The sequence below is a fragment of the Streptomyces bullii genome (genome assembly GCF_042657145.1).
GTDB lineage: Bacteria > Actinomycetota > Actinomycetes > Streptomycetales > Streptomycetaceae > Streptomyces > Streptomyces bullii.
On sequence record NZ_JBHSNY010000002.1, the window covers coordinates 623,616 to 678,885 of the forward strand.

Here is a 55,270-nt window from a genome sequence, read left to right on the forward strand (position 1 = left end):
CGGACATGGCCGTCAACATCACACGAGGACGCCGTCTGCTCCCGGACCGAAGGACTCGCCCTGGCCGCCAAGAACCTGCACAGCGCCGCGGCAGGTCTGTGATCCGGGGCGTGTGCGGCCCCGCTCAGGTTCGATCCCGGCCTCAGCCGACGCCGCGCTGCCGCAGCACCGATCCCGACCGGCCCTTCACCACCTCCAGTTGGGCGTGGATCCGCCTCCGCAGATCGGCGACATGGCTGACGATGCCGACGCTGCGGTCGCGTTCGCGCAGGGAGTCGAGGACGTCGAGGACCTCGTCGAGGGTCTGGTCGTCGAGGCTGCCGAAGCCCTCGTCGATGAAGAGCGTGTCCAGCCGGACCCCGCCCGCCTCGTCGGTGACCACGTCCGCGAGGCCGAGGGCGAGGGCGAGCGAGGCGAAGAAGGTCTCGCCGCCCGACAGGGTCGCCGTGTCGCGTTCCCGGCCGGTCCAGGCGTCGACGACGTGCAGCCCCAGGCCGCTGCGGCCGCGCCCCGTGCGGTCGTCGGAGTGGACGAGGGTGTAGCGGCCGGACGACATGCGCTGCAGCCGTACGGTCGCGGCCGCGGCCACCTGTTCCAGGCGGGCCGCCAGCACGTACGCCTCCAGGCGCATCCGGCGTTCGTTGTCCGCCGAGGTGCCCGCGGCGAGGCCGGCCATACGGGCCACGCGGTCGTACTCCTCGCGCAGCGGCCCGAGGCGTCGTACCGCGGCGGCGGCCCGTGCGGAGAGCCGGTCCAGTTCGGCGCAGCGACGGGCGGCGGCGTCGCGCGCGGAGGCCGCCTCCCTCACCCGCCGCTCGGCCGCGGCGGCGGCCTGTTCCGCCGCCGTGAGGTCGGCGGGCGGCTGCTGTGCGGCGGCCGCGGTGTCGGCCTCGGCGAGGACGGCGCGGACGGCGGCCTCCTCGTTCTGCCACGCGTCCAGCCGCCGTTGCAGGTCGCGGTGGGCGGCGTCGTCGAGGAGGGCGGCGGCAGCGGCCTGGGGGGTGTCGAAGCCGGCTCGGAACGCGGCGTCGGCGAGCCGGGCGTCGGCGTCCTTCAGCCGCTGGGCGGTGTCCTCGGCGACGCGGGCGGCGTCGGCGGCGTCGGTGAGCAGCGACGCCCGCCGCTCCAGCTGAGCGGCGCGCGCGGCGACGCTGTCGGCCTCTCCCCGGGCCCGGGCCAGCGTCTCCTCCAAGGCGGTCCGTTCCTCGTCGAGGGCTTCCCGACGGGAGGTGCGGGAGGCCGCCCGTACCGCGGCCTGCTCACGGGCGGCCGTGCGCCGCTCGCGCTCCTGCTCGGCCTGGCGCAGTTCCTCGCCGGCGACATGCAGGTCGGAGGCGGCACCGCGCGCTTCCGTGTACAGAAGCTCCAACTCCTCCAGATCGGAGGCCAGTTGAGAGGTGGGCGCGTCGCCCGCCTCCGCCTCGGCGGCGGCCAGGGCCCGCTGGACGGCGCCGAACCGCTGCTCGGCCTCGGTGTGCCGTTCCTCCGCCTCCTGGTAGGCGGCCAGTGCCCGTTCCTCCGCCTCGCGGTCGACGTGCCCGGCGTCCTTCCGGGCGGGCGCGGGGTGGTCGGTGGCGCCGCACACGGCGCACGGTTCGCCGTCCCGGAGGCCGGCGGCCAGTTCGGCGGCGATGCCGTTCAGTCGCCGTTCCTTCACCTCGAGCCAGTGCGCCTTGGCCTCGAGGACCCGCTCGTGCATGAGGCGGGCCTGTTCTCCCGCCTGCTCGGTGTCGCCTGCCAGCTGGTCGCGCAGCCGCGCGGCTTTCAGCCGCCGCTGCGCGGGCTCGCGCCGGACGGCGAGCTGCTCGGCCCGGGCGGCGGCCTCCCGCGCGGACTCGATGCGGGCCTGGAGCCCGGCGCGGGTCTCCTCCCAGCCGCTGAGCCAGTTCTCCGCCTCGGCCAGGACCTCCTCGTCGGCGCGCTGCTGCCGGTCCAGGTCGGCGCGCTCGGCGACGAGTTCGGCGAGCCGCCGCTCGGCGCGGCGGGCCGACTGCAGTCCGCCTAGTTCCTCGGCGGCCCGGCGGGCCGCGGTGGCGAGCCCGGCCGCGCCCGCGTCCGCGAAGGCCTTCGGCAGCTCGGCACGCGCGCGTGCCTCCTCGCCGGCCGCCCTGCGGTGCTCGGCCTCGGCGGCCTCCCGCAGTTCCAGGGCGGGCGCCACCGCCTCGGCCTTCCGGGCCCGCTCCATGCGCGCCTGCGCCTCGCGGTAGGCCTCGGCGCGCGATTCCAGTACCCTGGCCCGCTCCCGCGCATCGGCGAACCGCCGCTGCAGACGGTCCCGTTCGCGTACGTCGTCCAGGGCGCGGTCGGCTGCGGCCCGGGCGGACTCGGCGGCGGCGAGCCGGCAGTGCGCGATGGTGAGCTGTTCGCGGGCGGTGCTGCGGGCGACGGCGGCGGCTCCCAGTACGGTGTCGGCCACGCCCGGCTCGCCCGGCGTCAGCTTTGGCAGGTCCATGGCGTCGCCCGCGGCCTGCTGCATGCGGTGCGCGTCGGCGAGCAGGGCGGCGTCGCCGTCCCGCACCTGGGCCTCGGTGCCGCGCCGGCGCTCGGCGAGGCGCTTCTCGACCTCGGCGAAGCGGCGGGTGTCGAACAGCCGGCCCAGCAGCCGGCCGCGTGCTTCGGCGTCGGCGCGCAGGAACCGGGCGAAGTCGCCCTGGGGCAGCAGCACGACCTGGCAGAACTGCTCCCGGCTCATGCCGAGCAGCTGCGTGATCTCCTCGCCGATCTCCTGGTGCGAGCGGCTGAGGTCCTTCCAGGTACCGGCCGTGGCGTCGTACTCGCGCAGCCAGGTCTGGGCCTTGTCGACGGTCATGCCCTTGCCGCGCAGCTTCGGGCGCTCCCACGGCGGCTGCCGGGTGATCTCCAGACGGCGCCCGGCGAGGGTGAGGTCGAGGGTGACCTGCGTGCGCGTGCCGGGCGCGGCGTGGTCGCTGCGCAGGACCACGCCCTGCCGGGCGCCGGGCACCGATCCGTACAGCGCGTAGCACACCGCGTCCAGCACGGACGTCTTGCCCGCGCCGGTGGGGCCGTGCAGCAGGAAGAGCCCGGCCGCCGAGAGGGCGTCGAAGTCGACGGTCTGGGACCCCCCGAAGGGCCCGAACGCCGTGATGTCCAGCCGGTGCAGCCTCACCCGGTCACCCCCCTGTCCTGGGTGCGCGGCGTCACCGCGCCACCTCCCGCACGGCCTCGTCCGCGCGGACGGCGTCGAACGCGTCGCGCAGCACGGCCTGTTCGTCGGCGTCGGGTCCGGCGCCGCGCACGTGGGCGACGAAGTCCTCGGCGATCTGCTGGTCGCTGCGGCCGGCGAGGCGCCGGGCGTACGACACCCCGGGTTCGTCCGGGGCCCGCTCGGGCTCGAAGACGAGGCTGAGGGTGTGCGGGAAGCGCTCGGTGAGCCGGGCCATCGGGTCGGCGGGACGGACCGGGTCGGTGAGGGTCGCCTCGACCCACGCCTCCTCGTGCCGCGCCAGTTCCGGATCGGCGAGCAGTTCCTCCAGCGGCCCCCGGATCCGGGCCAGGGCGCGCGGCACCGGGCAGTCGACGCGCTCGGCGGTGATGGCCCCGTCGGGGCCGAGGTCGACCAGCCACATGCTCTTGCGGTGCGCGGCCTCCGAGAAGGAGTACGGCAGCGGGGAGCCGGAGTAGCGGACGCGCTCGGTGATGGTCTGGCAGCCGTGCAGATGCCCCAGCGCCACGTAGTCGACGCCGTCGAACACCGCGGCGGGCACGGCGGCCACGCCGCCGACGGTGATGTCCCGCTCGCTGTCGCTGGGTTGGCCCCCGGTGACGAAGGCGTGCGCGAGGACGACGGAACGCGTCCCGCGCGCGCGTGTGGCGAGGTCGGCGCGGACGCGGTCCATGGCGGCGGCGAGTACGGCCTCGTGGCCCGCCTTCGCCACGCCGAACTCGTCCTTGACGAGGGCGGGTTCGAGATAGGGCAGTCCGTAGAACGCCACGGCGCCGTGGGCGTCGGACAGCACCACCGGTGTGCCGCACGCCGACGGCTCGGTACGCAGATGGATGCCCGCGCGCCGGATGAGGCCGGCGCCGACGCCGAGGCGGCGGGCCGAGTCGTGGTTCCCGGAGATCATCACCGTCGGCACTCCGAGTCCGGCGAGGCGGTGCAGGGCGTCGTCGAACAGCTCGACCGCGGCGAGCGGCGGCACCGCCCGGTCGTACACGTCGCCCGACACGACCACCGCGTCCACGCCGCGCTCGCGCACGGTCGTGACGAGGTGGCCGATGAACTCGGCCTGGGCATCGAGCATGCCGACCCGGTGGAAGGGCCGGCCCAGATGCCAGTCGGACGTGTGCAGGAGTCTCATGATCCCCGAGACTAACGGCAGGGTCTGACAGCACGGGCGGTTACTCCCGTATCGCCCTGTCATGACCCAGGGGGCACCTGGCCGTTATGCCCGCTTCAGCCCTGTTCTCTCTGGATCGTCAGGCGTCGCCGTAGGCCTCTCCGCCCAGTTCGAACCGTGCCGTCCCGGCGGTGACGTCGGCCAGCCAGGCCCGGAAGGCGTCCACGTCGGCGTCCGGCAGCCCGATCTCCATCGTGACGGCCTCGCCGTAGCGCACGTCACGGACCTCCCGGCCGGTGGCGCGCAGGTCGTTCTGCACCTTCCCGGCGCGCTGGTGGTCGACGGTGACCATGGCCAGCCTGAAGCGCCGTCGGGTGAGGGTGCCCAGAGCGTCCAGCGCCTCGCCGACCGCTCCGCCGTACGCCCGGATCAGTCCGCCCGCACCGAGTTTGACCCCGCCGTAGTAGCGGGTGACGACCGCGACGACGTACCGCATGTCGCGGCGCAGCAGCATCTGGAGCATGGGGACGCCGGCGGTGCCGCCCGGCTCGCCGTCGTCGCTGGCCTTCTGCACGGAGGCGTCGGCGCCGATGACGTACGCCCAGCAGTTGTGGGTGGCGTCGGCGTGCTCCTTGCGCACGGCGGCGATGAAGTCCTGGGCCTCCTGCTCCGTGGCCGCCGGGGCGAGCGCGCACAGGAAGCGGGAGCGGTTGACCTCGGTCTCGTGCACACCCGCGCGGGCGACCGTGCGGTACTCGTCCTGCATCCCGCCAGCCTAATCCGTGGTTGACGGCTCCCGAGGGAGCGGGCTCGGGCCGTTCGCGTACGGGACTGTGATGCCTCTGGCCAGCCGGGTCTGCGGAGATCTCCGCATCCTCTGGATGCGGTGGGAACGCAGAAGCCGACGTGGACCACGTCACGGCATAGCGACGTGAGGTGGCGGTGCGTACCCTGCGGTGCCCGTCCGGCTACCGCTTCTCGCCCCGCGGCACGGTCACCGACGTCAGGAGCGCCGTGCCCGGGGCGAGGTCCCGCCAGCCGGCGCCGCGCCAGGACAGCACGGCGATCGCCGAGGTCGGGAACTTCGCCCGGACCCGTTCCAGCGTGTCGTCGAGGCCGTCGGCGGACAGGTCCAGCACCAGGTCCTCCAGGCCCGGGTTGTGCCCGACGAGCAGGAGGGTGTCGACCTCGGAGGGCACCTCCTGCACGACGGCCAGCAGCTCGTCGGCGTCGGCGGCGTACAGCCGCGGGTCGAGGCGCACCTGCGGAGGGGTGCCCCACTGGGCGGCGACGAGCTCCCAGGTCCGGCGGGCGCGCACGGCGGTGGAGCACAGCGCGAGGTCCGGCAGGCAGTCGGCCTCGGCGAGCGCCCGGCCGGCGGCCGGGGCGTCCCGCAGCCCGCGCGGGGCGAGGGGACGCTCGTGGTCGCTCACGCCCTCGGGCCGGGCGGACTTGGCGTGCCGCAGGACGACCAGGCGGCGCAGCGGGCCCGCGCCCGCACGCTCGATCACGCCGGGGTTCCCAGGTCGCGGGTGAGGTCGAGGCCCAGCAGCCGGTCCGCGTAGGCGTACGTCTCGAAGCGGGCGCCGTCCGGCAGGTCCGGCTCGTTCTCCACCCGGCGCAGGACGCGGAGCACTCCGGGGACGTCCAGGTCGTCCTCCCAGGCGGCACGGAGCTGCCCGCGCACCTCGTCGGGGATCGGCCGGGAGGGCCGGTGCGCCCAGGCGGCCACCGCGCGGCGCCAGTGCGCGAGTGCCGCGCCGGCGTCGGCGAGGACGGCGGCGTCGAGCCGTGCGGGGGTGTCCCGGCGCCGGGAGAGCAGGGCCAGGCGCAGGGCGATGGGGTCGGTGCCCTCCGGTGCCGCCGGTGCCGCCGGGTCGACGTGCGCCACCGCGATCCGCACCCCGTCGGGTTCCACACCGCCCTCGCCCACCACATGGATGACCTGGGCTTCGCCGAGTCCGGCGCTGACGTCCCGGCTGCCCTCGAAGGGCCGGATGCCGAGGGCGGCGGCGCTCGCCCGCAGCTCCGCCTCCTCGCGTCCGCCGGTCAGCAGGGCCCACACGGGCGTGCCACCGAGTTCCAGGGCACGGACCAGCAGGTCGGCGACGAGCAGCACGCGAAGGTTCGTGGTGTCGAAGGCCGGCGCGTGCACCTCGACGCGGGTCAGGCCCCGGCGGGCCGGGGCGGCGTCGACGAGTGCGCCGGTTCGGGCGTCGGTGATGCGCAGCACGAGGCGAGCGTAGGCGGACGAGGGGGCCGTTGCAGGCATGTCGGGGGTTCGCGCACCGGATTTCCCGACCGCGTCCATGGACGACCGGCTCCGGCAGGCGGTCGCCCGCCGTCCGGGAATCACCGCGCGCGGTGCGTCGTTGTGCGGACGACAGCTGTTTCCCCCCTCCGAGGAGGCCGCCGGTGCACGGCGACGAGGCAACGGTCCGCAGGATCCTCACCGAGCTCGGCGACACCTGGGCCGTGGTCGGCCTGTCATCGAACCAGCGGCGCGCGGCGTACGGCGTCGCCGACGTGCTGCAGCGCTACGGCAAGCGCATCGTGCCCGTACATCCCAAGGCGGAGACGGTGCACGGCGAGCGGGGGTACGCGACCCTCGCGGACATCCCCTTCGACGTGGACGTCGTCGACGTGTTCGTGAACAGCGACCTGGCCGGGGCGGTCGCGGACGAGGCGGTCGCGAAGGGCGCCAGGGCCGTGTGGTTCCAGCTCGGCGTCATCGACGAGGCCGCCTACGGACGCGCACGCGCCGCGGGCCTGGAGATGGTGATGGACCGCTGCCCCGCGATCGAGATACCGCGACTGCGGTAAGCCGCAGGGTTTTCACCGCGCCCAGAATTCCTGAAACACCGTCCAGGAAATACCCGCAGGCGAGTCAAGAATGCTCCTGCGCTCTTCGGCGGTACGACGCACCATTCCTAATCTGAGGCCTCTTGTAGGTGCCGCGTGGGTGCACGCACCCGTGCCGTTGTGAGAGGCCCCTTGAATTATGGTGAGCGTCGGCCAAGCGATCCCGGAGACACAAGGGGACCCCGGCGGCCTGCGGCGGGACGTCGGGCTGATCGGGCTGATGTGGGCGTCGGTCGGTTCCATCATCGGTTCCGGCTGGCTGTACGGCGCCAAGAACGCCGTGGTGATGGCAGGACCGGCGGCGATCATCTCGTGGGTGATCGGCGCCGTGGCGATCGTGCTGCTCGCGCTGGTCCATGCCGAACTCGGCGGCATGTTCCCGGTGGCGGGCGGCACGGCACGCTATCCGCACTACGCGTTCGGCGGGCTGGCCGGTATGTCCTTCGGCTGGTTCGCGTGGCTGCAGGCGGCGACCGTGGCGCCGATCGAGGTCGAGGCCATGATCGGCTACCTCGGCCACTGGGACTTCGCGAAGGGCCTGGAGCACCAGCCCTCCGGCACGCTGACGACCAGCGGGTTCCTCCTGGCGGTCGTGTTGATGGCCGTCTTCGTGGCGGTCAACTTCCTCGGCGTGCGGGTCCTCGCCCACACCAACAGCGCCGCCACCTGGTGGAAGGTCGCCGTCCCCCTGGCCACGATCTTCATCGTCGCGGCCCTCCACTTCCACCCGGGCAACCTGACGTCGGAAGGGTTCGCCCCGGACGGGGCCAAGGGGGTGCTCAGCGCGATCAGCACCAGCGGCATCATCTTCGCCCTGCTGGGCTTCGAGCAGGCGATCCAACTGGCGGGCGAGAGCCGGGACCCCGAGCGGGACCTGCCGCGCGCGACGATCGGCTCGGTCGCGGTCGGCGCCGTCATCTACGTCCTGCTCCAGGTCGTGTACATCGCCGCGCTGCCGCACAGCACCTTCGCGCACGGCTGGGCCAGGCTGAACTATCCGGGGGTCGACGGCCCTTGGGCGGGGCTGACCACGCTGGTGGGCCTCGGCTGGCTGAGCGTCGTGCTGTACCTGGACGCCGTGGTCTCCCCCGGCGGCACCGGCCTGATCTACACCACGGCCACCTCACGCATCTCCTTCGGCCTGTCGAAGAACGGCTACGCGCCGAAGGTGTTCGAGAAGACCGACCGGCGGGGCGTGCCGTGGTTCGGCCTGATCCTGTCCTTCGTGACCGGCGTGGTCTGCTTCCTGCCCTTCCCGAGCTGGCAGAAGCTGGTCAGCTTCATCACCTCGGCGAGCGTCCTGATGTACGCGGGCGCGCCGCTGGCGTACGGCGTCTTCGCCGACCGGCTGCCGCACCACCCGCGCCCGTACCGCCTGCCCGCCGGCCAGGTGATCGCCCCGCTGTCCTTCGTGGTGGCCAACCTCATCATCTACTGGGCGGGGTGGGACACCCTGTGGCGGCTGGGTGTGTCGATCGTGCTCGGCTATCTGCTGCTCGGCGGATACGCCTGGTACGCCACGCGCAAGGGCCTGCCCGACGCGCCCCGGCTGGACTTCAGGGCCGCGCAGTGGCTGCCGTTCTATCTGGTCGGCCTGGGCCTGATCTCCTGGCAGGGCGGCTTCGGCGGCCGGGGCACCATCGGCCTGTGGTGGGACATGCTGGTCGTCACGGCCTTCTCCCTCACCGTCTACTACTGGGCGCGGGCCACCGCCTCGCGTCCCGAGGAGATCGAGCGGAGCATCGAGGAGGTCGCGGTCACCGAGGCGCCGGCGCACTGACCTGGTCCGGCGCGCACTGGCCCGGTCCAGCACTCCGGCCCCCGCCCCGCGCGCACCGCCCGCCCCGCGCGGGACGTGTGCCGTCGGCCACGGATCGGACTTGGTGGCCGACGGGACGCGGTCATAATGCTCGCGTGACCCCTGCCTCGGTAGACCCCAACTCCCCTTCTCCGCAACGCGTAGCGGTCGTCGTCGTGGGCGCGGGACCGGCCGGCCTGACCGTCGGCAACATCCTGCGGACCGCCGGCCTCGACTGTGTGGTCCTGGAGACCGAGACCCGTGAGTTCATCGAGCAGCGGCCCCGGGCCGGGGTCATCGAGGAGTGGTGCGTCCGGGGCCTGGAGAAGCGAGGCCTGGCGGACACGCTGCTGCAACGGGCGCAGCGGCACACCGAGTGCGAGTTCCGTTTCGACGGGCACCGCCACCGCCTGCGGTACGTGGACCTGACGGGGCAGCACCACTACGTGTATCCGCAGCCGTTGCTGGTGACCGACCTGGTGCGGGAGTACGCGGACGTACGGGGCGGGGACATTCGCTTCTCGGTGCGGGACGTCCGCCTGCACGATCTGGACACCGACCGGCCGTCGGTGTCGTACCTCTGCCCGGACACAGGGGAACGGCAGGTGCTGCTCTGCGACTTCGTGGCGGGTTGCGACGGGGCGCGCGGCGTCACCCGCGCCGCCGTGCCGCCGGAACGCGTCCGCGTCGCCCGCCACGACTACGGCATCGGATGGCTGGCGCTGCTCGCCGAGGCGCCGCCGTCCTCGGACTGCGTGGTGTTCGGCATCCATCCGCGCGGGTTCGCCGGGCACATGGCCCGCAGCCCCGAGGTGACCCGCTACTACCTGGAGGTCCCGCCCGGAGACGACCCGGACGACTGGCCGCACGAACGCGTCTGGGCCGAGCTTCAGCAGCGCCTGGCGACGGACGCACCGCCGCTCACGGAAGGGAGGCTGATCGAGAAGCGCGTGCTGGACATGCACAACTACGTGGTCGAGCCCATGGTGTTCGGCCGCCTCTTCCTCGCCGGCGACGCGGCCCACCTCACCGCGCCGATAGCGGCCAAGGGCATGAACCTCGCCCTGCACGACGCCTTTGTCCTGGGCGACGGTCTCGTCGCGTACCTGACGCAGGGCGACGGCACCGGACTGACCACCTACTCGGAGGCCTGCCTGACTCGCGTGTGGGATTACCAGGAGTTCTCCCTGTGGCTCTCCGAGATCTACCACGGCACGTCGTCCGGCGACCCCTACCGAGCGGCGACCACGCTCGCCCGTCTCCGCCGTGTCTTCACGTCCCCGACCGCGGCTGTCGCGTTCGCGGAGCAGTTCCTGGGCCCGCGCGCCGGCTGATTCGGGCCGAGGACGGCACCGACGCGCCTGTCACGGGTGCACGGGCCGGTCGGTGATCCGGTGGTCCGCCACGCTGAGCGCCTCGTCCACCAGGCGGCGCAGGTGGCCGTCGCGCAGTGCGTAGATCACCCGGCGGCCGTCCTTGCGCGTGGTCACCAGACCCGCGAGACGCAGCCGCGCCAGGTGCTGGCTGACGGCCGGCCGGGCCGCCCCGCACGCCTGCGTGAGCGTGGTGACGTCGGCCTCGCCGCGGGTCAGGGCATGCAGCAGGGCGAGACGGGTGCGGTCGCCGAGCAGGGCGAGCAGTTCGGCGGCGAGCGCGAACTGCTCCTCGCCGGGGGTGCGCGAGTGCGCATGGTATGCAGGTGACAGGTGCATGCGTGCGTTCATGCGCACATAATGGCTCCGTGGGCACCACGGCGTCCACCTCCGCGCAGCGGACCGCGCACCGGAAGGGGAACCACGTGAGCGACCGGCACGACGACGAGCACGGGCACGACAGCGGGCACGGGCACGCCCCTCGGCACGGCCATGGGCCCGGACACCCCGAGACACACGGACACGGACACACCGACGGACACCGACACGCACACGCACACCGCCGTGGTCACGGCCACCCCCCTCGTCACGCCCCCGACGCCGCCGAAGCCTCCCGTCGGCACCGCCCGGCCCGCCGCCTGCGCCACCTCCTCACCCCCCATTCCCACGAGACCGCCGACAAGCTGGACTCCGCCCTGGAGTCCTCGGCCCGCGGGATGCGGGCGCTGTGGGTCTCCCTGGCCGTGCTCGGTGTGACGGCGCTGGCGCAGGCGGGCGTGGTGGTCGCCTCCGGCTCGGTGGCGCTGCTAGGGGACACGGTGCACAACGCAGCCGACGCGCTGACCGCCGTACCGCTCGGGATCGCCTTCGTGCTGGGCCGGCGCGCGGCCACGCGCCGCTTCACCTACGGCTACGGGCGCGCCGAGGACCTGGCGGGTCTGGTGATCGTGCTGACGATCGCCGCGTCGGCGGCCTTCGCCGGCTGGACGGCGATCGGCCGGCTCCTCGACCCGCGCCCCGTCGAGCACGTGCCGGCGGTCGCCGTCGCCGCGCTCGTCGGCTTCGCGGGCAACGAGTGGGTGGCCCGCTACCGGATCCGCGTCGGCCGCGCGATCGGCTCGGCCGCGCTGGTCGCCGACGGGCTGCACGCGCGCACGGACGGTTTCACGTCGCTGGCGGTGCTGCTGGGTGCCGGCGGTGCTGCGCTGGGCTGGCACCTGGCCGACCCGATCGTGGGGTTGGCGATCACGGCCGCGATCGCGCTGGTGCTGCGGGACGCGGCACGCGAGGTGTTCCGCCGGGTGATGGACGCCGTGGACCCGGCCCTGGTGGACCGCGCCGAGCGGGCGCTGGGGGAGGTGGCGGGTGTGCGCGAGGTGGGCGAGCTGCGGCTGCGCTGGATCGGCCACCGGCTGCGTGCCGAGGTGGCGGTCGTCGTGGACGGCGAGGCGACGGTACGGCAGGCCCACCGCATCGCCGTCGAGGCGGAACACGCCCTGCTGCACGCCGTACCGCGCCTGTCCGCCGCCCTGGTGCACGCCGATCCGGAACCGGCGCCGGGCGAGGCGGACCCGCACCTGGTGCTGGCCCACCACGCGACGGCCTGACGGCGCGGGCCGCGTGGCCGGGCGGGCCGGTCAGGCGACTCCGAGGCCCTCCAGCACCACGGCGCCGGGCAGCTCGGCGAACGCCTTGCCCGGCACCAGCAGCTTTCCGCGCCGCCGGCCGCTGCCCACCAGGACGTACGGGAGGTCGACGACGGCCGCGTCCACCAGCACCGACCAGCCCTCGGGCAGGCCGATCGGCGTGATGCCGCCGTACTCCATGCCGGTCTCCCCCGTCGCTGTGTCCATCGGCGCGAAGGATGCCTTGCGGGCGCCGAGTTGGCGGCGGACGACGCCGTTGACGTCGACCCGGGTGGTGGAGAGCACCACGCACGCGGCGAGTGTGGTCCCCCCGCCCCGCTTGCCCGCGACCACCACGCAGTTCGCGGACCGCTCCAGCAGGTCCTGCCCGTAGTGCTCCACGAAGACGGAGGTGTCGGCCCAGCGCGGATCGGTGTCGACGTAGAGGATCTGACCGGCGGGCACGCTGCCGCTCCAGTCGCGTACGGCGTCGGCGACCGGGCCGATCAGTTCGCCGAGGCAGTCGGGGGTGGGCGTGGCGTGGTCGAAGTCTCCGATGGGTGCGCGCATATGAGCACGCTAGCAACCCGGGACGGCCGGGCTCAGCGCACGGGCGGCACCGAAACGGCCATGACCATGTCCATCGGTACGTCGCCGGTGTTGCCGTAGGTGTGCGGGGCGTTGGCCTCGAAGGAGGCGCTGGCGCCCGCCGGGACGCGGTACTCGACGCCCTCCACGGTGAGGGTCAGCTCACCCGCGGTGACGTGCAGCAGCTCGACCGTGCCGGTGGGGTGCGGGTCAGAGGTGCTGTACTCGCCCGGCATCAGCCGCCACTGCCACATCTCCAGCGGGCCCGGCGCCTCGGTGCCGGCGAGGAGGAGGTTGTAGCCGCCGGCCTCGCTGTGCCACAGCCGTACGGCCTGGTCGGCGGGGACGACACGGACCTTCGGGCCCTGCTCGTAGTCGAGGAGCGTGGTGATGCTGACGCCCAGGGCGTCACCGATCTTGACGACGGTGCCGAGGCTGGGGTTGGTGCGCGACTGCTCGATCTGGATGAGCATGCCGCGGCTGACACCGGCGCGGGCGGCGAGCACGTCGAGGGTGAAGCCGCGCACCGCGCGCCAGTGCTTGACGTTGCGCGCCAGGGACTGGGTCAGCAGGTCGAGGTCCGACACATTCCGTCCAATATTCTGTATGACGTAGTTCAGTGAAGTGCACTATGATGTGGTGCACTTGATCGTTCACTGAACTGTACTGCGAGGACGACTCCATGACCGCACTCTTCGCCCTGGCCACCAGCTTGCTGTGGGGACTGGCCGACTTCGGCGGAGGGCTGCTGACCCGGCGCACTCCCGCGCTCACGGTGGTCGTCGTCTCGCAGTCGCTCGCCGTGGTGGTGCTCGGCGCGATCGTGGTCGCGACCGGCGGCTGGAGCGAGGCGGGCCCGCATCTGTGGTTCGCGGTGGGTGCCGGGCTGGTGGGTCCGGTAGCGATGCTCGCCTTCTACAAGGCCCTCGCGCTGGGGCCGATGGGCGTGGTCTCGCCGCTCGGTTCGCTCGGCGTGGCCGTACCGGTCGCGGTGGGCCTCGTGCTGGGCGAGCGACCCGGGGTGCTGCAGGTCGTCGGCATCCTGGTCGCCGTCGCCGGGGTCTGCCTCGCGGGCGGGCCGCAGTTCCGGGGCGCCCCGGTCCAGCGTCAGGCCATCGTCCTGACCCTTCTGGCGGCCTTCGGCTTCGGCGCGGTGATGGCCCTGATCGCCGAGGCGTCGACCACCCTCACCGGACTCTTCCTCGCGCTGTTCGTGCAGCGGGTCACGAACGTCGTCGCGGGCGGCCTGGCCCTGTCGGTCTCCGTACGACGCGGCTCCCCGGCCCTGCCCTCGGACGGCTTCCCGTGGCGGTCGCTGCCGGCGCTGGCCTTCGTCGGCCTCGCGGACGTGGCCGCCAACGGTACGTATGTGATCGCGGCCCAGCAGGGGCCGGTGACCGTGGCCGCGGTGCTCGCCTCGCTGTACCCGGTGGTGACGGCCCTGGCCGCGCGGGGTTTCCTCAGCGAACGGCTGCGGGCGGTCCAGGCCGCGGGCGCGGGACTGGCCCTGGTGGGGACGGTACTGCTGGCGACGGGCTGAGCCCGGGCATCGGGGCCGGTCCCGAACACCAACCCTGAGCCCGGGCGCGAGCATCGGGGCCGAGCCCGAACCCTGAGCCCGGGCGTCAAGGCCGACCCAGGCGTCAGCGCTGGACCCGGCGTCAGCGCTGAGCCCGGGCCGTCAGGACTCCGGGCCCAGCCCCGCGAGCCGGTCGGCAGGCCGGCCACCGGTCGACTCGTCCTCCCGCTCGGCGAGCCGGGCCGCCGCCGCCTCGTCCAGCTCCGACAGGGCGCGCAGCTGCTCGGGAGTGACGCCCTCGGGGATCGGCACGGGCGCCGGGGTGCGCAGCGGCGGCTGCCAGCCGTCGGCTGGCGTCCAGCGCCGTACGACCCGCGCGGGCGCACCGGCCACCACGGCGTGGTCGGGCACGGTCCCCCGCACCACCGCACCGGCGGCCACGACGACGTTCCGCCCGATCCGCGCGCCGGGCAGGATCACCGCCCCCGTGCCGATCCAGCACCCGGGGCCGATCTCCACCGGTTCCATGCGCGGCCACTGCTTGCCGATGGGTTCGTGCGGGTCGTCGTACGAGTGGTTGGTGGAGGTGACGTAGACGTACGGGCCGAAGTAGCAGTCGCTGCCGATGGTGACCGTCGTGTCGGCGATGACGTGGCTGCCGCGACCGAGGACGACTCCGTCGCCGATGCGCAGGATCGGCTCCGGGCCGAGGTCGAGGTCGGGCATCAGCCCCGCGGTGAGGGTGACCTGTTCGCCGACGATGCAGTGGGCGCCGAGGTGGATCCACGGTTCGCCGAAGACCGTGCCGAGCGGGAAGGCGAGTCTGGTACCTGTTCCCATGGCCCCGAACCGGAAGCGGCCGGGGTGTTCGGCGGTGACGGAGCCCGTGCGCTGCACCCAGGCCCAGCCCGCGTGGACGGCGCGCTGCACGAGGCGGCGCCGCCAGGATGAGAACGTGTTCTTGCGCTTCGGCACCCGCTCACCGTACTCAGCGCACGCCGCGGCCATGAGGAGGGAGGGCTGTGATCTTCACCCCACCGGGTGGCGTACGGTGCGGTTGTTCACGACGTTGGGAGGCGGACATGGCACAGCGGGCGTTGATCGCGGGGATCGGCGGCAGGGAGCCGAAGGTTGATTCCGGGGCGTTCGTGGCGCCGACGGCCACGGTGATCGGGGACGTGACGGTCGGTGCGGCAGCGAGCGTCTGGTACGGGGCGGTGCTGCGCGGTGATGCCGAGCGGATCTCCGTGGGCGCGAGCAGCAACGTGCAGGACAACTGCACGCTCCATGCGGATCCGGGATTTCCGGTGACCGTCGGGGAGCGCGTCTCCATCGGGCACAACGCGGTCGTGCACGGCGCGACCGTGGAGGACGACTGCCTGATCGGCATGGGGGCGACGGTGCTGAACGGCGCCGTGATCGGCGCGGGCTCCCTAGTGGCCGCTCAGGCGCTGGTGCCGCAGGGCATGCGGGTCCCTCCGGGGTCGTTGGTGGCGGGCGTGCCGGCGAAGGTGAGGCGCGAGCTCACCGAGGAGGAGCGGCAGGGGATCACCCTCAACGGGACCATGTACGCGGAGTTGGCCGGGGCGCATCGCGAGGTGCACGGGTAGGCCGTGGGGGGCCGTGGGGCCGGGTGCGGGCCGTGGGGGCCGGTCGCGCGGTGCCCCGCCCCCCTCAACGGGGCGTTCTCTACTCCCCGGCGGGAACGGGTTCCGGCTGCTGGTGCGCGCTCTGCGCCTTCTTCGCCTTGCGCTTGAGGACCAGCATCGAGGTGAGGCCGACGAGCACCGCCGCCACCAGGCCCAGCCACGAGAACCGCTTCAGCCAGGACTCCGCGACGATGCCGACGTAGTAGATGACCGCCGTGGTGCCGCCCGCCCACAGGATGCCGCCGAAGACGTTGGCGATCAGGAACTTCCAGTACGGCATGCGCAGCACGCCCGCGAGCGGGCCCGCGAAGATGCGGAGCAGGGCGACGAAGCGGCCGAAGAAGACGGCCCACATGCCCCACTTCTCGAACGAGCGCTCGGCGGTGGCGATGTGCCCCTCGCTGAAGTGCTTGGGGAACTTCCCGCCGAGCCAGGCGAGCAGCGGGCGTCCGCCCTTGCGGCCGATGGCGTAGCCGATGGAGTCGCCGATGATCGCGCCGGCGGTGGCGCAGGCCCCGAGGACGACGGGGTTGATGTCGCCGTGCTGGGAGGCGAGCAGCGCGGAGGAGACCAGAATGATCTCGCCAGGCAGCGGGATGCCCAGGCTCTCCAGGCCGATGACCACTCCCACCAGCGCGTAGACGGCGACCGCGGGTACGGTCTCGAGCCACTCCTGGACGTGCACCGCCGCATCCTCCCGATGTGTTGTCCTGCGTTCCCGTGCGCGCCCGGACACAGGCGTACGAACGGGAAGCCTACCGGGTCACAAGACGCCTCCCGCGGCTCACGCGTTCCAGTTCCACTCCGCCACCTCGGGCAGGTCGGTGCCGTGCTCGCGGATCCAGGCGTGGTGGCGGGTGCGCGTCGGCCATCCGCTGGACGGCGCCGTCGTGGACCGGGTCGAGGAACTTGGTGGAGTGCCAGGAGGCGGCCAGCGGACCGGTCTTCGCCTCGCCGTCGCCGATCACGCACGCGACCAGCAGCTCGGGGTGGTCTAAGGCGGCGCCGTAGGCGTGGGCGAGGGAGTAGCCGAGCTCGCCGCCCTCGTGGATCGAGCCGGGGACCTCCGGGGCGACGTGGCTGGGCACGCCGCCGGGGAACGAGAACTGCCGGAACAGCCGCGCCATGCCGGTCGCGTCCCGCGAGACGTCCGGATACGTCTCGCTGTAACTGCCTTCCAGCCAGGAGTTGGCCAGCACGGACGGCCCGCCGTGACTCGGCCCCCAGATGCACAGCGCGTCCAGGTCACGCGCCTTTATCACCCGGTTTGAGGTGGGTGTACACGAGGTTCAGTCCGGGCGAGGTCCCCCAGTGGCCCAGCAGCCGGGGTTTGATGTGCTCGGCCTGAGGGGCTCGGTCAGCAGCGGGTTCGCCAGCAGGTAGATCCGCCCGGCTGCCAGGTAGTTGGCGGCCCGCCAGTGGGCGTCCAGGGTGCGCAGTTCCTCGTCGGTCAGTACGGTCCGGCTGACCTGGTGGTGGGCCTCGGGCATGGGGACTCCGTCAGGCATCGGGGGGCTGCAGGTCGGTACCGGTCGAGGGGTACCAGTTTCCGTCCCACCGATGCCCGTAGGCGGGCGCACAGCGGCAACCGGCGCAATCCAGGCACCGACCCGGGCGCCCACACCGGGGACGGCCCCGGACTACGGATGCGAGACGGAGCCGAGTGCCGTCACGGCGGTGTCCGCCAGGGAGGCCACGGTCGTCAGCACTCCGGCGCCGGCCCCGTCGGCCGTCCCGGGGCCGGCGGCCTCGCAGCAGCCGGCCTGGGCGAACCGCTTCTCGTGCCACTGCGGCGGTTCCTCGGGCTTGGCGGGCGGGGGTTCGGCCGCGGGCGAGCGCGGGACGGTGTCGGTGTCGGCGGAGGTTCCGGTGCCGGTGTCGTGTGGCAGCGTCACCTCGGGGCGGCTCCCCCGCGGGCCCCCGTCGTCGCTCCGCTTCCCGCGCTCCCGCGCGGTCCCGGACGACAGCCCCGGCCCGGCGTCCAGTTCCCAGCCCTGCGTCGCGGACCCGTCCCGCTCGGCGACGCGCACCTCGCGCCCCGCACCGGGTGCACCGGAGGCGAGGACCCGTGCCGTGCCGCTGCCGCCGCGGAGCAGGATCTCCCCGCGGACGGTCAGGTCGTAGCGCGGCACTCCCGCGGGCACCTGGCAGCCCGTCAGGACGACGGTCCCCTGGTCGGCGTCGGAGTCCAGGCAGAGGGTGGGCTCGGCGGCGCTGCGCAGGCGGCCGTCGTCCCGGTACGACCACTGCTGGGTCCCGGCGGAAGAGCAGTCGGCCAGCACGATCCGGGCACCGGCCACGGCCCGCTCACCGCGCACGTCGAGGCACAGGCCGGCCGTGCGGCTGCGCAGGCGGCCGCGTGCGATCTCGGCGGTGTCGTCGGCGGATGCGGCCGACGGGGATCCGGCGGCGGGCGGGGCCGCGGAGACGGCGCTCGGGTCGACGGAGTGGCCGCTGGGGGCTCCCCAGGTGGCGGAGGAGTCGGCGCCGCCGCTCTCCTCGGACCAGCCGCGGGCGGCGAGCAGGGTGGCCAGCAGCGCGAAGGCGGTCACGGCGGCTCCCAGGGCCAGGGCCTTGGTGTGCCGTCGCGGCGCGCGGGAACGACCGCCGCTCCTCGGCCGGTACCGGTGCCGGCCGCCGTGCGCGGGACAGGGCTCCGCCGCGCTGTCGCGGCCCGCCCGCGAGTCGAGATAGCGGCGGACGCCCCAGCCGAGGACGGTTTCGGCGAGCAGTACCCCCAGACCGCCCTCGAAATGGCTGAGCTGTTCGGCGGCGTGACGGCAGTACCGGCATGCCATGAGATGCCGTTGGACTTCCGGCAGCAGTCCTCCGCCGCGGCGCAGGGGAGCGTCGAGGAGACGGTTGTGGCGGCGGCATTCCTCGGAGGGGGCGAGTTCCCGGTGGGCGCGCACACAGGCCGCCCGGAATTGTTCACGAGCCTGCTCCAGCGCGGCCGAGGCGGTGGCGGAGTCCACCCCCAGCAGACCGGCCGGCACGGAAAGGGGTTCGGCTTCCACCTCGGTGTGCCACAACAGGCACTGGGAGGCGTCCGGAAGGGCCAGGAATGCGTGCTCGGCCAGGCGCCGCCCTTCGGGTGTGCCGGGCCTGGCGGCCCGCAGACCGCGTGCTCCGACCGGTTTGCGCAGTTCCGGCAGCACGGCGAGGAGCCGGTCGTCGGCGGCCCACTCGCGGACGGTGTCCCGTACGGCCGCCAGCAGCCGGGGGCGCAGGGCGCCGCCGGCCGGCCGGGCGAGCACGCGCTGGAACGCGGTGGTGGCCGCCAGCACCGCCGTGTGGCCGGTGGAGGCCAGGCAGACGGCGGCGTACTCGTACGTCGCCCGCCAGTGCCGTGCCAGCAACAGCGCGAGGGAGCAGGAATTTTGGGCGGGCGCTCCGATCCGGGCGAGCAGATCGCGGTCGGACTCCTCCCGGACCACTCCGGGGCGGGGCGGGTACGGCGGGCGTGGGGGGTGCGGGGACTGCACTGAACCATTTCCTTCCAGCCGCAGGACGGCATGCGAAATGCGCGTCCGTCGGAAAGCAGGTGCCTGATTGGTGCATACCTGTGCCGCGTCAGGTACGGGGAGCGGGTGCGGGGGTCGCTCACTTTCGCACAAATGACGGACGGGAAACAAGGAGTGCGAGTGACCCCAGTTCACAAAGACGGAAATTCAGAAAAGTTACCGGCGGTATCCGCACCCCTTTTCGAAGGCGCCGTCATGACGGGCGTGAATGGTGCCCGCATCAAGGGCGCGTTGCGGTGGCCGGTCCACCGGATCTCCCCGTCGCGCTCGCCGGTCACCCGGGCCGGGCGCCACCCACAGGGCACTCCCATGCTCTTCTCGGCCCGCTCTCAGCCCCTCCCCAGCATGGGCGGCATGATCGTCCCCCACACTTCCGCCCCCGCGGCCTCCCTCCGCCCAGTGCGCAAGGCGGTCGTCCCGGCCGCCGGGCTCGGCACACGCTTCCTGCCCGCCACGAAGGCGACCCCGAAGGAGATGCTGCCGGTCGTCGACAAGCCCGCCATCCAGTACGTCGTCGAGGAGGCGGCCGCGGCCGGACTCGACGACGTCCTGTTGGTCACCGGCCGGCACAAGCGGGCCATCGAGGACCACTTCGGCCACGCCTTCGAACTGGAGCAGACCCTCGCGGCCAAGGGCGACACCATACGGCTCGACGCGGTGCGCGACCCGGCGCGACTGGCGCACGTCCACCACGTGCGGCAGGGCGACCCACTCGGCCGCGGGCACGCCGTGCTGTGCGCCCGCCGGCACGTCGGCGACGAACCCTTCGCCGCCCCCTCGGCGACGATCTGATCGACCCGCGCGAGCACCTGCTCGACCGGATGCTGGAGGTCCGCGACCGCCACGCCGGCAGCGTGGTCGCCCTCATGGAGGTCCCCGCGGAAGAGATCCACCGCTACGGCTGCGCCGCCGTGGAACCGGTGGGCGAGGAGGGCGTCGTCCGCGTCACCGGGCTGGTGGAGAAGCCGTCACGCCGGACGCGCCGAGCCGCTACGCGGTGCTCGGGCGGTACGTTCTCGATCCGGCCGTCTTCGGCGTCCTGGAGCGCACCCCGCCGGGCCGGGGAGGCAAGATCCAACTGACCGACGCGCTGCGGGACTTGGCCGTACAGGGCTCAGTGCACGGAGTCGTCTCCAAGGGACTGCGCCACGACACCGGCGACAAGGCGGACTACCTGCGCGCGGTGGTCCGGACGGCCTGCGCACGCCCGGACAGGGGGCCGGACTTCACGGCCTGGCTGGAGCAGTTCGTCAACGAGCTTCGGGACGCGCGGCCGGGGCGCAGGCCCAGCGCCGCCTGAGGGTCGCACGAGGGTCCGGCCGGGTCGTACACCCGGCCGGGGCCCTCGTGCGCGGCGGCGCTCAGCCGTTCGGGCGCAGGGTCCACACCACGGTCATCTCGCCGGTGACGGCACCGTCCGCGCGCTGGAGGGCGATGGACACCGGGAACTCGGGGCGCTCGCCCGCGTCCAGTTCCGCGACGACCTCGGCGGCGGGCCGGCCCAGCGTCGCGGTGGCGGTGACGGGGCCCATCGCCAGCTTCTTGTAGGCGATCTCGGCGCGGACGGCGAGCGGCACCGCCCGCGAGAGCTGGTCCCCGAACGCGGCCAGCACGATCGCCCCGCTCGCGGACTCGCCGAGCGTGAACATCGCTCCGGCGTGCGGCCCGCCCACGTGGTTGTGGTACTCGCTCTGGTCCGGCAGGGCCACCACCGCCTTCTCCGGGGTGGCCTCCAAGAACTCGAGGTTCAAGGTCCGGGCCATGGGCACCGTGGCGGCGAGCATCTCGCCGATGGACATCTGGTCTGCGCTCATGACCGCATGTTACCCGTGAGTAGCGTGCCTGGAAAGGGTGCGCCGAACCCTCTCCCCGAGCCGGTCCCCGCCCGGAAACGCATTTGGCGGACCGGCCTCGCCGCGGCGATAGTCACGTCGTGATCTCGCTCGCCGTCTCCCGCCGCCGCCCCGCATGGGCGGGCCGCACCTACACGCTGCTGACCGTCTCGGCGTTCGTCACCAACCTGGGCAGCCACGGCGCCCTGATCGCGGCGGCCTTCGCGGTCATCGAAACGGGCGGCGACGGCGGCGACGTGGGACTGGTGGCCGCCGCCCGCACCCTGCCGCTGGTGCTGTTCCTGCTGATCGGCGGCGCCGTCGCGGACCGGCTGCCGCGGCACCGCGTGATGGTCGCAGCCAACGCCCTGAACTGCCTGTCACAGGCCGCGTTCGCCGCGCTCGTGCTGGCCGGCCGGCCGCAGCTGTGGCAGATGATGCTGCTGACCGCGCTGGGCGGCGCCGGCCAGGCGTTCTTCAGCCCGGCCGCCGAGGGCATGCTGCTGTCGTCGGTCCAGGGCGAGCACGCGGGCCGCGCCTTCGCGGTGTTCCGGATGGCGATGCAGGGCGCGGCCGTGGGCGGTGCCGCGCTCGGCGGCGCCATGGTCGCCGCGGTGGGGCCCGGGTGGGTCCTCGCGGCGGACGCGGCGGCGTTCGCGGTCGCGGGGGCGCTGCGTGCCTTCCTCGACGTCGGCCACATCCCGCCCCGCGCGCCGGGCGGCGGCCTGCTCGCCGACCTCAGGGACGGCTGGCGGGAGTTCGCGGGCCGGCCGTGGCTGTGGGCCATCGTCGTGCAGTTCTCCATCGCCAACGCGGTCGTCGGCGCCGCCGACGCGGTGTACGGCCCGCTCGTCGCCCGCGATCACCTGGGCGGCGCGGCACCGTGGGGACTCGCGCTGGGCCTCTTCGGCGCGGGCACGGTCGCCGGCGCCCTGCTGATGACCCGCTGGAAGCCGCGCCGACTGCTCCTCGCCGGGACCCTGTGCGTGTTCCCGCTCGCCCTGCCGTCGGCCGCGCTCGCCGTGCCGGTCCCGGTGGGGGTGCTGTGCGCGGTGATGTTCGTGACCGGCGTGACCCTGGAGGTGTTCGGCGTCTCCTGGATGACCGCGCTCCACCAGGAGATACCGGAGGAGAAGCTGTCCCGGGTCTCTGCGTACGACTGGTTCGGCTCGGTCGCCCTCGTGCCGCTGGCCACGGCGCTGGCGGGACCGGCCGAGTCGGCCTTCGGGCGGCCGGCCGCGCTGTGGGGCTGCGCGGGCCTGGTGGTGCTGGTGACGGCGGCGGTGCTGTGCGTGCCGGACGTGCGTGACCTGCGACGCAGGACCACGTACGTGACCTGGAACACCGCCGCGCAGGACGGCGGCAAAGACGGATCAGCCGATGCCGAACGCCCCGTCGGGGGGCTCGGGTGACGGCACGGCGTCCTCGTCCCGGACCGGTCGCGCACCACCGGTGAAGTCCCGCAGGCCCGGGCCGTGTTCGACCCTAGCCGGGAAGGCGTCGGCGGCGGTGAGCCGGACCAGGGCGGCCACGTCGACCGGCCGGTGGGCGGCGACCAGCACCGCGTTGCCGAAGCGGCGCCCGCGCAGCACGCCCGGCTCGGCGATCAGCGCCAGCTCCGCGAAGACCGTGGCGAAGGTGGCGAGCTGGGAGCGCAGGAAGGCGAACGGCGCGGCGTCGGCGAGGTTGGCCGCATAGACGCCGCCGTGGCGCAGGACGCGCCCCGCCTCACGGGCATAGGCGACGGACGTCAGGTGCGCCGGCACCCGGGAGCCGCCGAAGACGTCGGCGAGGAGCACGTCCACCGAGCCGTCGGGAGCGGCCTCCAGCCAGGCCCGGGCATCCGCCGCGTGCAGCGCGACGCCCGAGCCCTCCGGCAGCGGCAGATGCTCGGCCACCAATTCCAGCAGACCGCGGTCGGCCTCGACGACGTCCTGCCGTGAACCGGGCCGGGTGGCCGCCAGATACCTGGGCAACGTGAGCGCACCCCCACCGAGATGCAGCACGTCCAACGCCCGCCCCGGCTCCGCCACCGTGTCCAGCACATGCCCGAGCCGCCGCGCGTACTCGAACTCCAGATGCGTCGGCTCGTCCAGGTCGACATACGACTGCGGCGCCCCGTCGACCGTGAGCAGCCAGGCCCGCTCCCGGTCGACGTCGGGCATCAGCTTGGCGGTGCCGTGATCGACGACGCGGGTCACGGGGATCGGCTCGTTCACTTCTCCATTGTGCGAGCGCGCGACGCCTTCAAGGGCCGCGGGGCTGCGCTGACATGCGGCTCCGCCGCCTGAGCGCGACGGGCGTCAGCGGCCCCGCGGCCCCCCACGCACGGCGCCCGGCACTCACCCGACGGCGGTCACGGTCCCCGCGCCGACGGTCCTGCCGCCCTCACGGACGGCGAAGCCGAGCCCCGGCTCCAACGGCACCTCCCGCCCCAGCTCCACGGTCATCACCACCGTCTCGCCGGGCCGCGCCACGGCCGCCTCACCGAGGTCGACGTCACCGACCACGTCCGCCGTACGGATGTAGAACTGCGGCCGGTACCCGGTCGACACCGGCGTCGTACGACCCCCCTCCCGAGCGGACAGCACATACACCTGCGCCGAGAACCGACGGCTCGGCACCACACTCCCCGGCGCGGCCACCACGTGCCCCCGCCGCACCGCGTCCCGGGGGACGCCCCGCAGCAGCAGCGCCACGTTGTCCCCGGCCTGGGCCTCCTCCATCGGCTTGCCGAAGGTCTCCAGGCCGGTCACCACGGTCTCCACCTCGGCTCCGAGCACCTCCACCCGGTCACCGACGCGCACGGTCCCGCGCTCCACCGCACCCGTCACCACCGTGCCCCGGCCGGTGATGGTCAGCACGTTCTCCACCGGCAGCAGGAACGGCGCGTCCAGATACCGCTCCGGCATCGGCACGTAGGTGTCGACCGCGTCGAGCAGTGCCTCGACCGACGCAGTCCAGCGCGGGTCCCCCTCCAGCGCCTTTAGGCCCGAGACCCGTACGACGGGTACCGAGTCACCGCCGTAGCCGTGCGCGGTGAGCAGGTCGCGGACCTCCAGCTCGACCAGGTCGGTGAGCTCCTCGTCCCCCGCGTCGGCCTTGTTGAGCGCGACCACGATGTGGTTCACGCCCACCTGCCGGGCGAGCAGCACGTGCTCGGCGGTCTGCGGCATGATCCCGTCCAGCGCGGAGACGACGAGGATCGCCCCGTCGAGCTGCGCGGCGCCGGTGACCATGTTCTTCACGTAGTCGGCGTGACCGGGCATGTCGACGTGTGCGTAGTGACGGGTGTCGGTCTCGTACTCGACGTGCGCGATGTTGATGGTGATGCCGCGCGCCGCCTCCTCGGGCGCCCGGTCGATGCGGTCGAACGGCACGAAGGTGCCCGAGCCGCGCTCGGCCAGAACCTTGGTGATGGCGGCGGTCAGGGTGGTCTTGCCGTGGTCGACATGGCCCATCGTGCCGATGTTGAGGTGGGGTTTGGTGCGGACGTACGCCGTCTTGGACATGGCTGTACCTCGAAGCCTCGTAGGAAGGTGGGACCCCGAGGAACCGCCGACCCTCCCCCTGCGGGGTCCGCCGGACGATCCGGGGAGGGTCAGCTTCGGGCGCCGTCGGCGACGGCCGTGAGCACGGCGACGGCAGCCTTCGGAGCATCCGCGGCGGCGGATGCTGCGAGAACGAAGGCGTACCGGAACATGACGTCGATCATTACCGACGCTTTGCCCGGCGTCGAACGGTTTTTCCGCGCAGGGAGGTTCAGCCCTCGATGTTCTTCAGCGCCTCCCGCACCGACAGCGGCGCGAAACGGCCGCCCTCCCGTGCCAGGAAGGCGCGCACGGCCTCCGGGTCGGTGCTGCCGTACTCGCGCAGGCACCAGCCGACGGCCTTGCGGACGAAGAAGTCGCCGTGCCCCGCCTGGCGAAGGCAGTAGCGGAAGAGGCGTTCGACGTCGGTGCGCTCCTTGTACCGCAGCTGATGGAGCAGGGCGGCGCGGACCAGCCACAGGTCGTCGGCGTCGATCCAGGCGTCCATGTCCGCCGTGAGTGTCGGGTCGGCCGCGACCAGCGGGCCGACGACGTGCGCCGCGAGCGGATCGACGGTGTCCCACCAGGGGACGGTCGTGATCAGGTGCCGGGCCACGGGCAGGAAGCCCGACGAGCAGTGCCGCACATGGCGGCGCAGGTAGTCGACGGCGAAGTAGTGGTACTCGCGCTGGGGCAGCGCCCAGCAGCGCAGGGCGACGGCGGTGCAATCGGCCTCGTCGGGGCGGGGTGTGTCCCGCAGGACGGTGCGTGACAGGGAGCGGCGCACGGGGGTGGGCAGGCCCAGGAACGGGGCCATGTCCTTCATGTACGCGCGCATGGGCGCGGCCCGCTCGGTATCGGCCGCGGCGGCGTACGTGGCGGTGAGCCGCTCCAGCACGGTGTCGGCGAGCGCGCTGCGCGGCGCACTCGGCGTTTCCCGGCCTGTGACCCGCATGAGACGAACGATACGGCGATCACACACATTTGTCGGTTAGTGTCACCGGATGCTCGATGCCACCACCCGCTCTGGGGGCACCGCCGCGGTCTCTCCCCGGGCCGCCGCGGAGCTGGACGCCGCCGCCGATCTGACCGTCGCCACGGAACTGACCGTCGCCACGGCCACCAGCGGCTTCACCGCCCGATGCACGAGAGTCCTGCTCTCGCCGTGGTCGCGGCTGTCCCTGCTCGTCGCGCTGCTCCTCGCGGCCGCCTTTACGATGCTGCTGTTCGAACCGCAGAAGCTGCTGGTGGACGGCTGGCCGCCCCAGCTCGGCGGAGCCGCGGCGGCACTGGTGTTCGCGGTGGCGTACGGGGTGTGCACGGTGGCGTTCGTGCCCCGGCCGCTGCTGAACCTCGCGGCGGGTGCGCTGTTCGGCTCGCAGCTCGGCCTCGGCGCGGCTCTGGCGGGCACGGTGCTCGGCGCCGGGATCGCGTTCTGCCTGGGGCGGGCGCTGGGCCAGGAGGCCCTGCGGCCGCTGCTGCGGGGCCGCTGGCTGAAGGCGGCGGACGGCCAGCTGAGCCGGCACGGCTTCCGCTCGATGCTGGCGGTGCGGCTGTTCCCGGGCGTGCCGTTCTGGGCCGCGAACTACTGCGCCGCCGTCTCCCGCATGGGCCTGCTGCCGTTCCTGCTGGCGACGGCCCTCGGGTCGATCCCGAACACCGCCGCCTACGTCGTCGCCGGCGCCCGCGCCTCGACGCCGACGTCACCGGCCTTCCTCATCGCCCTGGCCTGTATCGCCCTGCCCGCGCTGGGTGGCGTGGTGGTGGCCTGGCGCAAGCGCCACCACCTGCGCGCCCGTTGAGCGCGGATCAGCAAACCGGTCGAGGACCGGTCGCTCACACGCCTTCGAGGATCATCGCGTTGGCGAGTCCGCCCGCCTCGCACATCGTCTGCAGGGCGTAGCGGGCCCCGCGCTCGCGCATCGCGTGGACGAGCGTCGTCGTCAGCCGGGTGCCGCTCGCGCCGAGCGGGTGGCCGAGGGCGATGGCGCCGCCGTGCACGTTGACCCTCTCGGGGTCCGCGCCGGTCTCCTGCTGCCAGGCCAGCACGACGGCGGCGAACGCCTCGTTCACCTCGAACAGGTCGATGTCGTCCAGGGTCAGGTGGGCCCTGCGCAGCACCTGGTCCGTGGCCGGAACGACACCCGTCAGCATCAGCAGCGGGTCGGATCCCGTGACGGCGAAACTGTGCAGCCGGGCGAGCGGCCGCAGCCCGAGGCGCCGGGCGGTCTCGCCCGACGTGATGAGGACGGCGGAGGCGCCGTCGTTGATGGGGCTGGCGTTGCCCGCGGTGACGTTCCACTCGATCTGCGGGAAGCGCTCGGCGTAGGCCGGGTCGTAGTAGGCGGGCTTCAGACCGGCCAGGATCCCGGGAGTGCTGCCCGGCCGTACGCACTCATCGCGCGCCACTCCGTCCAGCGGTGCGACCTCGGCGTCGAACAGGCCGGCCTCCCAGGCCGCGGCTGCCCTGCGGTGCGAGGTGACGGCGAAGGCGTCCATGTGCTCGCGGGTGATCGACCACTTGGCGGCGATCAGCTCGGCGCTGATGCCCTGCGGGACCAGGCCCTCCGGGTAGCGCTCGGCGATACCGGGGCCGAAGGGGTCCTTGCCCTCCGGCACGTTCGACCACATCGGCACCCGGCTCATCGACTCCACACCGCAGGCGACGACGAGGTCGTACGCGCCCGAGATGACGCCCTGCGCGGCGAAGTGCACGGCCTGCTGGGAGGATCCGCACTGGCGGTCCACGGTGGTCGCGGGCACCGACTCGGGGAAGCCCGCCGAGAGGGCGGCGTACCGGGTGGTGTTCATGGCCTGCTCGCCGACCTGGTCGACGGTGCCGCCGATGACGTCGTCGATCAGTGCCGGGTCGACGCCGGAGCGCTCGACGAGGGTGCGCAGGGTGTGGGCGAGGAGCTCCACGGGGTGGACGTGCGCGAGGGCGCCGTTCGGTTTGCCCTTGCCGATCGGGGTGCGTACGGCTTCGACGATGACTGCGTCACGCATGCGCGGGCCTCCTTGGCCGCCGGGGCGATGGCCGGTTCGCCAGGGCGATTACCGGTGAGTAGGAAATCTGAACCCACCATAACCCGATGGGTTGGAAAATCCAACCCTCACTTAGACTGGGCGTCATGGCCGCCACCAAAGACCCGCGCCCCTGCTCCATCGCCGACACCCTGGCGCTCGTCGGCGAGAAGTACTCGCTGCTCGTCCTGCGGGAGGTGTGCCTCGGCAACGGCCGGTTCGACCAGCTGGTGCGCAACATCGGTGCCCCGCGCGACATCCTGGCCACCCGGCTGCGGCGGCTCGTCGACGCCGGGATCCTGGAAAAGCGCCCCTACAGCGAGCGCCCGCAGCGCTTCGAGTACCGGCCGACGCAGGCCGGGCTGGAGCTGGAGCCGGTCCTGATGACCCTCATGGCGTGGGGCGACCGGCACCTGCGCGAGGACGGCGACCGGCCGATGGTGATCGAGCACACCTGCGGCAACGAGCTCGTCCCGGTCGTCACCTGCCGCTCCTGCGGCGAGGCGGTGCGCCACGAGGACCTGCGGGCCCACCCGCAGGCGCCCGGCTGGACCGTGACGGGTCCGACGGCCGCCTGAGCCGTCCCCGAAGCCCGCTTCCCGGCCCCTGTGTCGGGGCTGTCACCGAGGGGCGCTACGCTTCCCCCTCGGCACGCCTGATCCCCTTGATCACCGCACAGGCGGCGTGGTGTGCCCATCGCCCGTTCCTCGATCGGCACTTGGACTCGGTTACCTCACATGTCTTGGTTTGAATCCCTCATCCTCGGACTCGTCCAGGGACTGACCGAGTTCCTCCCCGTCTCCTCCAGCGCGCATCTGCGGCTGACGGCCGCCTTCTCGGGCTGGAAGGACCCGGGCGCGGCCTTCACGGCGATCACGCAGATCGGCACGGAGACCGCGGTGCTGATCTACTTCCGCAAGGACATCGGGCGGATCCTCTCGGCGTGGACGCGCTCGCTCACGGACAAGGCGATGCGCAGGGACCCCGACGCGCGCATGGGCTGGCTGGTCATCGTCGGCTCGATCCCGATCGGCGTGCTCGGCGTCACGCTCAAGGACCAGATCGAGGGCCCGTTCCGCGACCTGCGGATCACGGCCGCGATGCTGATCGGCATGGGCATCGTCCTCGGCATCGCCGACCGGCTGGCGGCCCGGGACGAGAGCGGCGGCCGGCATCGCGCGCCCAAGCAGCGCAAGGGCCTGGAGGACCTGGGCGTCCGGGACGGCCTGATCTACGGCGCCTGCCAGGCGATGGCTCTCATCCCGGGCGTCTCCCGCTCCGGCGCCACGATCAGCGGCGGCCTGTTCATGGGCTACCGCCGCGAGGCCGCGGCCCGCTACTCCTTCCTGCTCGCGATCCCCGCGGTGCTGGCCTCCGGCCTGTACGAACTCAAGGACGCGATGGAGAACGACCACGTCTCCTGGGGACCGACGATCTTCGCCACGATCATCGCCTTCGCGACCGGATACGCCGTGATCGCGTGGTTCATGAAGTTCATCTCGACGAAGAGCTTCATGCCGTTCGTCTGGTACCGCATAGCGCTCGGCATCGTCATCATCGTCCTGGTCACCATGGGCGTCCTGAGCCCCCACGCGGCGGAGTCGGCAGGCTGACCCGCCGACGGGGCACGACACCCGGACCGCGCACCGCCCTGCCGGGCCGTCCCGCCCTCACCCTGCGGCTCGCTCGCGCCACTTCCGCGTCCCTGCGCCGATGCCGCGCCTCGGCTCTCGGCCCACCGGGCCCGGACCCCGGCGGGATGCCGCCGCCCGACGACCTCACCGCGCTCCGCTGGAGCCATGTGCCTGGCTCGGCCAACCACCTGCCGGTCGATGGCCCCGCACCCCTACCGCCGCAGCGGCACGGACAGCACTCGCCAACCGCCGGGACGGCACGGACCCGCTCCGCCGACCACCGGACGGGACGCAGCCCGCCGACCCACCGCCGAGGCGGACAGACGGCGCTCGCCGGCCGCCGAACGGCACGGACGGCGCTGCGCCGACCACGCGGCCCGGTCCCAGCCCCGCTCCCCGACCACCGGGTCGGCCCCGGCCCCCGCCCCCGACCACCAGGGCCTACGCCGCTCCCTGCTGATCTCCCAGTCAGCACTTCCCGTACTGCGCCCCTCCCCCGACCGCCGGAAAATGCACCGCCGACCCCGTGCACCCGCCCCCGTGACCAAACCCATACCGGTCCCGTAGCCGTCCGGTAGCGGACTGTCAGTGCTTGCGCCTAGGCTTGTCCGCATGTCCCCCGATTCCGTGACCCCTGGTTCCGTGCGGTCTGCAGCCGAGGTGAACGAGCAGATCCGTGCCCTGTGGCGGCGCGCGGGTGGGTCCCTGTCGGCCCAGGAGCGCGAGGAGTACGAGCTGCTGGTCGTCGAGTGGGCGGCCGCGATCCGCAGCGAGGTCGTCGAGGCTGCCTGAGGGCGCCACGCAGGGTGGCCGCGGGCCGCTCACGCCAGGCATCCCGGCCCCGGACCCCCGGCCCCGGGCCTCAGCGGCCGCCCGACACCCTCAGCACCGCCCCCGTCGTGTACGAGGCGTCCGGTGACATCAGCCACGCGATGGCCGCGGCGATCTCATCGGCCCTTCCCGGCCGGCGCAGCGGGATCGTGCCGGCCGCGCGCCGGGCGCGGTCCGGGTCCCCCGTCGCCGCGTGCATCCCCGTGTCGATCACCCCGGGCGCTACCGCGTTCACGCGGATGCCGTCCGGGCCGAGCTCCTTGGCCAGGCCCAGCGTCAGAGCGTCGAGGGCGGCCTTGGTCGCCGCGTAGTGGACGTACTCGCCGGGGCTGCCGAGGGTCGCGGCGGCCGACGACACGTTCACGATCACTCCGCTCCCCCGCGGCGCCATGAGCTGGGCGGCGCGACGCGAACACAGCAGCGTGCCGAGGAGGTTGACGTCCACGACCCGCCGCAGGTGCGCGGTGTCGGTGTCGGCGAGCCGCCCCAGCGGCCCGCTCCCCCCGGCGTTGTTCACCAGCCCCGTCACCGGCCCGAGCTCCCGCTCGGCCGTCTCGAAGAGCCGCTCGACGTCCTCCTCGACCGCCGTGTCGGCCCGCACGGCCAGGCCGCGCGCCCCGGCGTTCCGTACCCCGTCGACCACCTCTTCGGCGGCCCCCGGGTGGCGGACGTAGCCCACCACCACGTCGTGCCCGTCCGCAGCGAGGCGCAGGCAGGTCGCGGCACCGATGCCCCGGCTGGCGCCGGTGACGACCGTCACGAGACGTTTCATCCGCGCCTCCAGTGCGAGAGTCCGACCAGCCTAGGGGCGCAGGTGCGCGAGCACGTCCGCGCCGAGTGGATACGGCCGTTCCTCGGGCAGCAGCCCGGCGGCACGGTCGAGTTCGCCCGCCCGCACGTGCGCGTAAATCTGCCGGGCGAGAGGCGTGACGTCCTCGATGCCGACGATCCACTCGTCGGCGTACCGGGCCGCCGCCTCTCCGGCGAGGCCCAGCTGCAACGACCGGTACGGCAGCGGATCGAGACGCAGATCCCGCTCCGGGTCCCACTGCACACGCGTCGGCGCCCGCCTCAACTGCCGCCTCCAGGACGCCTGGTCACCGTGCAGGGCCGGGACGTGGTGCGACAGGCACGCCCGGCGCAGCGCCCAGACGAACCCGGCACGGCTGATCTCGATCGCCAGGACCGTCTCCTGGCCCTCCTTACCGCCCCAGCCGCAGCGGTACATCATCCACAGGAAGGACGGCTTGATCCACGTCATGCGGTCCCGCTTCCAGGACGACGGGAAGCGGCCGGTGCGGGCCGCCACGCGGCCGATCTCCGGGCGGTAGGCCTGGTAGACGGTGATCGTGGAGTCGGTGTGGTGCGCGCGTACGCGGAACATGGGGTCCTGCTGATCATTCACCGACCCAGACTCGGCCCCGGCGGCCGCCCACGGCCACCGAATATCGCCGCAGATTACGGGACACACCCGCCGCGCTCCCCGTGACCCACCTCGCGGCGATGTGGTCGTACCCCTTGGCGCGGCACCCCGGATGCCCAACACTGAGCCGATGACGCAGCGCGTGGAGCTCGCTACCGTGAGGGACCGAATGGCCGTCGACGGTCTGATCACCGATTACGCGGTGGCGGTGGACGACGGCGACTGGACGGCGTACCGGGGGCTGTTCACCCCGGACGGGCGGGCGGACTACCGCTCGGCCGGCGGCATCGAGGGCGATGCCGGGACGATCGCCTCATGGCTCGCCGAGAGCATGCGGCTGTTCCCGATGCGCCAGCACCTGATCGTCAACCGCCGGGTGCGGTTCGGCACTTGGGAGCAGGACACCGGCGACACGGCCGATGTCCAGGCCGACTACGTCAGTCCGATGGGCACCGCCGGCTCCGGCTCCGGGCCCGACCTCGTGTGCGGCGGCCGGTACGCCTTCGCGGCGCTGCGGACCGACGACGGCTGGCGGCTGCGCGAGGTCGTCGTACGGGAGAAGTGGCGGCGCCTTCCGGAGCGCGCGGCGGCACCTGTGATCAACTGAGCCGAAACGTCCGGTGAGCGATCGACCGTGCCGACCGGCCCGTTCCGTGATCGGCGGAGCCGAGGCGCTCTGTTCCGGATCACTCGCAGGGCGCACACTGGAGGCACCGCGGGGTAGGAGGCGCCTATGAAGACGCTAGGCCACTGGCTCGCCTCCCCGTGGCGCCGCTCGGCCGCCGCGGCGGGCGCGGGCGCCCTGCCCGTCCTGGCCTTCCCCGCACCGTCCCTGTGGTGGTGCGCCTATGTCGCGCTGGTCCCGTGGATCCTGCTGATCCGCACCGCGCCGACCGGGAAACGCGCGGCCTACGACGGCTGGTGGGGCGGGTTCGGTTTCATGCTGGCCATGCACCACTGGCTGCTGCCGAACCTGCACGTGTTCACGTTCGTCATCGGCGCGCTGCTCGGGGCGCTGTGGGCGCCGTGGGGCTGGCTGGTGCGCCGTCTGCTGGGCGGGCTCCCCTCGCCCGGCCGGATCGCGGCCGCGCTGGTCGTGCTGCCGTCGGGCTGGCTGGCGGTGGAGCTGGTCCGCTCCTGGGAGGGCCTCGGCGGTCCCTGGGGCGTGCTCGGCGCGAGCCAGTGGCAGGTCGACCCGGCGCTGCGGCTGGCGTCCGTGGGCGGGGTGTGGTTGATCAGCTTCCTGCTGGTGCTCCTCAATGTGGCGGTCGCCGTGCTCGTGGCGGTCCCGCGGGCCCGGGTCCCGGCCCTGGCCGGGCTGCTCGCCACGGCCGCCGCGACCTCCGCGGCCTGGGTGTGGTCAGCGCGTCCGGGCGTCGACGAGCGGGTCGCGGTCGCCGTCGTGCAGCCCGGCGTGATCCAGGGCCGGGACAGCGGCGACCGCCGGTTCGACCGCGAGGAGGAGCTCACCCGGCGGCTCGCCGGCCAGGGCGTCGACCTGATCGTCTGGGGTGAGAGCAGCGTCGGTTTCGACCTGGGCGACCGGCCCGACCTGGCCAGGCGGCTCGCGGCGCTGTCACGCGAGACCGGCGCCGACATCCTGGTGAACGTCGACGCCCGGCGCTCCGACAGACCCGGCATCTACAAGAGCTCCATCCTGGTCGGCCCGGACGGCCTCACCGGCGACCGCTACGACAAGATGCGGCTCGTCCCGTTCGGCGAATACGTCCCGGCCCGCTCCCTGCTCGGCTGGGCGACCTCCGTCGGCGAGGCGGCGGGCGAGGACCGCAGGCGCGGTTCGGCGCAGGTGGTGATGAACGTCGGCAACGGGCTGCACGTCGGCCCGATGGTGTGCTTCGAGACCGCGTTCCCCGACATGACCCGCCATCTCACGCGGGCAGGCGCCGACATCCTGATCGGCCAGTCGGCGACATCGACCTTCCAGCAGAGCTGGGCACCGCAGCAGCACGCCTCGCTCGCCGCGCTGCGCGCCGCCGAGACCGGCCGCCCCATGGTGCACGCCACCCTGACCGGCGTCTCGGCGGTCTACGGGCCGAGCGGACAGCGGATCGGCCCGGCGCTCGGCGTCGACGCGAGCACCACGCGGGTGTACGACATCCCGCTCGCGCACGGCACCACGCCGTACGTCCGCTTCGGTGACTGGACGGTGCTCGCGGCGCTGCTGGTCCTCGCCGGCTGGTGCGCCGCCGAGGGCGGGAGGGCGCTGCGGCTCAGGCGGCCGGCTCCTGAACCGCGCGTACTACCCGCTCGCACAGTTCATGGGTCTCCAGCGCGTCCCGGGCGCTGAGCACCTCGCCCGCCCGGACCGCGTCCAGGAACGCCAGCACGGCCTGTTCGATGCCGCGCTGCCGGGCCACCGGCACCCAGTCCCCGCGCCGCCGTACGGTCGGCTGCCCCTTGTGGTCGATCACCTCGGCGAGGTTGACCACCTGCCGCTTGGTGTCCTGCCCGGACACCTCCAGGATCTCCTCGGCGGAACCGCTGAGCCGGTTCATGACACCCAGCGCGGTGAAGCCCTCTCCGGCCAGTTGCAGGACGACGTGGTGGAGCAGGCCGTCCTGGACGCGGGCGCGTACCGTCACGTCGTCGACCGGGCCGGGCACCAGGAAGCGCAGCGTGTCGACGACGTGGATGAAGTCGTCGAGGATCATCGTGCGCGGCTCCTCCGGCAGCCCGATCCGGTTCTTCTGCATGAGGATCAGCTCGCGCGGGTGGTCGGCGCACTGCGTGTACCCGGGTGCGTGGCGCCGGTTGAAGCCGACGGCGAGGCTGACGTTGCGCTCCTCGGCGAGGCTCACCAGCCGTTGGGAGTCGGCGAGTTCGTAGGCCAGCGGCTTGTCGACGTACGTCGGTACGCCCGCCTGGAGCAGCCTGGTCACGATCTCCGGGTGTGCGGTCGTCGGCGCGTGCACGAAAGCCGCGTCGAGGCCCTGGGCGAGCAGGGAGTCCAGGGCGGTGTGCCGCCGTTCCCCGGGCAGGTGGAGGCTGTCGGCGACCCGGGCGAGCGTCGCCGGGGTGCGGGTCTGCAGGTGCAGCTCGACCCCGGGCTGGAAGGCGAGGACCGGAAGGTAGGCCTTCTGCGCGATGTCGCCGAGTCCGATGCAGCCGACCTTCACGGGGTGCGCTCCTCTAACGGTTGTCTGCCGGGGTCTTCCCGGCAGCATACGGCCGCTGGGGAGGCCGCCAGTCGGCGATCCCGTCGAAGCTCCGCAGGAACAGCGCCGGCCCGGCCTTGGAGAGCGCGGCCATCACGGTGTCGCGTACGGCGGTCCCGGAGCGGCCGGTCATGAGGTTGAGGCGGGCGACCCGCACGGCCTGGCGCGCGATGGCGGTCGTCCGGGGCAGCCGGGCGGCGGTGTAGGCGGCGAGGTCGGCGCAGTGGTGGGCGAGGACGATCGCGTCCTCGACGGCCTGGTTGCCGCCCTGGCCGAGCGTCGGCGGCATGGCGTGCGCGGCGTCGCCGAGGAGGGCGACCCGGCCCCGGTGGTGGGCGGGCAGGGGCTTGGCGATGTGGTGGACGTCGTGCCGCAGCACGTCATCGGGGCGGGCGGCGGCGAGGACGGCGGGGATCGGCTGGTGCCAGTCGCCGAAGCGGCGCAGCAGCTCGGCCCGCTCGTCGTCGGGGGCGCGCTGCCCGGCGGGCGTGACGGCGGCGGCGTACGCGTAGACCCGGCCGTCCTTCAGAGGGTGCGTGCCCCAGATGTGTCCCCGGCCCCAGGTCTCGTGCGAGGCGAACTCGGTGCCGGGCAGCGGGAGCACGACCCGCCATGTGGTGAATCCGGAGTAGACGGGGCCTGGGTGGTCCGGGAACAGCGCGCGGCGGACGGCGGAGTGGATGCCGTCGGCGCCCACCACGAGGTCGGCCTCCAGCTCGCCGTCGGGGGTGGTGACGCGGGCGGGGCGGTCGGCGGTACCCGGGTCGGCGAGCGTCGCGGTGATGCCCGTGCGAACGGCGTCGGGCGGGAGCCGTACGGCCAGGCTGTCGATGAGGGTGGCGCGGTGCAGCAGGACCAGCGGGCCGCCGAAGCGCTCTGCGGCGGCGGAGGCGCTGGAGCGCGAGAGCCAGCGCCCGCCCGGGGTGCGCAGTCCGCCGTCCCCCTGCCAGGCGGCGAGGTCCCGGATCTCGTCGCCGAGCCCGATGACGTCCAGCGCCCGCAGCGAGTTGGGCGCCAGGGCGATACCGGCGCCGACCGGTGCCAGCGAGCGGGCCCGCTCCAGCACGGTCACCTCCCAGCCGTGCAGACGCAGGGCGACCGCCGCGGTCAGGCCCCCGATACCGCCGCCGACGACTACGGCCCGCCTCGACTGTGCCATGGCTCCTCCTCACCCAGCGAACTACATCTGTAGTGCACATTCGACGGTACTACGGATGTAGTCCTGCGGATAGGTTGAGTCCCATGTCCGTACGCACCGCCGGCGCCTCCCGCGCCGACCTCGTCGCCGACACCGCCCTCGCCCTGCTCGCCGAGCGGGGCATGCGCGGCCTCACCCACCGGGCGGTCGACGAGGCGGCCGGACTCCCTCAGGGCTCGACCTCGAACGTGGCGCGGACGCGGCAGGCGCTGCTGGAGCTGGCGGTGCGGCGCCTGGCCGAGCGGGAGGCGCGGGTGCTGGGGCTGCACGAGATGCCGGACCCGCGGGCCGGGATCGGCGCACTGGTGGACGCGCTGGCACGGGCGACGCACCGAGCCCTGACCCGCAACCGCGAACTGACCCTGGCCCGTTACGAGTTGGCTCTGGAGGCGACGCGCCGTCCGGAGTTGCGGGCCTACTTCGACGCGACGGGCGCCCGCTTCCGCGACCAGCTGACCGCGATGGTCACCGCGATGGGCTCGACGGACCCGGACCGGCACGTGCTGTCGCTGGTGGCCTGGGCGGACGGGCTGATGTTCTCGTGCGTGGCCGGGTCGTTCAGCGCGCGGGTGCCGAGCCCGGAGGAGGTCCGGGCCGGCCTGCGGGAACTGCTGGACGGCATGCTCGACGGCGCGCCGGGCGACTGAAAACCCGTGGCGGGGCCCGGTCCGCCGGGTGAAGGATGAGTCCATGACGACCGAACGCCGCGTGCCCCCCACGACCGCCGACGAACGCACCATGCTGGAAGGGTGGCTGGAGTTCCACCGGCAGACCCTGGCGTGGAAGTGCGAGGGCCTGACCGACGAGCAGCTCAGGACCGCCTCGGTCGAGCCCTCCGACCTGTCCCTGCTCGGTCTCGTACGGCACATGGCGGACGTGGAGCGGAGCTGGTTCCGCCGCGTCCTGGCCGGCGAGGACGCGGCGCCGATCCACTACAGCGACGAGGACCGGGACGGCGAGTTCCACCTCACCGACACGGACACCTGGCAGGACGCCCGCACCACCTGGCAGGAGGAGATCGCGGCCGCCCGGCGCATCGCGGCCGGCTTCGGCCTGGACGACATCTCCAAGGGCGCCCACCGGCGCACCGGGGAGCGCTTCAACCTGCGGTGGATCTACACCCACATGATCGAGGAGTACGCCCGCCACAACGGCCACGCCGACCTGATCCGCGAGCGCATCGACGGCGCCACCGGCGACTGACGTCAGCCCCGCCCCCGCCGCGCCACCCGTACGGGGGCGGAGATCACCCGTACGGGACGTTCCCCGCCGGTCCGATGTTCCGACCGGAGCCGGACCCAGCAGAGTTGCGCGGGTGCATCGAATGACGACCACAGCAACGCTCCTGGTGACCATGGCGGTCTCGGCCCTCACGGGGTGTACGACGGTCCAGCGTCTCCCCGTCCCGGAACCGTCGGCGTCACGGTCCCAGCCGCCCTCGCCGTACCTGGACGGCCGTCGCCAGACGCGGATCGTGCAGGCTCCGGCACGGGAGGCCCTGGAGCTCATCGGCCCGTCGAAATTCCCGGAGCCGTCCGCACTCCCGTCGCCCCGTACCACCGCTCCCGCGGATTCCGCCCCGCGGTCGCAGCCGTCGTCCGCCCATCGGGAGCGCGGCCCCCGGCCGGCGCACCCCGCACACCGCAGGCCGGACGCCGGGCGCCCGCACGCCGACGTCCCGGACGTCTCGGAGCCGGTGCGGCGCGAGATCCGGCGAGACGTCCCCCGGAACTCGGACGTGTGCGCCCTGGGCAGGAAGTACGGCGGCTGGCGGGCCGACAGCCAGGAGGCGACGATCTGCGCGGAGACGTACGGGCGATGACGCCCTACGGCCGCTGCCTCGGCGGCCCCCATGTCCCGCCGCCCTCGCCCAGCCGTGCCTCCAGCTCCCGGATGGCCGCCCGCACACCCTGCCCGTACCGGTCGTCGGCCAGCGCGCCGACCGCCGCCCGGGCCCACCGCACATGGGTCCGGGCGGCGTCGCGACGGCCGAGCTTGACATAGTCCGCGGCCAGGTTCAGGTGCAGGGACGGGTACAGGGCGCGGACGGCGAGCGAACCTTCTGCGGGCCGGTCGCCGCCCGCCTCCTCCGCTGCCGTCAACGCGCGCAGGTCCCAGGCCAGTTCGTCGGCGGGATCGTCCTGGGTGTCGGCCAGGTAGTGGGCGAGCGTGCAGCGGTGCAGCGGATCGCCGTGTTCGCCGATCTCCGCCCACAGGTCCAGGAAGCGGTGCCGGGCCTCCTCCCGGTCCCCGGCGTGGTGCAGCAGGACGATCTGCCCGATCCGTGTCAGCAGGGCGTCCGGCGCCGTCTGCCCCTGTTGCTCCGCCACCGCACCCTCCGCACCACTCGCAGGCCGTCCGTGCCGACGCTAACCGCAGGCACGGACAAACCCGGTCAGGCGGCGCCGGGCCGGTCGGCGCGGACCGGCCCGGCGGCGTGTCAGCCCAGGTTCGGGATGGTCCAGTCGATCGGCTCGTGCCCCTGCCGGGCCACCGCCTCGTTGATCTGCGTGAACGGCCGGGAACCGAAGAACTTCTTCGCCGACAGCGGCGAGGGATGGGCGCCCTTGACGACCGCGTGCCGCGTCTCGTCGATCAGCGGAAGCTTCTTCTGCGCGTAGTTGCCCCACAGGACGAACACCGCCGGGTCGGGCCGGCCGGCCACCGCGCGGATCACTGCGTCGGTGAACCTCTCCCAGCCCCGCCCCTTGTGCGAGTTCGCCTCACCGCCGCGGACCGTGAGCACCGCGTTGAGCAGCAGCACGCCCTGCTCGGCCCACGGCATGAGGTAGCCGTTGTCCGGGACGGGCGTACCCAGCTCCTCGTGCATCTCCTTGTAGATGTTCCGCAGGGACGGCGGGATCTTCACCCCGGGGCGGACCGAGAAGCACAGGCCGTGGCCCTGGCCCTCGCCGTGGTAGGGGTCCTGGCCGAGGATCAGGACCTTGACCTTGTCGTACGGCGTGGCGTCCAGGGCGGCGAAGACCTCCTCGCGCGGCGGGTAGACGGGACCCCTCGCCCGCTCCTCCTCGACGAACTCGGTCAGCTCCTTGAAGTAGGGCTGCTGCAGCTCGTCACCCAGAACCCCGCGCCAGGACTCGGGCAGCATGGCGATGTCGGTCACGTCAACGTCCTCACGTGTGTGGTCACTTCCAGGCCACAGAACCTACAGGCGACCACTGACAACCGGCCCCGGGGCCGCCCCGGCGACCGGGCCCGGCCTACCAGCTGGTCTTCCGGGACAGCTCCCACATCATCATGATCGTCGAGGGGTCCAGCGCCCGCTCGGCGCCCGAGATGTCCCGGCTCGCGGCCACGTACTGCCGGCCCTGCCACAGCGGCAGCAGCCGCGCGTCGTCCACCAGGATCTGCTGGGCTTCCTCGAACTCCTTCACCACGTTCGCGCGGTCGCTCTCGCGGCGCGACCGGGGCAGCAGGTCGTTGGTGATCTGCGGCGCGGGGTAGGGCGTGCCGAGGGCGTTCTGCTCGCCGACGAACGGCGCGATGAAGTTGTCGGCGTCCGGGAAGTCCGGGAACCAGCCGCGCCCGAACACCGGGTACTCGCCCTTCTGGTAGCCCTCGACGTACGTCTTCCACGGACGGCTCTTGAGGGTGACCGTGAACAGGCCGGACTGCTCGAGCTGGCGCTCCAGCTCCTTGAACTCCAGGGCGGTCTCCGAGCCGTAGCGGTCGGAGGTGTACCAGAGGGTCAGCGGGACGCGCTGGGTGATCCCCGCATCGGCGAGGATCTTGCGGGCCTTGGAGACGCTGGGGTTGCCATAGTCGTCGAAGAAGCCCGTGGTGTGGCCCGTCAGGCCCTTGGGGACCATCGAGTACAGCGGGTCGACGGTGTCCTTGTAGACCTTGTGGGCGATCGCCGCGCGGTCGACGACCTGGGCGACGGCCTGGCGCACGGGCTTCTTGCTCGCCCACGGGTCCTTCGGGTTGAACACCAGGTAGTTGATGTCGGTGCCGGTGCCCTCGACGAGCTGGATCTCCTCGTCCTTGGAGCGCTTGCCCTGCAGCTCGATGATGTCGCCCGCGGCCAGACCGCGGTAGGTCAGGTCGATCTCCTTGTCCCGCAGCGCCTTGACCATGGCGCCGGAGTCCTGGAAGTAGCGGACGGTCACCGCGCTGTTCCGCTGCTCCGCGAAGCCCTTGTACTGGCCGTTCTTCACGAGTTCGGCCTTCCGGCCGTCCTCGTACGACTCCAGGGTGTACGGCCCGGAGCCGACGATGTCGTCGCCCCTGCGCACCGCGTCCGCCGGGTAGTCGTCGGGGGCCACGATGGACATGGCGGGGGTGGCGAGCACGAAGGGGAAGGTGGCGTCGGGCTTGTTCAGGCGGAAGACGACCTCCCGCTCGTTCGGTGCCTGGACCCGGTCGAGGCTGCCCAGCAGACCGGCCGGGCCACCGTTGACGTTGATCTTCCGGATCCGGTCGATGGAGTACTTGACCGCCTGCGCGTCGAGCGGGTCGCCGTTGGAGAACTTCAGGCCCTCACGCAGCTCACAGCGGTACACCTGGTTCGAGGCGTCGGTGAACCCGCACTGCTCGGCGGCATCGGGCTGGGGCGTGGTCGCCCCGACCGGATAGCTCAGCAGCGTCTGGTAGATGTTGCGGAACAGCTCCCAGGAGCTGTCCCAGGAGGCGGCAGGATCCAGCGTGCTGGGAGCACTGGTGGTGCCCAGGACGATCGGCCCCTCGTCGTCCGAACTGTCGGACGACAGGACACCGCATCCGGTGACCAGGGACGATATGGACGCGATGGCCGCCACCCGCCGCAGGCATCGGTTCCGGTTGAACACGCGCACGCTCCTCGATCTGCCATACCAAGGGTCGGCAGACCATACCGCAGCGCTGCGCCCCTCGGCCCCACCCGTACGTTTCTTGAGACCGGGCACCCGATGACGTGGTGGCCGTCCACACCCCGTGGGGCCGCTGCGCCGACATGGGGCACCGCCTCCGTCGAAGGCGCCCCGTACCGGGGTCGCGCAGGCCGGGTGACCCCCGGATGTGACGGGTCGGCGGGCTACGGCCACGCCCGAGTCGACGCGCACCGGTGGGCCGGGCGACGCCCGCTCGCCGGGGCACGCGAGCCCCGCGCGGTCGCCGCACGTCCGGGACAGCACCCAGGCGGCGGGGGGCCACGCCTCTGCGGCGCTACGACATGGACGGCGACCAAACGCGTCGGACCGCACCGGTGGTCGCCGGGCGCCTCGAACCGCACCCGGACCTGACGTGCTCGCCAAGCCACACCCGCACGGGACGCGCACGCCGACAACACCGGTGGCCCGCACGCCGAGCCGCGCTCGCGCCTACCGCGCGCAGGACAGGCCCGATCGCGGCACGCGCCCGCCGCGCGTCAGGCCCGGCCCACTCGCCGCACGCGCCCGACCACACCCTTCGGCGACGCACGCGTCGAACGGCACGGCAGTCGCCGGGCACGCCGAGCCACACCCAACGCGACGCGTACACCACACGCCAGCCCACAGAACGCCCATCAGGTCACGCTCCGGCTCGCCCGGCGCGTCAGGCCCGGCCCAATCGCCGCGAGCGGGACGGCGCCCGCAGGCGGCGCACGCAGCGAGCCGCACCCGTCGCGCCACACCCAACGCGACACGCACACCACACGCCAGCCCACAGAACGCCCGCCAGGTCACGCTCCCGCTCGCCCGGTACGCGGGACGGCGCCCGCAGGCGGCGCACGCAGCGAGCCGCACCGGTGCGCGACGCACCCGTCGCGCCACCCCGCGGTCGACGCACGCGTCGAGCCACACCCGCACTCGACGCGTCACGCCGACCCGCGCCGGCCCTCACCACGCACGCCGAACGCGCTCCTGTCAGGCCACGCCCGCGTTCAGGAAGATGCCGCCGTCCACCACCAGCGTCTGGCCGGTGACCCAGTCGGACTGGTCCGACGTGAGGAACGCTGCGGCGCCGCCGATGTCGGAGGGCACGCCGAGCCGGCCCAGCGGGTAGGCCGCCGCGGCCTCCGCCTCCCGGCCCTCGTACAGGGCCTGGGCGAACTTCGTCTTGACCACGGCGGGGGCGATGGCGTTGACCCGCACCTTGGGCGCGAACTCGTGCGCCAGCTGCACGGTCAGGTTGATCATCGCGGCCTTGCTGACGCCGTACGCGCCGATGAAGGGCGAGGGCGCGAGGCCCGCGACGGAGGCGATGTTGACGATCGCGCCGCCGTTGTCCTTCTGCCAGGCGTGCCAGGTCTTCTGGGCGAAGCCGAGGGCGGAGATCACGTTGGTCTCGAAGACCTTGCGCGCCACGTTCAGGTCGAGGTCGGCGATCGGTCCGAACACCGGGTTGGTACCGGCGTTGTTGACCAGGAAGTCGACGCGCCCGAAGGCCTCCATCGCGCGCTCGACGGCGATCGACTGGTGGGCCTCGTCGTGGGCCTTGCCCGCGACGCCGATGACCCGGTCGGCGCCGAGCTTCTCGACGGCCTCCTTGAGGGCGTCCTCGTTGCGGCCGGTGATGCACACCCGGTCGCCGCGCGCGACGAGCGCCTCGGCGACGCCGTAGCCGATGCCGCGGCTGGCGCCGGTGACGAGGGCGGCCTTGCCCGACAGCTCGGGGAGTTGTGAAGTCATGTCCCCGTCCCCTTAGTTGAGCGGTCCGCCGGCGACGTACAGGACCTGGCCGGAGACGAAGCCGGCCGCGTCGGCCGTGAAGAAGGCGATCGCGTTGGCGATGTCGTCCGGCTCGCCCACGCGCTGCACCGGGATCTGGCTCGCGGCCGCGGCCTTGAAGTCCTCGAAGCCCATGCCGACGCGCTCGGCGGTGGCCTTGGTCATCTCGGTGACGATGAAGCCGGGGGCGACGGCGTTCGCGGTGACGCCGAACTTGCCGAGCTCCTTGGCGAGGGTCTTGGTGAAGCCCTGGAGGCCCGCCTTGGCCGCCGAGTAGTTCACCTGGCCCCGGTTGCCGAGCGCGGAGGACGAGGACAGGTTGACGATCCGGCCGAAGCCGGCGTCGACCATGTGCTTCTGGCACGCCTTGGACATCAGGAAGGCGCCGCGCAGGTGCACGTTCATGACGGTGTCCCAGTCGGAGACGCTCATCTTGAACAGCAGGTTGTCGCGCAGCACGCCCGCGTTGTTGACGAGGATCGTCGGCGCGCCGAGCTCCTCGGCGATGCGCGCCACGGCCGCCTCGACCTGCGCCTCGTCGGAGACGTCGCAGCCGACCGCGATGGCCTTGCCCCCGGCGGCGGTGATCTTCTCGACGGTGTCCTTGCACGCGGCCTCGTCGAGGTCGATCACGGCGACCGCCCGGCCCTCGGCGGCCAGTCGTACGGCGGTGGCGGCGCCGATGCCGCGTGCGGCACCGGTGACGACGGCGACCCGCTGCTCAGTGGTGGACATTGCTGCTTCTCCTCGCCCTTGGGATGCGGCTCCTGCGGCCGGCTCTTCAGTGAGCGACCGCTTAGTACCTTCAGCAGACGTGACGCTAGAAGCCCTGGCACCCGGTGTCAACGGCCGACCGGGTGTGTGTGATCCATTCCCTGGGTGACCGACGCACACGACCGACACACCGGGGTGTGCCTCCCTCGCCGCCTCCCTCATCCTCGCGCGCCCGACCCCCACCCGGACACCACCCGTCGGCACCCAGCCCGGGGCGCCGTGCGTCGGGCCCCTCCCCGGCCACCACGCGTCGACGCGCACCCCGTCGTCCGCCCCCCGGCACCCGACGCCCGCCCCCGGCACCCGATCGGCCCACGGCTGCGCGCCACCGCCCCCCGCCGCCCGTAGCGTCGAAGCGCGAGCCATTCGTGGCCGGAAAGGAGGCGCTCCATGCGCCGTCGCACCGGTGCCGTCGGCACGCTGATCGCGATCGCCGCGATCGTGCCGCCGGCCGACATCGCTCACGCGCAGGATCTCGACTGCCGCGACTTCTCCTTCCAGGAGGACGCGCAGGCGGTCTACGACGCGGACCCGAGCGACCCCAACCGACTCGACGAGGATCAGGGCCCGGACGACGGCATCGCCTGCGAGGTGCTGCCGCGCCGCGGCGGTGCCGTCACGTCCTCCACCTTCCGTCCTACGCGGCCGCCGACCCCTGCCCCCACCGTCACCCCGACCCGTGGCGTGCGGGGCGGACTGGGCGGCGCGTCGACCACCGGGCCGAGCGACTGGGAGATCGCGCTGGGCCTGGTGTTCGTCACGGGCGCCGCGGTCACGGCCGGCTACGTGGTCAAGCGCCGCAGGAGCTGACGTCCGCGCGGAGGGACCGTGACGTCGTGCGGAGGGACCCTTGAGGCCGCGCGGAGGGACCCCATGAGGTCGTGGGAGGAGCTCGTGAGGTCATGCGGAGGACCCGCGAGGCCGCCGGAGGCCCATGAGGTCCCTGAAGTCGCGCGGAGGCACCCATGAGGCCACGGGGAGAGGCGGTCAGCGCACCAGCAGGTCCAGCAGCCGCTCCGCCTCGGCGGCCGGATCGACGGTGAGGCCGGTGTGCACGGGCCCCGGCTGGACGACGGTGGAGCGCGGTGCGATCAGCCAGCGGAAGCGCCGCCCGGCGTCGTCCTGGGCGGCCTGCCCGGCCGCGTCCCCGCCCGCGCACACGCTCTCGACGGCGCGCAGCGCGGCCCGTACGCCGACCACGTCCGCGTCCGGGTCGAGGGCGAGCAGCCGGGCCTCGTCGAGGTGGGTGCGCGCCCCGACGTACGCCTTGGCGCGGCAGTACACGAGCACCCCGGCGTTGATGCACTCGCCGCGCTCGACCCGCGGGACGATGCGCAGCAGCGCGTACTCGAAGAGGTCACGGCCGCCGCCCTGGCCGGCCCTGGTGATGTGGCGCTCGGTCACTTGACCCCCTGGATGCGTTCGTGGATGACGGCGGCGCGCGCCAGCAGCGGTCGCGCGTAGGCCCGCCGCAGGTCGTCCGGCGTGTCGAAGCCGGGTTCGCCCGCGAGCCAGGCGTCGGGGATCTCGGCGGTGACCTCGGCCAGCAGTTCCTCGGTGACCAGCGGCGCGAGCGTGTCCGCGGCGGAGGCGACGTCCGGGGCGAAGGGCGCCAGCGCGTGGTCGGAGGCGTCGTACGGGCGCGCGGCGGAGGCCTCGGCGCCCGGCCAGTTGTGCTGCCAGATCATGGTTGCCCCGTGGTCGATGAGCCACAGTTCGCCCTGCCGCACCAGCAGGTTGGGGTTGCGCCAGGAGCGGTCGACGTTGTTGACCAGCGCGTCGAACCAGACGATCCGCCCGGCCTCCTCGGGGCTCACCTCGAACGCGAGGGGGTCGAAGCCGAGCGCGCGGGTGAGGAAGTCCATGCCGAGGTTGGTGCCGCCGCTGGACCTCAGCAGCTCCTGCACCTCCTGGTCGGGTTCGCCCAGTCCCAGCACGGGGTCGAGCTCGATCGTCACCAGCCTCGGCACCCGCAGGCCCAGCCGGCGGGCCAGTTCGCCGCAGACGACCTCGGCCACCAGCGTCTTGCGGCCCTGTCCGGCGCCGGTGAACTTCATGACGTACGTCCCGAGGTCGTCGGCCTCGACGAGTCCCGGCAGCGAGCCGCCCTCGCGCAGCGGCGCGATGTAGCGGGTCGCGATGACTTCCCTGAGCATCGCCCCAGGTTACTGACGCGGGGAGAGGAGGCGGACACGGCCCGGCGGCCGTTGCGCCGGGTCCGACAGCGGACCGACAGGCCGTGACAGCCAACCGACAGCTCTGCTTTACCCGCAACCCGTCTCGAACGGGTCAGGATTTCGACACCGTCTGAACAGGCGGTTCTCCGGGACCGTACCTCTCGGCAGATCCAGCAACCTCCCCGAAGGGAACGCCAGCATGACCAGCGCATCGCTCAAGCCCACGTCAGGACCGGGCCGTCGAACCGTCGTGGCGGCGGCCGGAGCGGCCGGGCTCGCCGTCGCGCTGTCCGCGTGCGGAGGCTCGGACGACGGCGGCTCGAGCTCCTCCGTCGATTCCGGTGCCGGCTCGGGCACGTCGGGCAGCCCGCAGGACGGCGGCAGCGCGAGCGGCGACGCCGCTGCCGGCGCGGCGCTCGCGAAGACCGCCGACATCCCCGAGGGCGGCGGCAAGGTGTTCGCCGACCAGAAGGTGGTGGTCACGCAGCCGACGGCCGGCGAGTTCAAGGCCTTCTCGGCCACCTGCACCCACCAGGGCTGCGCGGTGAAGAGCATCGCGAACGGCGTCATCAACTGCCCCTGCCACAACAGCAATTTCTCCATCGCCGACGGCAGCGTGAAAAGCGGTCCGGCGACCAAGCCGCTGCCCGCCGTGCAGATCGCCGTCAGCGGGGACTCGATCACGCTCGCCTGACCGTCAGCGCTGACCGTCAGCGCCGGACCGTACGGCACTGACGGCGGAAGCAGGCCAGCACCTGGTCCGTGGTCGCGACCGTGGCGACCAGGGCGAGGGTGTTGCGGACCATCGCGGGGGTGTAGTCGGAGGGCACCCCCGCGATGGCGTCCGCCGGGACGACGGCGGTGTGGCCGAGGTTCACGGCGTCGAACACGGCGTTGGGGACCGCCACGTTGGCCGAGACGCCGGTCACGACCAGGGTGCGGCAGTCGAGGTTGCGCAGCAGCGCGTCGACGCCGGTGCCCCGGACGGGCGACAGCCCGTGCAGGCGCCGTACGACGACGTCCTGCTCGGTGACCTCGATCGGGGCGGCCACGCGCACGGCGGGGGTGCCCGCGAGCTGCTGGACGGGCAGGCGTTCGGCGGCGCGGAACAGTCGGGCGTTGCGGCTGGCGCCCCGGCCGTCGGGGCGGCGCTCGGCGATGGCGTGGATCACCTGGATCCCGCTCTCGTGGGCGGCGGCCACCAGGCGGGCGATACGGGCGAGGACGCCAGAGGAGCGTGCCTCCTCGGCGAGTTCGGGCAGCGCGCTCTCCGAGCCGACGACGCCCTCCTGGCACTCGACGGTGAGCAGCACGGTGGTGCGCGGATCGAGGAGTTCGCTGAGCTCCGCGTACGACGGCACGGCGGCCCCTGGTGGTCGGCGGCTGGGGCGGGGAGGTTAGCCGCCATTGCGTGCGGAAGGAAGACGACGCATCCTTTTCTGACGTGATGTCAGAGGATCTCCTCTGGCACGACGTGGGAGAGGGAGGGGCCGCATGACTGTGACAGAGGGGGGCCGTATGACCGTCACTCAGCGCCGGGGCCGGAAGATCATGATGACGCCGGGTGAACTGGACGAGTTCCTCACCACCCAGCGCACCTGCCGGGTCGCCACGGTGTCGGCGGACGGCGCCCCGCACGTGAGCACGCTCTGGTTCGCCTGGGACGGCACGTCGATGTGGCTGTACTCCGTCGTGCGCAGCAAGCGGTGGGCCGATCTGCGCCGCGACCCCCGGGTGGCGATCGTGGTCGACACCGGCGAGGAGTACGACGAGCTGCGCGGGGCCGAGCTGTCCGGCCGCGTCGAGTTCGTGGGCGAGATACCCCGCACCGGCGAGCTGCGCGCCGAACTCGACGTCCCGGAAACGCTGTTCGCCCGCAAGAACTTCGGCCTGGACGAGATGCCGCACGACGGCCGGCACGCCTGGCTGCGGCTGACACCGGAGAAGATCGTCTCGTGGGACTTCCGCAAGCTGGGGTCCGCCTGAGGTGGCCGTGCGGCGTCAGGGGGGGGCGACCTGTGGGTGCGCCGGGCGCCGCCGGGGACGGGCGGGTGTCGGCCCCACGCGGCCCGCACCAGAACCCTGAGACCCAAGGGTCAGCCGGCCCCTGCGCCCCAGCCCCCCGCCTCAGCCCAGTTCCTCCCCCGCCGTACGCAGGGCCTCCACCGCCGCCCGGATCGACGGGCGGCGGTCGGCGTCCGCGCGCCAGACGACGTACACGTGCCGCCGCACCCGCTGCTTGAGGGGGACGGTGACGACCCCGGCGGGCATCGGGTGACGGCCGAGCAGTGGCGCGATGCAGACGCCGAGGCCCGCGGCGACCAGGTTGAGCTGGGTGTGGGTCTCGGCGGCGCGATGGCCGACGTTCGGCTCGATGCCCTTGGAGCGCAGGGTGAACATCAGCCACTCGTGGCAGAACTCCCCCTCGCCCCAGGTGATCCACTCGTCCTCGGCGAACTCGGCGAGGTCGACCTCGTCGCGGCCGGCGTGCCGGTGCCCGGCCGGCATCGCCACGTCGGCGGGGTCGTCCAAAATCGCCGCCTTGACCAGGCCGTCGGGCAGCGGCATCGGCTTGTTGTACCAGTCGAGGACCACCGCGAGGTCGAGATCGCCGCGCACCACCCCGGCGATGCCGTGCTCCGGCTCCAGCTCGCAGGACCGCACGCGCAGACCCGGATGCCGCTCGCGCAGGGCGGACAGGACGGCGGGGAACAGCCCGCGCGCCGCCGTCGGGAAGGCCGACACCCGTAGCTCTCCGACGACCTGCCCGCGGTGCGCCTCCAGGTCGGACTGGGCGAGCTCGACCTGCGACAGGATGCGCGCCGCGTGCTCGGACAGCAGCCGCCCCGCGTCCGTGAGCCGCACGCCCCGGCCGTTCTTGGCGAGGAGCTGCTGGCCGACCTCGCGCTCCAGCTTGGACATCTGCTGCGAGACCGCCGACGTCGTGATGTGCAGCGCCTCGGCCGCACCGCTGACCGAGCCGTGCCGGGCGAGGGCGTCGAGGGTGCGCAGGCGCTCCAGGTTCAACATGTAAGCGATGCTACGAGATATCGCGTGTGAAATCTCGCTTGTGCTACGAGATCGTCTCCAGCATCGTGACTCCATGACCACCACCGTGACCGCCACGACCCGCGAACAGGTCCGCGGCGCAGCCCGCCCCCGCCCCCGCCTCGACTGGCGCCTCCGCTTCGGAGCCCTGTCCCTGATCTGGGGCTTCAGCTTTCTCCTCATCAAGGTCGGCACCCAGGGGTACGCACCCTTCCAGGTCACGCTCGGCCGGCTGGTGTTCGGGACAGCGGTGCTCGCCGCCGCGATGGCGGTGCGGCGGGAGCGGCTGCCGCGCGGTGCGCGAACCTGGGCCCATCTGACGGTCGCGGCGCTCCTGCTCAACGCCGTGCCGTTCTCCCTGTTCGCGTACGCGGAGCTGACCGTCCCCTCCACGCTGGCGGGCATCTGCAACGCGACGTCCCCGCTGTGGGGCATGGCGCTGTCGCTGGTCGCCCTGTCGGAGGACCGCCCGACCCGGTTGCGGGTCGCGGGCCTCGGCCTGGGCTTCCTCGGTGTGCTCACCGTGCTCGGCGCGTGGCAGGGCTTCCACGGCGTGGACGCCACGGGCACGGCGATGGCTCTGCTGGCCTCGCTCAGCTACCCGATCGGCTGGATCTACGTGCGCCGCACCCTGGCCGGCACCGGCCACTCGAACCTCTCGATGACGGGCGCGCAACTGCTCCTCGCAACCGTCCAACTGGCCGTCGTCACACCGCTGTTCACGACCATGCCGACCGAGGTCGCGGTCCTGCCGCTGCTGGCGATCGCGGCGCTGGGCGCGCTGGGCACCGGGCTCGCCGTGCTCGTCCAGTACGGGCTGGTCGCCGAGGTCGGCCCGACCACGGCCCAGATGGTCACGTACTTCATCCCCGTCATCGCCACGGCCGCGGGTGTGGCGATCCTCGGAGAGTCGCTGACGTGGTCGACCCCGGTCGGCGCGGTCATCGTCCTGGCGGGAGCGGCTCTGACGCAGGCACGGCCACGCGACAAGGGCTGACCCGAGAGGGGCACGCCCCTGGCCGGCCCGGCGGATCACTTCGAGGCCCGGCGGATCGCTGGACCCGAGGCACCTGTCGGCCACCGGCAGGTGCACCAGGGTGTCCGGCCGGGCGCCCGCCGACTCGGACCGTTTCAGACATACGCCCGCGGAGGAGCGGGGCCCACGGCTGCGGCGATCGCGTCCGCCAGAGGGCCGGTCTCGTCCTCGGTGAGCGTCGAGACGGTGACCCGGATGCCGGGCGGCGCGCTCATCCGGAACCTGGCCCCGGGCGCGACGGCCCAGCCGGCGTGCAGCAGCCGCGCGACGGCCCCGGTCTCGTCCGGCACGGGCACCCACACGTTCATGCCGCTGCGCCCGTGCGCCGCGATCCCGCGCCGGGCGAGCGCGTCGATCAGGGCGTTCCGGCGCCGCCCGTACGCCGCCGCCACGGCCTGTCCGTCCACGGCGCCGTCGGCCCACAGCCGCACCACGGCACGCTGGGTGAGCCGACTCACCCAGCCCGGGCCGAGGCGCTGCCGGCCCCGGACCCGGTCGACGGTGACGGGGTCCCCGGTGAGGACGGCGAGCCGCAGATCCGGACCGTAGGCCTTGGCGACCGAGCGCACGAAGGCCCAGTGCCGGGTGGTTCCGGCGAGGGGGTTCAGAGGGACCTCGACGATGCCGTGACCGTGGTCGTCCTCGATCAGGAGCGTCTCCGGATGCTCCCGGAGCAGGGACCGCAGGGCACGCGCGCGCGTGGCGTTCACCGCCGCGCCGGTCGGGTTCTGCGCCCGGTCGGTGACGATCAGTGCGCGGGCGCCCCCGGTCAGGGCCGCGCGCACGTCGTCGACGAGCGGCCCGTCGTCGTCGACGCCGACGGGGACGGTCCGCAGTCCGAGCGCCGGCACCAGGTCGAAGGTCCTGCCCCAGCCGGGGTCCTCGACCGCGACGCTGTCTCCGGGTTTGAGGTGGGCCGACAGCACCCGCTCCACGCCGTCGAGCGCCCCGGAGACCACGGCGAGCGGCCCCTCGGGCACCCCGTCGGCGTCGAGTTCGGCCCGGGCGATCCGGGCCAGCTCCGGCTCCACGGGAGCCTCGGCGTACAGCACGGGAGCCCGGTCGCCCGCCTCGGCCGCCGCCGTGAAGGCCCGCGCCAGGGACGGCAGCAGGGCCGGATCGGGATTGCCGCTGGACACGTCCCGCACACCCTCGGGCACGTCCACCCGGATGTGGTCCCGCCCGGTCGTGGCCGGCGCGTGCCGCACCCGGCTGCCCCGCCGCCCCGCCGTCTCGATGACCCCGCGCTCGCGCAGCGTGCGGTACGCGGCGGCGACGGTGTTGGGATTCACGCCGAGCCGCGCCGCCAACTCCCGCATCGGAGGCAGCAGCTGACCCGGCCGAAGCTCCCCGGCTCCCACCGCCCGCTCGATACTCGCGGAGATCTCCGCTGCGCGCCGCCCACTGATCCGATACTCTCCTAGCACAAAGTCTATTATGCACTAGTGCAATGGAGAGTGCCATGCAGGGGACCGCGCAGACGCCGTCGCAGCCCGCCACCGCCTACACCCCGACCGACCGGACCGTCCCCACGCGCTCCCCGGGCCGCGCCTCGTACGACAGGGAATCGGTGCACGCGATACTCGACGAGGGCTACGTCTGCCACCTCGGCTTCGTCCGGGACGGCGCGCCGGTGGTGCTGCCCACGCTCTACGGCCGGGTCGGCGAACGGCTCTACGTGCACGGCTCGACGGGCTCGCGTCCGCTGCGCGCGGCGGGCCAGGCCGACCCCGGCCTGCCGGTCTGTCTGACGGTCACGCACGTCGACGCGCTGGTCCTGGCCCGCTCGGCCTTCCACCACTCGATCAACTACCGCTCCGTGGTGGTGCACGGCGTCGCCCGCGACGTGACGGACCCCGAGGAGAAGCGGCAGGCCCTGGACGCGCTGGTCGACCACGTCATACCGGGCCGCGCCGCCGACTCCCGGCCGGCGAACAGGAAGGAGTTGGCCGCCACCGCCGTGATCCGCCTCGACCTGGGCGAGGTCTCCGCCAAGGTCCGCGCCGGCGGCGTCAACGACGAGCCCGAGGACCTCGACCTCCCCCACTGGGCCGGGCTCGTCCCGCTGCGCAAGGGGTACGGCACCCCGGTCGCCGACCCGGGGCTGGCGCCCGGCATCGGGTTGCCCGACTACCTGGCGGTCCGGTGATCTGATCCACCCCTGGGACGCGCCCCGCGACGACGCCGAGTGGCAACGGTGGCCGGCCGTGCACGACTTCGGGCAGCTCGCCGTCAACGGCCCGCCCGGCGAGCGCCGTTCGTCCAGCCACTGCACTTCGCGTACGACGCCGGACACGGCGAGGCCCTCACCCACCTGGCCCGGCCCAACCCGCTGTGGCCGGCGCTGGAGGCGAACCCTCAGGCGCTGCTGAGCGTGGTCGACGACTACGTGTACGTCCCGGGCCCGTGGCAGGCCCCACCGCAGGGCCCGTCCGAGCACGGCACCCCGACGAGCTTCTACGCGGCGGTGCAACTGCGCTGCCGGGCTCATGTCGTGGACGACCCGGACCAGCAGGCCGCGCTGCTCGATCGTCAGGTCGGCCACTTCCAGCCGGAGGGCGGCTCCGCTCGGGCGGCGGTGAGCGAGGCGCCGTACGGCCGGTGCTGTCCGGCGCCGGCCACCGGCCCGCCCGGGCCACGGACCGGATCCCCGCCGGGCTGTCCGGGCGGAGCGGCCGCGGCGGCGCGCGAGCACCTGCTGCGCCGCCGCGAAGCCTGACCGCCCGGCACCGCGGCGCGGCGTCATGGTCCGTGGTGACACGGCACCCGCGTCCCGCGCCATCAGACGAGCAGCGCCTCCTCCTTACCGGCCCGCGTGCCCCGCGCCTCCGCCAGCGCGAGGCCCGCGACGGATCCGAGCATCAGCAGGGTCCCGGCCACGGTGGCCGCCGTGAGGTGCTCGCCGAGCAGGAGGACGGCGAGCACGGCCGCGCTCACCGGCTCCAGCAGCATGATCACGGACACGGTGGCGGACCGTACGACGGCCGCGCCGGCGAAGTAGAGGCCGTACGCCAGTGCCGTGGGGATCGCGGCGACGTACGCCAGCAGCCACAGCAGCCGGACCGGTTCGGTGGTGTGCGGCAGCAGCCCCTCGGCCAGGGCGAACGGCAGCAGACACAGGCTCGTGACGGCGAACGCCCCGACGGTCGTCGCGGCGGCGTCCGCCCCGCCGTCGCGGCCCCACCGGCGGGTGAGCAGTGTCATCACGCTGTATCCGGCGGCGGACAGCAGCGCGAGCACGACTCCCCAGGGCCGTACGGTCGCGCCCCCGCCGCCCAGGACGAGCACGGCGAGCCCGGCGAGCGCACCGGCGACGGCGGAGGTCCCGCCGCGGCCGAGCCGCTCCCCGAGCGTGAGCCGGGCGCCGAGCGCGATGAGCACGGGACCGGCTCCGAGGGTGACGACGGTGGCCACGGCGAGGCCGGTGGAGTCCACCGCGGCGAAGTAGGCCGTCTGGAAGACGGCGAGGCCGAGACCGGTGACACCGGCCCGCAGCACCTTGCGGCGCAGCACGGCGGCGCGCGGCTCCGGCACGGCACTCCTGCCGCACGACCGCGCCACGGCGCTCCGGCCGTACCGCTCCGGCAGGGCGGACCTGCCGCGCGGGTCCAGCAGGCGGGCGGCGAGCAGCAGCACCAGCCCGGCCGCGCAGCGCCAGAACGACAGGGCGACCGGGCCCATGTCACTGGCCCGGTAGACCAGGGACGCGGCCGCGCCCGCGGTGCCCCAGGCGGCACCGGCGACGATCAGATAGAGGAGGCCTCGCCCGACGGGCAGGCCGGAGACAGCATGGGACATGTGTTCTCTCCGCAGAGGCGCGACAGGCGCGGAAGGACCGCGCGGCGCGCAGAAGTTCTGGATGGACCCCGACGCGAAGGGGGTCCGTGGACTTCATCTGCGGGCAGCACCGTTCGGCCCGGCACAGTGCCGGGCGTGGTTTCCGGAGGGCCCGCCTCAGGCGGCCGGAGGCGGAAGAACGAGTGCGTCCGAATGCATGATCGGCACTCTATGCGGCCGTTCCGGGCGCCGACAACTCCCTTTCGGGCCCGCCGCTCGCCACCGGCCCGCCAGAGGCCTTCGCGGGCGCCGACGACTGCGCGATGAACGCGCCCGCCAGGACGACCACACCGCCCACGATCTGCGGAGCCGACAGGTACTCGCCGAGTAGCACCCACGCCAGGACGGTCGCGATGACCGCCTCCAGGCAGGCCACGACACCCGCGACCTGCGGCGAGAGCCGACGGACCGCGAGCACGCCGGTGACGTAGGCGAGGACCGTGGCGATCAGGACGATCCAGCCCAGCAGCAGCGCGGCGGCGACCGGGGTGCCGTCCATGGAGGCGGTGTCCGCCAGCACGGACCAGTCCATGGACCAGGGCCGGGCGACGACGGTCAGCACGGCGGCGCCGACCAGCAGGCCGTAGGCGATGACGCCGAGCGGGTCGGGCGCCTCGTCGCCGGCGTCGCTGCCCTGGTCGGACAGGACGAAGTAGCCGACCTGGCAGCAGGCGGCGCCGAGCGCGAGCAGCAGTCCGAGGGCGTCGAAGCTCAGGCCCGCCCACACCTCGACGACGCAGGCGAGTCCGCCGACCGCGAGGACCACGCCGAGCGCGGCGGCGCGGGTCACCGGCCTCCGCTGCACGAACCGCACCCAGCCGAGGACGAGCGCCGGCGCCAGGTACTCGACGAGCAGGGCGACACCGACCGGGATCCTGGAAATCGCGGCGAAGTAGCAGGCCTGCACCCCGGCCACCGCGAGCAGGCCGAATCCGGCGAGCAGGCCGGGGCGCCGACGCAGCAGCGCGCGGTGACGCACGGCCAGGGGCAGCATCACCAGGGCCGCGCCCGCGACGCGCAGCCACACCACGTGGAGCGGGTCCAGGCCCGCCTCGATCAACGGCTTGGCCGCCACACCGGATCCGCCGAAAGCGACCGCGGAGGCGAGGGCGAGACCGAGCCCGACGCCCTTTCCACGGCTGCTGCGGCCACTGTCAGACGTATGCACCGGCACATGATGACAGGCGACGACAGGAGCGTCACCCCCTATGGCACCTGTCTCACCTGATGAACAGCGGGACGGCTCCCCCTGGCCACCTCAGCCCAGGTCGCCCCCCCCCGCCCCGTCCCCCGGACCGGCACGCCGAGCCGCCGAGCCGCCGAGCCGCCGAGCCGCCGAGCCGCCGAGCCGCCGAGCCGCCGAGCCGCCGAGCCGCCGAGCCGCCGAGCCGCCGAGCCGCCGAGCCGCCGAGCTGTGCGTACCCCTCCGCCGCCACGAAGGGATCGGCCCCGCAGTCCTTCACGCCGCTCCCCAGCGCACCGTCACAGCAGGCCAGATCTCCAGGCCACCTCAGCGCGGAACGTCCCCGCCCGCCACGCACTCACCGGCCCGGCGCTCCGAGTCATCGAGCCGCGCGAACACCTGCCGCGCCTCGATCCCGGCCCGCCCCAGCACCTCGACGGCCCGTGCCTGCCCGTCGGCGACGATCGCCGCGAGCAGATCGACACCACGAGCCGCCCCCGCCGCACGCCGCGCGGCACGCTCGCAGGCGTACTCCATCAACGCCGCCGCCAGCGGCGAGAACCCGGCCGTCTCGGTCACGACGGGACCGGCCCCGGAGTCCTCCACGCCGCTCTGCCAGCGCAGGCCGTAACCGATGCTGCGCTGGACGAGATAGCCGAGCAGCCGGGCGATCTGCGCCGG

General features: G+C 73.4%; 54 protein-coding genes and 3 pseudogenes (1 of these 57 running past the window's edge). 23 read left to right on the forward strand and 34 right to left on the reverse strand.

What is annotated here, in order from left to right; translation table 11 throughout:
* Positions 1-142: 142 nt before the first annotated feature.
* The 5 genes from ACFPZJ_RS06955 to ACFPZJ_RS06975 form a co-directional block, all read right to left on the reverse strand.
* Positions 143-3,127, reverse strand: a complete 2,985-nt coding sequence (locus ACFPZJ_RS06955) for an AAA family ATPase (RefSeq protein ID WP_381018664.1) — start codon at positions 3,125-3,127, stop codon at positions 143-145.
* Positions 3,128-3,158: 31 nt separating this feature from the next.
* A complete protein-coding gene (locus ACFPZJ_RS06960) occupies positions 3,159-4,322 on the reverse strand; it encodes an exonuclease SbcCD subunit D (protein ID WP_381018665.1) in 1,164 nt (387 codons plus the stop codon).
* A 118-nt stretch (positions 4,323-4,440) separates the two neighbouring features.
* Positions 4,441-5,067: a YigZ family protein gene (locus ACFPZJ_RS06965; protein WP_381018668.1), complete on the reverse strand. Its 627-nt coding sequence runs from the start codon at positions 5,065-5,067 to the stop codon at positions 4,441-4,443.
* Between the two features lie 202 nt (positions 5,068-5,269).
* Complete coding sequence (locus tag ACFPZJ_RS06970; RefSeq protein ID WP_381018669.1) at positions 5,270-5,812, reverse strand: SixA phosphatase family protein; 543 nt, start codon at positions 5,810-5,812, stop codon at positions 5,270-5,272.
* A complete protein-coding gene (locus ACFPZJ_RS06975; protein WP_381018671.1) occupies positions 5,809-6,573 on the reverse strand; it encodes a hypothetical protein in 765 nt (254 codons plus the stop codon). Before ACFPZJ_RS06975 ends, ACFPZJ_RS06970 begins: the two co-directional genes overlap by 4 nt.
* Positions 6,574-6,716: 143 nt before the next feature.
* Between ACFPZJ_RS06975 and ACFPZJ_RS06980 the strand changes: the two genes are divergently transcribed.
* The 3 genes from ACFPZJ_RS06980 (at position 6,717) to ACFPZJ_RS06990 (ending at position 10,295) form a co-directional block, all read left to right on the forward strand.
* Entirely contained in the window at positions 6,717-7,124 is a 408-nt protein-coding gene (locus ACFPZJ_RS06980) for a CoA-binding protein (protein WP_381018673.1), read from the forward strand.
* Between the two features lie 178 nt (positions 7,125-7,302).
* Complete coding sequence (locus ACFPZJ_RS06985; protein ID WP_381018675.1) at positions 7,303-8,943, forward strand: APC family permease; 1,641 nt, start codon at positions 7,303-7,305, stop codon at positions 8,941-8,943.
* 134 nt (positions 8,944-9,077) lie between these two features.
* Positions 9,078-10,295, forward strand: coding sequence for a 4-hydroxybenzoate 3-monooxygenase (locus ACFPZJ_RS06990; RefSeq protein ID WP_381018676.1), 1,218 nt, complete (start codon positions 9,078-9,080; stop codon positions 10,293-10,295).
* Between the two features lie 30 nt (positions 10,296-10,325).
* Here ACFPZJ_RS06990 and ACFPZJ_RS06995 read toward each other — a convergent pair whose 3' ends face one another.
* Positions 10,326-10,685, reverse strand: a complete 360-nt coding sequence (locus tag ACFPZJ_RS06995; RefSeq protein WP_381018677.1) for an ArsR/SmtB family transcription factor — start codon at positions 10,683-10,685, stop codon at positions 10,326-10,328.
* Positions 10,686-10,759: 74 nt separating this feature from the next.
* On the opposite strand from ACFPZJ_RS06995, the gene ACFPZJ_RS07000 reads away from it, so the two are divergent.
* Positions 10,760-11,941 carry a cation diffusion facilitator family transporter gene (locus ACFPZJ_RS07000; RefSeq protein WP_381019001.1) on the forward strand — a complete coding sequence of 394 codons (1,182 nt, stop codon included), beginning with the start codon at positions 10,760-10,762 and terminating at the stop codon, positions 11,939-11,941.
* A 30-nt stretch (positions 11,942-11,971) separates the two neighbouring features.
* Here the strand turns inward: ACFPZJ_RS07000 and ACFPZJ_RS07005 are convergent, their stop codons facing one another.
* Entirely contained in the window at positions 11,972-12,529 is a 558-nt protein-coding gene (locus ACFPZJ_RS07005; protein ID WP_381018680.1) for a YbaK/EbsC family protein, read from the reverse strand.
* A 32-nt stretch (positions 12,530-12,561) separates the two neighbouring features.
* Complete coding sequence (locus tag ACFPZJ_RS07010) at positions 12,562-13,134, reverse strand: helix-turn-helix domain-containing protein (RefSeq protein ID WP_381018682.1); 573 nt, start codon at positions 13,132-13,134, stop codon at positions 12,562-12,564.
* Positions 13,135-13,229: 95 nt separating this feature from the next.
* Between ACFPZJ_RS07010 and ACFPZJ_RS07015 the strand changes: the two genes are divergently transcribed.
* On the forward strand, positions 13,230-14,087 hold the full coding sequence (locus ACFPZJ_RS07015; protein WP_381018684.1) for an EamA family transporter: 858 nt from the start codon (positions 13,230-13,232) through the stop codon (positions 14,085-14,087).
* A 141-nt stretch (positions 14,088-14,228) separates the two neighbouring features.
* Here ACFPZJ_RS07015 and ACFPZJ_RS07020 read toward each other — a convergent pair whose 3' ends face one another.
* Positions 14,229-15,041, reverse strand: a complete 813-nt coding sequence (locus ACFPZJ_RS07020) for an acyltransferase (RefSeq protein ID WP_381018686.1) — start codon at positions 15,039-15,041, stop codon at positions 14,229-14,231.
* 107 nt (positions 15,042-15,148) lie between these two features.
* Here ACFPZJ_RS07020 and ACFPZJ_RS07025 point away from each other — a divergent pair, with 107 nt between their 5' ends.
* Positions 15,149-15,676 (forward strand): gamma carbonic anhydrase family protein, encoded by a 528-nt coding sequence (locus ACFPZJ_RS07025; protein WP_381018688.1) that lies wholly within the window; start codon positions 15,149-15,151, stop codon positions 15,674-15,676.
* A gap of 79 nt (positions 15,677-15,755) precedes the next feature.
* On the opposite strand, the gene ACFPZJ_RS07030 is transcribed toward ACFPZJ_RS07025, so the two are convergent.
* The 3 genes and pseudogenes from ACFPZJ_RS07030 to ACFPZJ_RS07040 all read right to left on the reverse strand — a co-directional run bounded on the left by ACFPZJ_RS07030 (position 15,756) and on the right by ACFPZJ_RS07040 (position 19,200).
* A complete protein-coding gene (locus ACFPZJ_RS07030; protein ID WP_381018690.1) occupies positions 15,756-16,400 on the reverse strand; it encodes a DedA family protein in 645 nt (214 codons plus the stop codon).
* A 193-nt stretch (positions 16,401-16,593) separates the two neighbouring features.
* Positions 16,594-17,205, reverse strand: a pseudogene (locus ACFPZJ_RS07035) (phosphoketolase family protein); the annotation flags it as partial.
* 150 nt (positions 17,206-17,355) lie between these two features.
* Positions 17,356-19,200 (reverse strand): RICIN domain-containing protein, encoded by a 1,845-nt coding sequence (locus ACFPZJ_RS07040; protein ID WP_381018692.1) that lies wholly within the window; start codon positions 19,198-19,200, stop codon positions 17,356-17,358.
* Between the two features lie 393 nt (positions 19,201-19,593).
* Here ACFPZJ_RS07040 and ACFPZJ_RS07045 point away from each other — a divergent pair.
* A pseudogene (locus ACFPZJ_RS07045) lies at positions 19,594-20,539 on the forward strand (UTP--glucose-1-phosphate uridylyltransferase).
* 61 nt (positions 20,540-20,600) lie between these two features.
* On the opposite strand, the gene ACFPZJ_RS07050 reads toward ACFPZJ_RS07045, so the two are convergent.
* Positions 20,601-21,038 carry a DUF4442 domain-containing protein gene (locus ACFPZJ_RS07050; protein ID WP_381019003.1) on the reverse strand — a complete coding sequence of 146 codons (438 nt, stop codon included), beginning with the start codon at positions 21,036-21,038 and terminating at the stop codon, positions 20,601-20,603.
* A 134-nt stretch (positions 21,039-21,172) separates the two neighbouring features.
* Between ACFPZJ_RS07050 and ACFPZJ_RS07055 the strand changes: the two genes are divergently transcribed.
* Positions 21,173-22,483 carry an MFS transporter gene (locus tag ACFPZJ_RS07055; protein ID WP_381018693.1) on the forward strand — a complete coding sequence of 437 codons (1,311 nt, stop codon included), beginning with the start codon at positions 21,173-21,175 and terminating at the stop codon, positions 22,481-22,483.
* Here the strand turns inward: ACFPZJ_RS07055 and ACFPZJ_RS07060 are convergent.
* The 3 genes from ACFPZJ_RS07060 to ACFPZJ_RS07070 all read right to left on the reverse strand — a co-directional run bounded on the left by ACFPZJ_RS07060 (position 22,445) and on the right by ACFPZJ_RS07070 (position 25,556).
* Positions 22,445-23,290 (reverse strand): spermidine synthase, encoded by an 846-nt coding sequence (locus tag ACFPZJ_RS07060; protein ID WP_381018695.1) that lies wholly within the window; start codon positions 23,288-23,290, stop codon positions 22,445-22,447. The two genes, ACFPZJ_RS07055 and ACFPZJ_RS07060, sit on opposite strands and share 39 nt — an antisense overlap.
* A 123-nt stretch (positions 23,291-23,413) precedes the next feature.
* Positions 23,414-24,583 carry an elongation factor Tu gene (gene tuf / locus ACFPZJ_RS07065; protein WP_381018697.1) on the reverse strand — a complete coding sequence of 390 codons (1,170 nt, stop codon included), beginning with the start codon at positions 24,581-24,583 and terminating at the stop codon, positions 23,414-23,416.
* Between the two features lie 250 nt (positions 24,584-24,833).
* On the reverse strand, positions 24,834-25,556 hold the full coding sequence (locus ACFPZJ_RS07070; protein WP_381018699.1) for a DNA alkylation repair protein: 723 nt from the start codon (positions 25,554-25,556) through the stop codon (positions 24,834-24,836).
* Between the two features lie 49 nt (positions 25,557-25,605).
* Here ACFPZJ_RS07070 and ACFPZJ_RS07075 point away from each other — a divergent pair, with 49 nt between their 5' ends.
* The gene (locus tag ACFPZJ_RS07075) at positions 25,606-26,403 is read left to right on the forward strand and encodes a TVP38/TMEM64 family protein (protein WP_381018701.1); all 798 of its coding nucleotides are present in this window, start codon (positions 25,606-25,608) and stop codon (positions 26,401-26,403) included.
* A gap of 34 nt (positions 26,404-26,437) precedes the next feature.
* On the opposite strand, the gene ACFPZJ_RS07080 is transcribed toward ACFPZJ_RS07075, so the two are convergent.
* Positions 26,438-27,607 (reverse strand): thiolase family protein, encoded by a 1,170-nt coding sequence (locus ACFPZJ_RS07080; protein ID WP_381018703.1) that lies wholly within the window; start codon positions 27,605-27,607, stop codon positions 26,438-26,440.
* A gap of 125 nt (positions 27,608-27,732) precedes the next feature.
* Between ACFPZJ_RS07080 and ACFPZJ_RS07085 the strand changes: the two genes are divergently transcribed.
* From ACFPZJ_RS07085 to ACFPZJ_RS07095, 3 genes are all read left to right on the forward strand, one after another.
* Positions 27,733-28,203, forward strand: a complete 471-nt coding sequence (locus ACFPZJ_RS07085) for a winged helix-turn-helix transcriptional regulator (protein ID WP_381018705.1) — start codon at positions 27,733-27,735, stop codon at positions 28,201-28,203.
* Between the two features lie 159 nt (positions 28,204-28,362).
* Positions 28,363-29,238: an undecaprenyl-diphosphate phosphatase gene (locus ACFPZJ_RS07090; protein ID WP_381018707.1), complete on the forward strand. Its 876-nt coding sequence runs from the start codon at positions 28,363-28,365 to the stop codon at positions 29,236-29,238.
* A 633-nt stretch (positions 29,239-29,871) separates the two neighbouring features.
* Positions 29,872-30,051, forward strand: a complete 180-nt coding sequence (locus ACFPZJ_RS07095; protein ID WP_381018709.1) for a hypothetical protein — start codon at positions 29,872-29,874, stop codon at positions 30,049-30,051.
* 70 nt (positions 30,052-30,121) lie between these two features.
* Here ACFPZJ_RS07095 and ACFPZJ_RS07100 read toward each other — a convergent pair whose 3' ends face one another.
* Both ACFPZJ_RS07100 and ACFPZJ_RS07105 read right to left on the reverse strand, forming a co-directional pair.
* Complete coding sequence (locus ACFPZJ_RS07100; RefSeq protein ID WP_381018710.1) at positions 30,122-30,862, reverse strand: SDR family NAD(P)-dependent oxidoreductase; 741 nt, start codon at positions 30,860-30,862, stop codon at positions 30,122-30,124.
* Positions 30,863-30,892: 30 nt separating this feature from the next.
* A complete protein-coding gene (locus tag ACFPZJ_RS07105; protein WP_381019004.1) occupies positions 30,893-31,474 on the reverse strand; it encodes a DUF4291 domain-containing protein in 582 nt (193 codons plus the stop codon).
* Between the two features lie 169 nt (positions 31,475-31,643).
* Here ACFPZJ_RS07105 and ACFPZJ_RS07110 point away from each other — a divergent pair, with 169 nt between their 5' ends.
* Positions 31,644-32,120, forward strand: coding sequence for a nuclear transport factor 2 family protein (locus ACFPZJ_RS07110; protein WP_381018711.1), 477 nt, complete (start codon positions 31,644-31,646; stop codon positions 32,118-32,120).
* Between the two features lie 126 nt (positions 32,121-32,246).
* Positions 32,247-33,821: an apolipoprotein N-acyltransferase gene (gene lnt, locus ACFPZJ_RS07115; protein ID WP_381018713.1), complete on the forward strand. Its 1,575-nt coding sequence runs from the start codon at positions 32,247-32,249 to the stop codon at positions 33,819-33,821.
* Here the strand turns inward: lnt and ACFPZJ_RS07120 are convergent.
* Both ACFPZJ_RS07120 and ACFPZJ_RS07125 read right to left on the reverse strand, forming a co-directional pair.
* Entirely contained in the window at positions 33,745-34,650 is a 906-nt protein-coding gene (locus tag ACFPZJ_RS07120) for a Gfo/Idh/MocA family protein (protein WP_381018714.1), read from the reverse strand. The two genes, lnt and ACFPZJ_RS07120, sit on opposite strands and share 77 nt — an antisense overlap.
* 13 nt (positions 34,651-34,663) lie before the next feature.
* Positions 34,664-35,848 (reverse strand): FAD-dependent monooxygenase, encoded by a 1,185-nt coding sequence (locus ACFPZJ_RS07125; protein ID WP_381018716.1) that lies wholly within the window; start codon positions 35,846-35,848, stop codon positions 34,664-34,666.
* An 83-nt stretch (positions 35,849-35,931) separates the two neighbouring features.
* On the opposite strand from ACFPZJ_RS07125, the gene ACFPZJ_RS07130 reads away from it, so the two are divergent.
* From ACFPZJ_RS07130 to ACFPZJ_RS07140, 3 genes are all read left to right on the forward strand, one after another.
* Positions 35,932-36,534 carry a TetR/AcrR family transcriptional regulator gene (locus ACFPZJ_RS07130; protein WP_381018718.1) on the forward strand — a complete coding sequence of 201 codons (603 nt, stop codon included), beginning with the start codon at positions 35,932-35,934 and terminating at the stop codon, positions 36,532-36,534.
* Positions 36,535-36,577: 43 nt separating this feature from the next.
* Complete coding sequence (locus tag ACFPZJ_RS07135; RefSeq protein WP_381018720.1) at positions 36,578-37,090, forward strand: DinB family protein; 513 nt, start codon at positions 36,578-36,580, stop codon at positions 37,088-37,090.
* A 121-nt stretch (positions 37,091-37,211) separates the two neighbouring features.
* Positions 37,212-37,709, forward strand: coding sequence for a hypothetical protein (locus ACFPZJ_RS07140; protein ID WP_381018721.1), 498 nt, complete (start codon positions 37,212-37,214; stop codon positions 37,707-37,709).
* Positions 37,710-37,713: 4 nt separating this feature from the next.
* Here ACFPZJ_RS07140 and ACFPZJ_RS07145 read toward each other — a convergent pair whose 3' ends face one another.
* The 5 genes from ACFPZJ_RS07145 to fabG all read right to left on the reverse strand — a co-directional run bounded on the left by ACFPZJ_RS07145 (position 37,714) and on the right by fabG (position 43,269).
* On the reverse strand, positions 37,714-38,217 hold the full coding sequence (locus ACFPZJ_RS07145) for a hypothetical protein (protein WP_381018723.1): 504 nt from the start codon (positions 38,215-38,217) through the stop codon (positions 37,714-37,716).
* Positions 38,218-38,327: 110 nt separating this feature from the next.
* Positions 38,328-39,011 carry a uracil-DNA glycosylase gene (gene ung, locus ACFPZJ_RS07150; RefSeq protein WP_381018725.1) on the reverse strand — a complete coding sequence of 228 codons (684 nt, stop codon included), beginning with the start codon at positions 39,009-39,011 and terminating at the stop codon, positions 38,328-38,330.
* Positions 39,012-39,108: 97 nt separating this feature from the next.
* Positions 39,109-40,695, reverse strand: coding sequence for an ABC transporter substrate-binding protein (locus tag ACFPZJ_RS07155; RefSeq protein ID WP_381018727.1), 1,587 nt, complete (start codon positions 40,693-40,695; stop codon positions 39,109-39,111).
* A 1,035-nt stretch (positions 40,696-41,730) separates the two neighbouring features.
* Complete coding sequence (locus tag ACFPZJ_RS07160; RefSeq protein WP_381018728.1) at positions 41,731-42,495, reverse strand: SDR family oxidoreductase; 765 nt, start codon at positions 42,493-42,495, stop codon at positions 41,731-41,733.
* Positions 42,496-42,507: 12 nt separating this feature from the next.
* Positions 42,508-43,269: a 3-oxoacyl-ACP reductase FabG gene (gene fabG, locus ACFPZJ_RS07165; protein WP_381018730.1), complete on the reverse strand. Its 762-nt coding sequence runs from the start codon at positions 43,267-43,269 to the stop codon at positions 42,508-42,510.
* Positions 43,270-43,698: 429 nt separating this feature from the next.
* Here fabG and ACFPZJ_RS07170 point away from each other — a divergent pair, with 429 nt between their 5' ends.
* Positions 43,699-44,118, forward strand: a complete 420-nt coding sequence (locus ACFPZJ_RS07170; protein WP_381018732.1) for an excalibur calcium-binding protein — start codon at positions 43,699-43,701, stop codon at positions 44,116-44,118.
* Positions 44,119-44,295: 177 nt separating this feature from the next.
* Here the strand turns inward: ACFPZJ_RS07170 and ACFPZJ_RS07175 are convergent, their stop codons facing one another.
* Positions 44,296-44,712 carry a DUF3037 domain-containing protein gene (locus tag ACFPZJ_RS07175; RefSeq protein ID WP_381018734.1) on the reverse strand — a complete coding sequence of 139 codons (417 nt, stop codon included), beginning with the start codon at positions 44,710-44,712 and terminating at the stop codon, positions 44,296-44,298.
* Positions 44,709-45,464: a HipA family kinase gene (locus ACFPZJ_RS07180; RefSeq protein ID WP_381018736.1), complete on the reverse strand. Its 756-nt coding sequence runs from the start codon at positions 45,462-45,464 to the stop codon at positions 44,709-44,711. The genes ACFPZJ_RS07175 and ACFPZJ_RS07180 overlap by 4 nt, the downstream gene beginning before the upstream one ends.
* 220 nt (positions 45,465-45,684) lie before the next feature.
* Between ACFPZJ_RS07180 and ACFPZJ_RS07185 the strand changes: the two genes are divergently transcribed.
* Positions 45,685-46,179, forward strand: coding sequence for a Rieske (2Fe-2S) protein (locus tag ACFPZJ_RS07185; protein WP_381018740.1), 495 nt, complete (start codon positions 45,685-45,687; stop codon positions 46,177-46,179).
* A gap of 16 nt (positions 46,180-46,195) precedes the next feature.
* Here ACFPZJ_RS07185 and ACFPZJ_RS07190 read toward each other — a convergent pair whose 3' ends face one another.
* Positions 46,196-46,846 carry a cysteine hydrolase family protein gene (locus ACFPZJ_RS07190; RefSeq protein WP_381018742.1) on the reverse strand — a complete coding sequence of 217 codons (651 nt, stop codon included), beginning with the start codon at positions 46,844-46,846 and terminating at the stop codon, positions 46,196-46,198.
* Positions 46,847-47,003: 157 nt separating this feature from the next.
* Between ACFPZJ_RS07190 and ACFPZJ_RS07195 the strand changes: the two genes are divergently transcribed.
* Positions 47,004-47,471 carry a pyridoxamine 5'-phosphate oxidase family protein gene (locus ACFPZJ_RS07195; RefSeq protein WP_381019006.1) on the forward strand — a complete coding sequence of 156 codons (468 nt, stop codon included), beginning with the start codon at positions 47,004-47,006 and terminating at the stop codon, positions 47,469-47,471.
* A gap of 141 nt (positions 47,472-47,612) precedes the next feature.
* Here ACFPZJ_RS07195 and ACFPZJ_RS07200 read toward each other — a convergent pair whose 3' ends face one another.
* On the reverse strand, positions 47,613-48,515 hold the full coding sequence (locus ACFPZJ_RS07200) for a LysR family transcriptional regulator (RefSeq protein WP_381018744.1): 903 nt from the start codon (positions 48,513-48,515) through the stop codon (positions 47,613-47,615).
* A gap of 73 nt (positions 48,516-48,588) precedes the next feature.
* On the opposite strand from ACFPZJ_RS07200, the gene ACFPZJ_RS07205 reads away from it, so the two are divergent.
* Complete coding sequence (locus tag ACFPZJ_RS07205; protein WP_381018746.1) at positions 48,589-49,530, forward strand: DMT family transporter; 942 nt, start codon at positions 48,589-48,591, stop codon at positions 49,528-49,530.
* 134 nt (positions 49,531-49,664) lie between these two features.
* Here ACFPZJ_RS07205 and ACFPZJ_RS07210 read toward each other — a convergent pair whose 3' ends face one another.
* Positions 49,665-50,996, reverse strand: a complete 1,332-nt coding sequence (locus tag ACFPZJ_RS07210; RefSeq protein ID WP_381018748.1) for an aminotransferase class I/II-fold pyridoxal phosphate-dependent enzyme — start codon at positions 50,994-50,996, stop codon at positions 49,665-49,667.
* A 35-nt stretch (positions 50,997-51,031) separates the two neighbouring features.
* Here ACFPZJ_RS07210 and ACFPZJ_RS07215 point away from each other — a divergent pair, with 35 nt between their 5' ends.
* Entirely contained in the window at positions 51,032-51,718 is a 687-nt protein-coding gene (locus ACFPZJ_RS07215; RefSeq protein ID WP_381018750.1) for a pyridoxamine 5'-phosphate oxidase family protein, read from the forward strand.
* Between the two features lies 1 nt (position 51,719).
* Positions 51,720-52,288 (forward strand): annotated as a pseudogene (locus ACFPZJ_RS07220) (FMN-binding negative transcriptional regulator).
* A 62-nt stretch (positions 52,289-52,350) separates the two neighbouring features.
* On the opposite strand, the gene ACFPZJ_RS07225 reads toward ACFPZJ_RS07220, so the two are convergent.
* From ACFPZJ_RS07225 to ACFPZJ_RS07235, 3 genes are all read right to left on the reverse strand, one after another.
* Complete coding sequence (locus tag ACFPZJ_RS07225) at positions 52,351-53,367, reverse strand: DMT family transporter (RefSeq protein ID WP_381018751.1); 1,017 nt, start codon at positions 53,365-53,367, stop codon at positions 52,351-52,353.
* A 208-nt stretch (positions 53,368-53,575) separates the two neighbouring features.
* Entirely contained in the window at positions 53,576-54,580 is a 1,005-nt protein-coding gene (locus ACFPZJ_RS07230; RefSeq protein WP_381018753.1) for an EamA family transporter, read from the reverse strand.
* Between the two features lie 336 nt (positions 54,581-54,916).
* Positions 54,917-55,270, reverse strand: the 3' portion of a protein-coding gene (locus ACFPZJ_RS07235; RefSeq protein ID WP_381018755.1) for a Clp protease N-terminal domain-containing protein. 207 nt of this gene lie beyond the right edge of the window; the window shows 354 of its 561 coding nt (coding positions 208-561); its start codon lies off the right edge, out of view; its stop codon occupies positions 54,917-54,919.

Coding starts and splice junctions, on each gene's coding strand:
- ACFPZJ_RS07215 (WP_381018750.1), top strand. CDS start 51,032: ATGCAGGGGACCGCGCAGACGCCGTCGCAGCCCGCCACCGCCTACACC.
- ACFPZJ_RS07025 (WP_381018688.1), top strand. CDS start 15,149: ATGGCACAGCGGGCGTTGATCGCGGGGATCGGCGGCAGGGAGCCGAAG.
- ACFPZJ_RS06960 (WP_381018665.1), bottom strand. CDS start 4,322: ATGAGACTCCTGCACACGTCCGACTGGCATCTGGGCCGGCCCTTCCAC.
- ACFPZJ_RS07135 (WP_381018720.1), top strand. CDS start 36,578: ATGACGACCGAACGCCGCGTGCCCCCCACGACCGCCGACGAACGCACC.
- fabG (WP_381018730.1), bottom strand. CDS start 43,269: ATGTCCACCACTGAGCAGCGGGTCGCCGTCGTCACCGGTGCCGCACGC.
- ACFPZJ_RS07090 (WP_381018707.1), top strand. CDS start 28,363: ATGTCTTGGTTTGAATCCCTCATCCTCGGACTCGTCCAGGGACTGACC.
- lnt (WP_381018713.1), top strand. CDS start 32,247: ATGAAGACGCTAGGCCACTGGCTCGCCTCCCCGTGGCGCCGCTCGGCC.
- tuf (WP_381018697.1), bottom strand. CDS start 24,583: ATGTCCAAGACGGCGTACGTCCGCACCAAACCCCACCTCAACATCGGC.
- ACFPZJ_RS07110 (WP_381018711.1), top strand. CDS start 31,644: ATGACGCAGCGCGTGGAGCTCGCTACCGTGAGGGACCGAATGGCCGTC.
- ACFPZJ_RS07100 (WP_381018710.1), bottom strand. CDS start 30,862: ATGAAACGTCTCGTGACGGTCGTCACCGGCGCCAGCCGGGGCATCGGT.
- ACFPZJ_RS07085 (WP_381018705.1), top strand. CDS start 27,733: ATGGCCGCCACCAAAGACCCGCGCCCCTGCTCCATCGCCGACACCCTG.
- ACFPZJ_RS07125 (WP_381018716.1), bottom strand. CDS start 35,848: ATGGCACAGTCGAGGCGGGCCGTAGTCGTCGGCGGCGGTATCGGGGGC.
- ACFPZJ_RS07185 (WP_381018740.1), top strand. CDS start 45,685: ATGACCAGCGCATCGCTCAAGCCCACGTCAGGACCGGGCCGTCGAACC.
- ACFPZJ_RS07105 (WP_381019004.1), bottom strand. CDS start 31,474: ATGTTCCGCGTACGCGCGCACCACACCGACTCCACGATCACCGTCTAC.
- ACFPZJ_RS07160 (WP_381018728.1), bottom strand. CDS start 42,495: ATGACTTCACAACTCCCCGAGCTGTCGGGCAAGGCCGCCCTCGTCACC.
- ACFPZJ_RS07080 (WP_381018703.1), bottom strand. CDS start 27,607: ATGCGTGACGCAGTCATCGTCGAAGCCGTACGCACCCCGATCGGCAAG.
- ACFPZJ_RS07130 (WP_381018718.1), top strand. CDS start 35,932: ATGTCCGTACGCACCGCCGGCGCCTCCCGCGCCGACCTCGTCGCCGAC.
- ACFPZJ_RS07200 (WP_381018744.1), bottom strand. CDS start 48,515: ATGTTGAACCTGGAGCGCCTGCGCACCCTCGACGCCCTCGCCCGGCAC.
- ACFPZJ_RS07075 (WP_381018701.1), top strand. CDS start 25,606: ATGCTCGATGCCACCACCCGCTCTGGGGGCACCGCCGCGGTCTCTCCC.
- ACFPZJ_RS07140 (WP_381018721.1), top strand. CDS start 37,212: ATGACGACCACAGCAACGCTCCTGGTGACCATGGCGGTCTCGGCCCTC.
- ACFPZJ_RS06985 (WP_381018675.1), top strand. CDS start 7,303: ATGGTGAGCGTCGGCCAAGCGATCCCGGAGACACAAGGGGACCCCGGC.
- ACFPZJ_RS07005 (WP_381018680.1), bottom strand. CDS start 12,529: ATGCGCGCACCCATCGGAGACTTCGACCACGCCACGCCCACCCCCGAC.
- ACFPZJ_RS07050 (WP_381019003.1), bottom strand. CDS start 21,038: ATGTCCATCGGCGAGATGCTCGCCGCCACGGTGCCCATGGCCCGGACC.
- ACFPZJ_RS07070 (WP_381018699.1), bottom strand. CDS start 25,556: ATGCGGGTCACAGGCCGGGAAACGCCGAGTGCGCCGCGCAGCGCGCTC.
- ACFPZJ_RS06995 (WP_381018677.1), bottom strand. CDS start 10,685: ATGAACGCACGCATGCACCTGTCACCTGCATACCATGCGCACTCGCGC.
- ACFPZJ_RS07015 (WP_381018684.1), top strand. CDS start 13,230: ATGACCGCACTCTTCGCCCTGGCCACCAGCTTGCTGTGGGGACTGGCC.
- ACFPZJ_RS07205 (WP_381018746.1), top strand. CDS start 48,589: ATGACCACCACCGTGACCGCCACGACCCGCGAACAGGTCCGCGGCGCA.
- ACFPZJ_RS06975 (WP_381018671.1), bottom strand. CDS start 6,573: ATGCCTGCAACGGCCCCCTCGTCCGCCTACGCTCGCCTCGTGCTGCGC.
- ACFPZJ_RS07170 (WP_381018732.1), top strand. CDS start 43,699: ATGCGCCGTCGCACCGGTGCCGTCGGCACGCTGATCGCGATCGCCGCG.
- ACFPZJ_RS07180 (WP_381018736.1), bottom strand. CDS start 45,464: ATGCTCAGGGAAGTCATCGCGACCCGCTACATCGCGCCGCTGCGCGAG.
- ACFPZJ_RS07225 (WP_381018751.1), bottom strand. CDS start 53,367: ATGTCCCATGCTGTCTCCGGCCTGCCCGTCGGGCGAGGCCTCCTCTAT.
- ACFPZJ_RS07195 (WP_381019006.1), top strand. CDS start 47,004: ATGACCGTCACTCAGCGCCGGGGCCGGAAGATCATGATGACGCCGGGT.
- ACFPZJ_RS06965 (WP_381018668.1), bottom strand. CDS start 5,067: ATGCAGGACGAGTACCGCACGGTCGCCCGCGCGGGTGTGCACGAGACC.
- ACFPZJ_RS07095 (WP_381018709.1), top strand. CDS start 29,872: ATGTCCCCCGATTCCGTGACCCCTGGTTCCGTGCGGTCTGCAGCCGAG.